Here is a 56553-nt window from a genome sequence, read left to right as displayed (position 1 = left end):
CCATGGACGCATCGACCATCTCAGGATTGAAGGGCGAGCGGAGATCGGTCTGCTTCGGCTTCTCGATAAAGCCGACGACCTCTCCGTTGCGTGCGACCTCGACGACTCCGAAGGCGGAGACCTCTTCAGGTTTGACCGGGAGGGTGGCGATGGTGACGTCGGCACCTGACTCCTGGTGATGCTCGAGCATCAGGGCGTAGTTCATCTTGTAGATGTGGTCGCCGGAGAGGATAAGGACGTACTTCGGCTCTTCGGATCCGATGGAATAGATGTTCTGGTAGACGGCGTCGGCGGTTCCCTGGTACCAGGACTTGGAGACGCGCTGCATGGGAGGGAGAATCTCGATGAAATCGCCGAGCTCGTTGGCGACGACGGATCCCCAGCCCTCGCGGATATGGCGGTTGAGGGAGAGCGCCTTGTACTGGGTAAGGATGTAAACCCTGCGCAGGTCGGAGTTGATGCAGTTAGAGAGGGTGATATCAATGATGCGGTACTGGCCGGCAAAAGGTACGGCAGGTTTTGCACGGTCACGGGTCAGTGGGAAGAGACGTTCACCGGCACCACCGGCTAACAGAACACCAAGCGTATCTTTCATCTTTCGGCAACCTCAGAACTGGTCCCTCCGGGACCGTGAGTGTTCGGATGCACAAAACGGTGAACGCGTCCGAGGGAGGAACCGCGAGTCTACCACGCTTAGATTGATTTTGTTCTTCCAGAAAATCACGGGCAGGACGGCCCGAACGCGCGACGCGCGGGCCATGGAAAGAGAGACGCCGTCGTCAGACGGTTGGAGCTTCGCCGGACTCGCCGGATTCGTTGATGCTGATCCGGAGCGATTTCAGGAAGCTGAGGTCACTGTTGGTGAACGGACCTTCGAGCTCCTCGGAGACCTCTTCCGTCTGCTCGGAGTCGGAGTCCACCTCGTTGAGCCCGATCGTGGCCTCAAGCATCAGCAGGACGTCGAAGCCCTGCTCGCGAATGTCCTTGACGACGACGGCGATGTCTTCAGACTCAGAGACCGTCTCATGGATGGCTTCGCCAAGCTTCTGGATGAGATTCTTTACTTTCTGATTCAATGCCACCTCCGGGCTGCTCGATATACGTCTGACCTCGCATCGGGTATTCCCGGCTGAAGGAGACCGGCGGGAACGGCATTGCGGGTACTTCGAAGATATGACGACAGAATACGCCCATCGGTAAGCGCGCTGCAACGAGATTGAATCAGGGAAGATTCGTTTCGAATATCGGTGTAATTTCTTGCGAAGTGCCGATTGAAATCAAGCGATCGTATGGTGATCAGACCAGGCGCCTTGAAGCCGATGAGCAAGATCCTGCACAGGAACGGTTCTGCGCGGGCCCCACACGACCACTCCTACGGCAGCAGCACAAAATCCAGCTGTTATCCAGAGTATTCCCTTCATGAAACCACCTCCCAGGTTGATATCCCGGCTTGGATGCAGATGGCTGTTTCTGCGTTTGACGTGGACGGAAGTCTTTTGCAGAGGAGGGTGGAACGGCTACACTCTTCGATATGGATTCGGTACGCTTAGGCCGGGCGCTTGGAGTGGGTGCGCGGGCCGCCGCCAAGACCCTGGTGACGGCCGTGGATGCAGCGACCTCGCCGAACCCTTCGACCGGACAAACTCCGTCAGCCTCCCAGCGGCCGAGCCAGCGATCTTCTACAAGTGCGCGGCCCTCGATGGCTCAGGCAGCGCAGCAGGTGACACGCACCGCCGCCCAGGCGAAGCGAACGACGGAGGGTGTGGCTCGCGGAGGAAAAAAATTCGGTGAATCCATCTGGAGACCGTTCGTGAGGTTATCGGGCGTTCTCTGGCTGGAGTTTACAGGGGTCTTCTTCGGGATCTTTGCACTGTATGCCGGCAGTGGAGCCTGGAAGCTGCGAGGGGACCTGCGCGAGACGGCGGGAAATCACGATGCGCATATGCACTTCCTGATGGCGACGGTGATGGCGGCGGTCTTCGGCTACTTCTGCGTCAGCAGCTTTCTACGTGCGCGGCGCAAAGAACGAGCTCGTTGAACTAGTCCGGCTCTCCCCGATGCAGAATCATCTCCGCAATATCCTGCACTCGTTCTACGGTGATGCCGTGGCGCTGCTGGATTGCCAGGGGATGATCGGGATTAGAGATCGTGAACAGCGGACGCTGCCCGACGGGCTGAGTGTGAATATCGACCTCGAGGTTGATGGTATTTCCGAAGAGAAATAAATCGTTGTTCAGCCAGCCGGAGAAAGGCTGTTCCTGCTCGCGTCCCTCGGTGTTCCACAACTCGTTGGAACGGATGAAGTTCATGGGACTGACCTCTGCCCATACTCCCCAGACGAACGGAGCATCGAGCCCGTGTACCGGCACCAGGATGCGCCCGCGCAGGTAGAAGTCCCTGTTGTCGATCACGCACTGATCCGCGGTGATCACGACACGTTCTTCCAGTTCTTCGGAAGGAACGGCCAGGACCGCCTGCGGCGCCTTGACGCTGTACTTCAAGGGCAGAACATCGTGCCGCTCCCCGCAAACCGTGCAGGCAAATCCGCTGAATACCTCTCCGCCCATGAGTTCATTCTTCCATAAAAGAACCCCGGAGAGACGAGTACACTTGAGCGTTATGTCGAAGACGATTCCCCTTCCGCCGGTCAAGCCTTCGCAAACGAGTTCAGGAATCCCCATCGATGCGGTTTATGACACCGAACGTCTTGCGGAGCTCGACCCGGCAGTGCAGTTGGGGCGGCCCGGCGAGTATCCCTTTACGCGGGGAATTCAGCCGACGATGTATCGCGGGCGGCTATGGACGATGCGGCAGTATGCGGGCATGGGCGACGCAGAGGAGTCGAACCGGCGCTACAAGTTTCTGCTGGCGCAGGGTGCAGGCGCGGGAAAGGGTAAGGGAGGACTAAGCGTCGCCTTCGATCTGCCGACGCAGATCGGGTATGACTCGGATTCGCCGATGTCCCTGGGCGAGGTAGGCAAGGTGGGAGTGGCGATCGATTCGATCGAAGATATGGAACGGCTGTTCGATGGGATTCGACTGGATGAGATCTCCACGTCGATGACGATCAATGCCACAGCCTCGATTCTTCTGGCCCTGTATGTCGCGGTGGCGAGGCGACAGGGAGCCGACGTTAGAAAGCTGAACGGGACGGTGCAGAACGACATCCTGAAGGAGTACATCGCACGCGGCACATACATCTATCCGGTGAACCATGCGATGCGACTGGTGACAGACATCTTTGCGTGGGCGGCGAATGAGGTTCCGGAGTGGAATACGATTTCGATCTCCGGCTATCACATGCGGGAGGCCGGATGCACGGCGGTGCAGGAGGTGGCCTTCACGCTGGCTGATGGCATGACCTATGTGCAGGCGGCGCTCGATGCGGGCCTGGAGATCGATGCATTTGCCCCAAGGCTGAGCTTCTTCTTCAACGCGCATAACAACCTGCTGGAAGAGGTCGCAAAGTTTCGCGCGGCGCGACGGATGTGGGCGCGGATCATGCGGGAGCACTTTGGCGCGAAGAATCCGCGAAGCTGGATGCTGCGGTTTCATACGCAGACGGCGGGCTCGACCCTGACGGCGCAGCAGCCCGAGAACAACATCGTGCGCACGACGGTACAGGCGCTGGCCGCGGTGCTGGGAGGAACACAGTCGCTGCACACCAATGGATTCGATGAGGCGCTGGCACTACCGACCGAGCAGGCGGCGAGGGTTGCCCTGAGGACGCAGCAGATTCTGGCGAACGAGAGTGGCGTAGCGGAGACTGTGGACCCGCTGGCGGGTTCGTACTACGTGGAGACGCTGACCAACGAGATTGAAGAGCGCGCAGAGGAGTACATCACAGCGATCGAGCGGTTCGACCTGGGCGGTAAGTACGGAATGTTGCGGGCGATCGATCAGGGATATGTGCAGCGGGAGATTCAGAATGCTGCTTATGCCTACCAGCAAGCGGTAGATGAGAAGACAGCGATTGTGGTGGGAGTGAATGAGTATGTGAACGAAGCAGAGAGCGCGATTCCTCTTCAGCGGATCGACGAGGCGCTGGAGCGGAAGCAGGTAGAGCGAGTACGCGAGTTGCGGGCACGGCGTGATGCCGGTGTGCATGCAGCGGCGCTGCGCGGAGTGGAAGATGCAGCTCGAGGTGGCGAAAACCTGATGCCGCGGATTGTGACTGCCGTGGAGAGCTATGCGACGGTGGGAGAGATCGCAGACGTGCTGCGCGGGGTGTTTGGGGAGTATCGGGAGACGGTAGTGGTATGAGATATACGAGTTTCAGATACACGGAGAACTGACACGGATCTTTCGATGGATTGGCGGTGCAAAGAACAACATCACAAAGAAAATTATTGAGGAGATAACACAAACCACTTTTCTATCGCATCTTAGGAACGTCCCAATAGAGTGATTCAAAAAGATAATTGCGAAAAAAGGTAGTGTTCTGCAATGTTGCAATGCTACTGTTTGTTGCTGCTCTCCCGGCCCAATCTGAAACCGAGAAGGAGTGACACATGCAATTGGTTCCTGCGGCAGCCCTTTCCTTTGTGCTCGTGGCAGATGCGCTTTGCATTATCGGATGTCAGAAAACAGAAGCTCCTGTGGCTACAGCTTCAGCGCCGGTTGAACAAGCTGAGAGCTCGTCACCGAAAGCATCGAAGCCCTGTGACGGATGTATTCCCGTCACGCCCAAAAACTTTCCCCGCGCCGAAACCGATCTCTACTTCGGCAACATCGTCAAAGATGGCGCTCTCGGCAAGTTCATCCATAATCGCGCACCTACGCCAATCGATCAGCAGAAGATCGTCCGCATGAATCGCGACACCCTCTACTCCTCCGCCATCTTCGATCTCGACGCGGGCCCCGTCACCATCACCTTACCTGACTCCGGCAAACGTTTCCTCTCCATGCAGATTATCAATGAGGACCAGTACACCCCCATGGTCGTCTACGGTAAAGGCACCTACACCTTGACCAGAGACAAAATCGGAACGCGTTATGTCGCTGCTGTCATCCGCACTCTCGCTGATCCCAACAATCCGCAAGACCTCGATGAGGTTCACAAGCTGCAGGATGCCGTTATCATCACACAGAAAGATCCCGGCACCTTTGAAGCCCCCAAGTGGGACAAGGCCAGCCAGGATAAAGTTCGTGATGCTCTCGTCGTCCTTAACTCCACGATGACGGACTTCAATAACGCCTTCGGCACCAAACAGCAGGTCGACCCCGTCGCCTACCTCATTGGATCGGCCGTAGGCTGGGGCGGCAATCCGGACAAAGAAGCCAAGTATGGCCAGCTGAAGGTACCCAACAACGACGGCAAGCAGGTCTACAAACTCACCGTCAAAGACGTCCCCGTCGACGGCTTCTGGTCTATCAGCGTCTACAACGCCAAAGGCTACTTCGAACCCAACTCCCTGAACTCCTACTCGGTTAACAACATCACCGCGCAGAAGAACCCGGACAACTCCGTTACCGTTCAGTTCGGCGGCTGCGACAACAAGGTCCCTAACTGCATGCCCATCACTGCCGGTTGGAACGCCGCCGTCCGCATGTACCGCCCGCGGCCAGAGATCCTTTCAGGTAGATGGAAGTTCCCTGAAGCGCAGCCCGCAACATAAAGACCCGATGTTGAAATCAACAGCGAATAAGGTCTGGTGACTTCGAAGAAGTGAGGTAAACAGCTTTTCCATCAGTCCATGTAAAAGGCTTCGATCACGAAAGGAGCTTTCCTCCATGACGATGATTGAACTGGGCTCAAAATTCATCCGCCGCGGACTCTGGCTCTTCGTCTTCGGCCTTGTCATCGGCTTCGGACCATGGGCGCATTACATGCATGGAGCGATGGAAGAGGTACAACCCGCTTTCCTTAAGAACGTCACTCTGTGGTGGGGCTGTCCGTGGACGCTCTCCGTCTACGTGACCCAAGTCGGAAGTCTTGCGATGGTCCTCTTCGGCCTCTGCTATATGGTCAGCGATCGTTCCACCTCGACGCCTGCTTCTGCAGGGGAGAGATTGGCGCTCACTCTCTGCTTGTTCGGAATCGTGTCGGAGTTCGTTGCAGGCTATCTCTTCTACTTCGTCGTCAACTCCATCTGGCCGAACTTTTACTTCACCCCGATCGATGAAGGAAAGCATCTCTGGCTCGGCGTGCAGGGTGCATGTATCGCTCTCTGCCTCGCAGGAGCCGTTCTCGCAGTAAAGGGAATTGGACGAGCCATGGATGCAGCCGCACAAAAGGAAGACCTGCGTCTGCCTTCAACAGAGATCGGAAGCCTGAGGATTTCAAAGACAAGTAGATGACCGAAGCGAAAGCCTTCAGGGAGAAAGCAATGACAAAGATCCTTCCGAGAATCGCAGTATCGATAGCCGCGGCGTTCTTCATGCTTTCACTAACCGCATGCGAACAACCGAAGAAAGAAGCAGCGATGACGTCACTAACGCAGACCGCATCTTCCGGCGATGTTCAGAACAATCTCCTGCACGCCCGCGCCGTCCAGGCCGTCATCTGGGGCATGCCTGCCGTCAACTACGACCTGATGCTCCAGGAGATGCTCACCAAGACCACGGGCAAAGTCGGCCAGGTCATTTACTGGGGACGTCCGATGGAGTATCACAATCAAACCCTCACGCCCAATCCCGACGCCCTCTACTTCATGGTCTTCTTCAATACTAAGGACGGCCCCGTTGTCCTCGACCTTCCTCCCGGCGATCAAAACGGCTCCTTCAACGGCAACATCGTCAACATCTGGCAGATGCCTCTCGAAGACGCCGGCCTCCTCGGCTACGACAAGGGCAAGGGCGGCAAGTACCTCATCCTTCCCCCCGGTTATAAGGGCAAGTCGCCCGCTGGCTACATCCCCTTGCAGTCCGACACTCTCGGCGGCTACATGCTCTTCCGTGCCAACTTCAAGAGCCACTCCGACGCCGATGTTCAAGCCGCCATCGACTACGGCAAGCGCATGAAGATCTACCCGCTCTCCGCCGCCGCTCATCCGCCCGAGACCATCTTCACCGACGTCAAAGACATCGACTTCGACTCCACCATCCAGTACGACGCCAGCTACTTCGATCACCTCAACAACATCATCCAGTCTGATCCCTGGCTCGACCGCGACCGCGTCATGATCGATCAGCTCGCCTCCATCGGCATCGAGAAGGGTAAACCCTACCAGCCCTCCGATCAGCTGAAAGCCACGCTCAACTCCGCCGCGCAGGACGCCCGTGCCTTCCTCTACGCAAAATACGACGAGGGCTTCCCGCCCTTCTTCTCACCCAGCAGCCGCTGGTTATTTCCTGGATATCCCGAACTTGTAAAAGCTCAGAGCACCGCCTACGGAGATCCGAACGCTGATCCTGTGGACAAGCGAGCCGTCGTATACACCGTCGGCTACGTCGGCATCAAGAATCTCGGCGGTGGCCAGATGTACCTTATTTCCATCAAGGATAAGGACGGCAACGCCTTCGACGGCTCGAAGACGTACAAGCTAGCGGTCCCACCCAACGCGCCGGTCAAGCAGTACTGGTCCCTCACCGCCTACGACCGCGAACTCCACACGCTCATCAAGGGAGTCAATCGCGCCAGCCGCTCCTCCCAGATCCCGGAACTCCAGAAGAACCCCGACGGCTCTATTGACCTTTATATCGGTCCCAAAGCTCCTGACGGCAAAGACGCTAACTGGATCCCAACCGACCCCAATCGCAAGTTCGAACTGATGTTCCGTGCCTATGCTCCGACTGAGGCATTGTTCAAGAAACAGTGGATCTTACCCGACGTTGAAAAACAATAGGCAAATCACCCTTGAGAAGGGGTGTTCCGAAAGGACAACAGATGAAGACCACGCTCATTCGTCGCACCCCGCTGGCCCTCGCCGGCCTCGCCATCATCCTTACGACGGGATGCAACGAGGCCAAAAAGACCGCTGAAGGCGGCCTTACTCCCGCTGACGCCCGCGCCATCGCGAAGGAGGCCTTCATCTACGGCTTCCCCATGGCTGCCAACTACAACACCATGTACAAGCAGGCCATCGACAGCTCTAGTTCCGATCATCGCGCCGACTTCAACGTAATCGCCAGCTCCAAGTCTGTCGCGACCCCCGAAGATAAGTTTGTCGTCACCCCTAACTCCGATACGCCCTACTCCTATCTTTGGATGGACCTGCGCACCGAACCTCTCGTCGTCTCCATGCCCAAGATCGAACCCAACCGCTACTACACCGGCCAGATGATCGATCTCTACACTTACAACTTCGCTTACCTTGGCACGCGCTCTTACGGCAACGGTGGGGGAACCTTCCTCGTCGCCGGTCCCACGTGGAAGGGCGACAAACCCATCGAGGTGAAAGACGTCGTCCGATCCGAGACCGAGTTCGCTTACATCCTCTTCCGCACGCAACTCTTCAACGTGGCCGATCTGCCCAAGGTCAACAAGATTCAGTCTCAGTACAAGGCACAACCGCTCAGCGAGTTCCTCAAGGAACCCGCCCCCGCTGCTGCGATCGCAGTCAGTTGGCCCAAACCTGCGGACATCATGAAGCCCAGCGCCGACATTTTCCCAATCGTCAACTTCCTCTTCCAGTTCTGCCCGCCCAATTCCTCTGAGAGCGGTCTGCTGGCGCGCTTTGCCAAGCTGAACATCGGACCCAACCAGACCTTCGACATGGCGAAGTTCTCTCCTGAGATTCAGCAGGCGATTAACGACGGCATCAAGGACTCCGCCACAGACCTTCAAACCCTGATGAAAAAGATCAACGCCGACGAAGTCTCCAGCGGCGACATGTTCGGCACCCGCGACTTCCTCAAGGGCAACTATCTCTACCGCTACACAGGAGCCAAGCTCGGCCTCTACGGCAACTCCAAACAGGACGCAATCTACTACGGCTACTTTGTCGACGCTAACCACCAGCCGCTCGACGCATCGAAATCGAACTACGAGCTTCATTTTGCCAAGGGAGATCTGCCGACGACGAAAGCCTTCTGGTCGCTGACGATGTATGACGGCAAGACGCAGCTGCTGGTGGCCAATCCTCTCAAGCGCTACCTCCTCAACTCCACCACGCTCAAGAGCTACAAGTACGGCCCCGACGGCTCGCTCACCCTGTACATCGCACACGACAACCCCGGTCCTGCAAAGCAACCCAACTGGCTCCCTGCGCCAGATAGCACCTTCTATACCATCCTCCGCGTCTATTTGCCCGGCGATACCGTGGTCGACGGCACGTGGCACAAACCGCAAATGCAGCCAGTAGCGAAGTAGCTCTCTGTCGCAAACGATGGAAAGGAGAATGCTTTGCTGACTATGGGGCATCGAGGCAGTCGGTCTGTTCGTTGACCGTGGGGAAACGGCACAATACGATGAGTCTAGAGGAAATGACGTTGCCAGAGACTGCGACTCCCCTAAGGAAAACTGCTCTTAATGCCGTTCACCGCGCCGCGAAGGCGAAGATGGTGGACTTTGGCGGCTGGGATATGCCGGTGGACTGCTGCGGCCTTACCGCAGAGCATATGGCAGTGCGCACGGGCGTTGGCGTCTTCGACGTGTCGCACATGGGCGACATCCAGCTGCGCGGGCCGGGCTCGCTGGCGGCGGTGCAGAAGCTTTGCATGAATGACGCCTCGAAGCTGCAGACGGGGCAGGCGCACTACTCGGCGATGCTGTATCCGAACGGGACGTTTGTCGATGATGTGGTGGTGCACAAGCTTTCGGACAACGACTACCTGATCGTGATCAACGCAGGAACGCGTGAGAAGGATGTGCAGTGGGTGCGCTCGCAGATTGGGTCGATGCCGGGCGTGCATGTGAACGATTTCAGCGACTATTACACGCAGCTGGCGATCCAGGGTCCTAAGGCAAAGGACACGTTGCAGAAGCTGACGCCGGTCGATCTGGATCCGATCAAAAACTACTGGTTTACGTGGGGGCAGGTGTGTGGCCTGCACAATGTAATGATCGCCCGGACGGGATACACGGGCGAGGACGGGTTCGAGATCTACATCCCTTCCGACGAGCCTACGAGCGCGCGGGTGTGGGGCGAGGTGCTGGAAGCCGGCAAGGAGTTCGGGATCCTATCCTGCGGCCTGGGGGCGCGGAATACGCTGCGGCTGGAGGCGGCGATGGCGCTTTACGGACATGAGATCTCGGACACGATCAACGTCTTCGAGGCCGGGCTGGGACGCTACGCGAAGCTGGACAAGGGCGATTTCGTAGGGCGCGATGCGCTGGTAAAGATTCAGGAAGAGGGCGGGGCTGATCGCAAAGGCGGGAGGAAGCTGGTGGGCCTGGAGATGATCGAGCGCGGGATCGGGCGCGATGGGTATCCGGTCTTTTCGCTGGATGGCAAGCAAATCGGTGAGATTACGAGCGGGTCGCCAGCGCCGTTTCTGAAGAAAAATATTGCCCTGGCGTATGTGCCGGTGGAGTCTTCGGCGATTGATACTGAAGTTGCGGTGGAGATTCGTGGGCAGATGGTAAAGGCGAAAGTGGTTCCTACACCGTTCTACAAACGGCCAAAGAAGTAAGGGTTCGACTGTCTCAATGAAGCGGGCAAACGCAGATCCTTCGACTTCGCTGCGCTTCGCTCAGGATGACACCTCGAAAGTATGGAAAGCGAGAGGGAGAGCATGCAGTTTCTTGTTTTGACGGAGCGGTTTACGGATCAATTTCCCGCCGAGGCGTGGAAGCCGGAGTTGATCGAAGCAGAGGGCCAACGGGTTCGCGAGCTGTATGCTGCCGGGATTCTGCGGAGCGCGTGGCGGCGGAAGGATAAGCCCGGCGCAACGCTGATTCTGGAGGCGGCGAACGAAGCTGCGGTGCAGGAGGCGATTGAAAGCCTTCCCCTGAGGAAACTGGGCATGATCGGGTTTCCGGTGGTGACCCAGCTGGAGCCTTATCCCGGATTCGGACCCCGCTAAAGGGCGTTTACCGCCTATTTTTCCACGTCGGACCCACTACAATGAAAGAGGAGAACTCCCTACATCTATGTCCTATCCTGCGGATTACAAGTACACGAAGGAACACGAGTGGATCAGCGTCGACGGCGGCAAAGGCCAGGTCGGCATCACGGATTATGCCCAGAATTCGCTGGGCGATATCGTCTTTGTCGACCTGCCGAAGGTTGGCGATCCGGTGAAGGCCGGGGAGATCTTCGGCTCGGTGGAATCGGTGAAGGCGGTCTCGGACCTGTACTCTCCGGTGACGGGAACTGTGACCGAGGTGAATGAAGAATTGAAGGATGCTCCGGAGAAGATTAATGCCGATGCAAATGCAACGTGGCTGATGAAGCTTGAGGTTGCGAATGCGTCGGAGCTGGACAGCCTGCTGTCGGCGGCCGATTACGAAAAGTTTGTCAGCGAAGAGACCGGACACTAGAACGATGCGCTATCTGCCAAAGTCCCCTGCGGACCGCAAGGAGATGCTCGCCGAGATTGGCGTGGCGTCGATCGACGACCTTTTCTCGACCATTCCCGCGGAGTACCAGTTCAAACGCGACCTCGCGGTTCCGCGCCAGCATGGCGAGTCGGAGATCATTGACCGCTTCCGCGCGTTCGCGGATCAGAATGCCGTAGGCTATGCGAGTTTTCTGGGCGCGGGCGTCTATAGGCACTATCGCCCGGTGCTGATCGACACCGTTGTCTCGCGTGGCGAGTTTTTAACGAGCTACACGCCATACCAGCCGGAGATCGCGCAGGGTACCCTGCAGGCGATGTTCGAGTTCCAGACGATGATCTGCGAGCTGACCGGCATGGAGATCGCGAACGCGTCGATGTATGACGGGTCGACGGGCGCGGCGGAGGCCATCATGATGGCAGTCCGGGTAACGGGCCGCGACGGTGCGGTGATCGCGCGGACGGTGCATCCGGAGTATCGCGAAGTTGTGGCGACCTACGCGCAGCACCAGGAGATTCCGCTGACCGAGGTTGGGTATGCGGCAAATGGGCGCGTGGATCTGGCCGCTCTGGACGCTGCGATTACGAGCGACACGGCCTGTGTACTGATTCAGTCACCGAACTTCTTCGGGACGATTGAAGATGTCGCGGCGATCGCGGAGATTGCGCATAAAAAAGGTGCACTGCTGATCGTCTCGATTGCGGAGGCGGTCTCGCTGGGCATTGTGAAGCCGCCCGCGGAGGCAGATATCGTCTCGCTTGAAGCTCAGAGCTTTGGCGTGGCTCCAAGCTATGGTGGACCGTTCTGCGGCGTGATCGCGTGCAAGGAAAAGTTCCTGCGGCAGATGCCGGGACGTATCGTGGGCGAGACGAAGGATATGGACGGCAAGCGCGGCTTCGTGCTGACGCTGTCGACGCGCGAGCAGCATATTCGGCGTGAGAAGGCGACCTCGAACATCTGCACCAACCAGGCGCTGGTGGCAATGATGACGACGGTCTTCCTTACGGTCTATGGCAAGGAAGGCATGAAGGATCTCGCTGTGCAGAATCTGGCCAAGGCGAAGTACGCCAGCGACACGCTGGGCAAAGGCGCGAAGGTACTGTTTGAAGGTGCGCCTCGGTTCCATGAGTTTGTGCTCGATCTTGGGAAGGATGCTGAGTCTGCAAACGCTACTCTGCTTGAAAAGAAGATCATCGGCGGCCTGCCTTTGAGCAAGTGGTATCCGGAGCTGGGGCCGAACGCGAGCCTTTGGTGCGCAACGGAGCTGACGACTAAAGCGCAGATCGATGTTGCGGCTGAGGCGTTGAAGTAGGAATGGATATCTCGGAGATCATCGGCGAGGAGTTGAATGCTGTGGAGTTTGTGCAGGACTATCTGCAGCTTCGCTTCGATACGCCTCTGCTGACTCTCTACGCGTGGCCGCATATTTTATTGAGTGAGTTTTCCATTGCTTATGGCGAGCCGGAGTATCGCAATGCGCTGTGCGCGTTGATCGGTGAGAAGGTGGAAGAGGCGACGCTGGAGGAAGGCGATTCGCTAACGATCAAGTTTGAGAACGACACCGTGATTGCGCTGTCGTTGCGCGAGGAAGATCTGGATGGTCCGGAGGCCGGTAGTTATTCAGAGAGCGGAGATTCGAACCAATCTCAGGAGTTTTAAGAGGAATCTAGATGAGCGCTACGTCGAAGGTGCTGGAGGTCAGAGTCCGAGTGGCAATATTCCTCAATTGCATCGCTGTCGCCGGCGCATGGTTCTTTCTTTATCAAAGAACGACACTTCATCGTTGGGATAACGGACTGATTCCCACTCTTTGCCTTACTAGTTTTCTGCTCTTCATTGTCCTTAAAAGATTGGAAAAGCATCAGGAGCAAAATGTCTGACAAATTTGTAGGAGCACCGAAAAAGGTAACGACACACGTCAACCAGAACGAAGACCTGATGTTCGAGAAGTCTTCGCCGGGCAAGAAGGCTTATCGCCTGGCGGAGCTCGATGTTCCCGCGGTCGACGCGGCTTCCCTGCTGGGCGATACCGTTCGCACAGATTTAGGCGTGATGCCGGAGCTGAGCGAGATTGAGATCGTGCGGCACTTCACACGGCTTTCGACGTGGAACTATGCGATTGACCTGGGCATGTACCCACTAGGCAGCTGCACGATGAAGTACAACCCTCGCGTGAACGAGCTGGTGTCGCGGCTGGAAGGAATCGCTGAGGCTCATCCGTATCAGCCGGAGTCGCTGTCGCAGGGCGCGCTGGGCATCATGAAGCTGCTGAGCGATTGCCTGATCGAGATTACCGGCATGGACACGATTACGCTGCAGCCGGCAGCGGGAGCGCATGGTGAATTCACCGGCATCCTTCTGGCTCGCGCCTATCACGAGGCACATGGCAATGCGCGGAAGAAGATTCTGATTCCGGATTCGGCACATGGCACGAATCCCGCTACTGCTGCAGTGTGTGGCTACCAGGTGGCGAACCTGAAGTCGAATGCGCAGGGCATGGTGGATATCGCCGAGTTGGAGCGCATGGTCGACGAAGACACTGCCGCACTGATGCTCACCAACCCCTCGACCATCGGTGTCTTCGAAAGTGAGATCCACAAGATCGCCGATATTCTGCACGCGAAGGGTGCACTGCTGTACATGGACGGCGCGAATATGAACGCGCTTGTCGGCAAGACGCGGCCGGGAGACTTCGGCGTCGATGTGATGCACCTGAACCTGCACAAGACCTTCTCTACTCCACATGGAGGCGGTGGACCAGGATCGGGTCCGGTGGCTTGCAAGAAGATTCTGGAACCGTTTTTGCCGAAGCCTGTTGTGGTGACGAAGGCCGACGGCACGCTCGCGCTCGACTATGACCGTCCGCAGAGCATTGGCCGCGTGCGCATGTTCTATGGCAACTTCGGGATGTTCGTACGGGCGCTGGCTTATATCCTTGCCAATGGACCCGATGGCCTGCGCCAGACGACCGAGGACGCCGTGCTGAACGCGAACTATATTCGCGCCAAGCTCGAGGACACGTTTGAGCTGCAGTACAAGACGCGGTCGCTGCACGAGGTCGTCTTCTCGGATAAGCGACAGGCGAAGAATGGCGTCAAGACGGGAGACATGGGCAAGCGGCTGATCGACTACGGCTTCCACGCCTATACGGTCTCGTTTCCGATGGTGGTGCAGGGCGCGATGATGATCGAGCCGACGGAGAGCGAGAGCCGCGAGGAGCTGGACCTTCTGATCGACGCGTTGAGACAGATTGCACGCGAGGCAGAGGAGAATCCTGAACTGGTGCAGACGGCTCCGCATGCGACGCGACTGCGGCGGCTGGACGAGACGGCGGCGGCACGCAAGCCGGTGCTGCGATGGAAGCCCACCCCGAATGGCGCGGCGGACTCTTCGGCGCTTACGCCGGATACTGCTGCGAAGGAGTGGTAGTGTCGGACTTCCGGTACCTGGGCGACGATCAGCGGGCCGAGCTCGAGAAGTATGAGTTCATGATGGGGGAGGCGCGTGGAAGGCTTGCCGCTACTCTCGATTGCCTGACCGATGCGCTGATCATGGTCGGCCAGCACGGCGTGTACTGCACGAGCAACCGGAACCCGACGGTTCCGGCGCTCGATCTGCAGGGTGTGATGGTCAATCTGAACGGGGCCAAGGAGCTGGTCTCGGCCGTAATGGAGCGGCTACGGAAAGAGCGCGAGGCTGCGGAGCAGGGATAGCACTACTGCTGTTTATCGCTGGCGCAGAGAAACGCACATCCTGACACTCTTCATGCAGGCTCTCTTTTTGAGAAATTGCCCGTAACTACTGCGCGGTAACGGTGACGGACTCGTCGACGGTGTCCCACTTGACGTGGAGCTCGGTCGAGTTGCCGTGGGTGTTCTCAAACGAGATGGACATCTTCTCCTGGGGCGAGGAGAGCTTCCCTGACTTCATCGGGATGCGCGCGAGATCCTGCGACTGATCGTAGTTAGTCCCCCACTGGCCGGTCTGCTTGTTGACGATCAGCATCCACTGGCTGGAGCCGGGCAACGTGTAAAGAGTATAGTTTCCGGCTGGAACCGAGGTTCCACCGATCTTCAGATCGGTCTCCGTCACGAAGCTTGTGGCTTCATTCGCGCCGGTGCGCCAGACCTTGTCGTAGGGGACGAGTTCACCCATGACCTTGCGACCACGCATTGAGGGCGCTCCATACTTTACGACTACGGATTTTCCATTGAGCGAGACGTTTGCGGTCTCGGCCGGGCTGGGAGGAGTCTTGCCCATCTGTGCAAAGCTGGAGGTTGCGAGTAGGACGGTACAGGCGAGTGAAGCGAAGCTGCGGAACATAGGTCTGTCTCACTTTCGTATCTCGGATAAAGGACCGACAACGACTCTTTGAGAGTGGACCGACCGGCAAAGATCTGTCAATCTGACGTGGACATGCTACGCTTAACGCATGCGCCCGTAGCTCAGCTGGATAGAGCGGCAGCCTCCGAAGCTGTAGGTCAGAAGTTCGAATCTTCTCGGGCGCACCATTTCTCGCCTCGCGCGCGGGCCAATTCCTGAGCAAATAGACAAATTGAACAAAGCTGGCCTTCCAGGTCAGAAGAGCCGTAATTCTGGCAGGCCGTTTCGCATCTGTAGAATGCCTCTCAATGGAGAACTGGGCGATGGTTGCTTTGCTGGTTGAAGGTGTTCCCGCTGAATGTATGGCAGGCACATTCAACTCTCATGGATGGATAGCACTGGCTGTCACAGTTGCTGGTGTTGCGGGTGCAGTTTATTCCCTAGTCAAGGCTTTTGAATGGCTTCGCGAGGAGACCAATTGCAGGCGGCACAAAAAAGAGCCGCCTGACAGGCTTCGAGCGAAAGGATGGCTTCTTGGCTTTTGGGTTCTCGTCCCGCCCGCATGGTTCTTTATTGAATACATCTTCCTCTACCGGCATTTTGGCAAGGCCGCATGTTTCGAATCGTTCCAATATGCCCAGGAGATCGTTGCCAAAGGATGGATCGGGCTGGTCGTGGTGATGAGTGCCCTGCTGCTGGGCAGGGAGATCTTACGAAAAGACTCATGAGATGGAGTCGCTAATCAGCTCCTGGGTTCTCCAGCGGGAAGTCGGTTTTTTGGAACCTTGCGAAAAGAAAGGCTCCCCTGAGGGAGCCTTTCTTTTCGTAAAGGAGAGCGGACTAGAAGAACAGCTTCGCCGAGACCTGTATCTGGCGAGGACCGTAGAGTGTGCTTGAAGTGGAGCTTGGCGTTCCGAAGGCGCTGGAGGCATTCGTTACGAAAGGAACGATGCTGTTTCCAGAGCCATAAGCAAATGCCGTTGTGTTGAAGCTGAGCTGCTGCTTACGGTTGACTACGTTGAACGCCTCCGCAAAGAGCTGCAACTTGATTCCCTCGTGGATGGGGAAGTCGCGGGAGACACGAGCATCGATGTTACGAACACCGTTGCTGGGGAAGGCATTGCGTCGGTACTGAGGAGCGCGTCCCGAGGAAGGCGACGGGCTGTTGCCCACCGAACCACCGGAGACGCCACCCTCTATACCTCCGGAGGCGTTTCCGCTCATGCCTGCAGTAAGCGGAAGGCCGGTCTGCTCGGTAGCCGTACCCGAGAGCGACCAGCCATTCACCGCGTAGCTTGCATATCGATTGGAGAGGCCAACCTTCGGCGACCAGACGAGGCTGCCCACGAAGCGGCTGCGCATGTCGAGATCGGAGCGGCTGTACTCGCTGAGCGTACCCGGATTCTTCAGGTTGAAGGGATCGAGGATTGTATCGGTTCCGTTGAAGGTACCGAACTGGCCGGGAACCTGACCACCATCGATCGCCTTGGCCCAGGTGTAGTTGATGAGCGCCTCTACCTGGTGGCTGAAGGGCTTACGAATCGTAAACGCAGCCGAGTTGTACCAGGAGTTCACACCACTGAAGCCAACGAGAATGCCGCCGTCGTTAGGCGAAGGACGCGAAGCGTTGCAGTTGGCGGAGTTCTGGCACTGATAGAACGGCACCGTGACCGTGCCTGCGCCTGCGCCTGAGAAGTCCGTAACCGAGTAGGTACGGGTCGTTCCTACCTGCGGCAGGTTCGCGTCGATGAAGTACGGCAGGCGCATACCGCGCGTGCCGACATAGGCGATCGAGAGGCTGAGATGGCCTGGAAGCTCCTGCTCCACCGCCAGATCGATCGAGTGCGTGTAAGGATTGGTGAAGCTGGGGTCCTGGCCGCGGAACGAGAGGCGCTGCAGACCTGCAGAGCCGTTGACCGTGGGCGTGACCGCGCCGGCAAAGGGAGCCGCCAGCGGAAGGCCCGGCGGCGTAAACAGCACGCCGATGTTCACAGGGGATCCAGCTACATAGCTGTATCTCGTAGGCGTAGGAGCAGCGGCCGTGCCTCCGCCAGTCTGTGCAACGTTCAACGAGTAAGCCTGCTGATAGACGCCGTTCTCAACGCGTGTAGCGTAGAAGGTCGAGTTGGAGGTCAGGCCGTAGAAGATGCCATAACCGCCACGGAAGACCGTTCCGGGATAGGGAGACCATGCGAAGCCGAGGCGCGGCTGGAACATCTTGTAGTTGGTGTTGATCGACTTGGTGTAGAAGTTGCCAAGCGCCGAGGGAGCGCCGTTGAAGCTGGTGGTATACGGATTCGGCGGTTGGGGCACAAGCTGCACGTCGTAGCGAAGACCGGCAGTCAGGGTAAAGGCATTGGTTATCTTCCAGGTGTCCTCGACGAAACCGGCGAGGTCCTTATTCCAGAAGTCGTCCGCACCGATGTGAGTGATTGGGTCGTTCACCTGTTGGAACGAGATCCAGTGCTGGCCACCGTTGACTCCATAGACATCCTGAACCCAGTTGGCGAAGGCCGCTGGCTGACCGGTGATGATATTGCGATTCGCGCTGCTGCAAATTGCCACGCCCTGCTCCGCGGGATTCGCGCACTGGTTGTTAAGCGCGGCATAGGAGTAAACACCGCCGCCCTGGAAGAGGTTCGCCAGGTATTCGTGGATGAAGTTGAGATCGACACCGGCCTTGAGGATATGCTTGCCCCAGATCTTGGAGACTGTATCGGAGACCTGCCAGCGATGCTCGTCCGGGAAGGCCAGACGAGGCAGAGCGTTCGGCATACCGTATCCCTGAACACCGGAGATCGTTACCGAAGGCCCGGGTGCGTTGGCTGAAGTCACCTCAAGATCGCGTCCCCACTGGAAGCGGAAGGCGTTCGTCATTGAAGGGCTCAGGACCGACTCCCAGTTGGCGATGAAGAAGCGCTCGTGGAAGTCCGCTCGTCCGTTGGTCGAAGCGGAGCTCGCATTGGCGGTAGTGGAGGTGGTATAGCCGTTGGGAAGAGCGTAGTTCTCCCAGTTGAACTCGGCGCTGATGTGGTTGTTGCCGTTGAGCTGGTAATCGAGGCGGGGGAAGAAGATGTCCTGCTTGAGAACGCGGGAGGCCGGACCGCTAAGACCATTCAGGTAAGCCTTCGCCGCATCGCACTGCGCCGGGGACACTGGCGCCGGGCAGCCAAAGCTGGAGATGGGAGCCGTGGTGCTGTAGAGCAGAGGGCTCGAGCGGCGGAAGCCGTCATAGGTGAAGAAGTAGAAGAGCTTGTCCTTGATGATGGGACCGCCGACGGAGCCGCCGAACTGCTGCTGCTGATGGATCGCAGGCTGCAGAAGTGCTGGATTCGCCCCAGGCTGGCGACCGTTGAACTTGGTCAGTGGATCGAGAGCGTTCAGCGAAGGATAGCGCAGGTAGTAGAAGAGGTCGCCGTGGGTGGCATTGCTTCCTGACCGGGAGATGGCGTTGATCTGTCCACCAGCCGCCTGTCCGAACTCCGCTGAGTAGCCGGAGGTGGAAGACTCAAACTCCTTGATGGAATCCTGCGAGAAGACGTAGGGAGCGCCGATGGCGCGGCCGCGAGCCTCGGAGAAGAAGGCCTGCTGGTTGTTGGCTCCATCGATCAGGTTGGTGTTATACAGACCCGAGATACCGCGGTAGGAGATCAAGCCGGAGTTTCCGTCGGGCACCACGTTGGTCGTCAGAAGAACGAAGTTATCGTAGCGCCGGCCATTGACCGGAAGATTCGAGACCATCTGCTGGCTAATCGTCTGCGAGACCTGGACCTTCTCTGTATCGATCAGCGGCGAAGCATCGGTAACAGTGACCTCGGCGGTAGCGGAGGCTGCAGGCAGGGCTACATCGACGGAGAGTACCTGACCTACAGTGAGGTTGAGGTTCTTGCGGTCGACTTTGCCAAAGCCGCTGCCTGTGGCAATGACCTCATAATGGCCGGGCTGAAGGAATGTCGAATTGAACTGGCCCTGGTCATTTGAATTCAGGGTGCGGTTCGCTCCCGTATCCGTATTGATAACGGTGATTGTGGCCTTCGACACGACGGCTCCGGAGGCATCCGTAACCGTGCCGGAGATCGTTCCCGTTGCGGCCGTCTGTGCATAAGACGGAACGGCCGCAGAGACAGCGAGAAACGCTGCCGTAGCGGCTGAGAGAAGAATGCGTTTGCACGCAAAGGTATAACTCATGGATTTCTGGCTCCTGAAAACATCACCGGGTGAAAAGCGGTGAGTGAAAGAGTGTTTTGCTGACACAGAGTGGCGGTTGTTGTCTGCCAGAACCGGGTTCAGGTTTGAATAATTTTGAAAATCTGCGGTACTTCTACGGTCAGGCTAACAATCGACCCCTGTCAAGAGAAACTCTGTCAAAGTCGTGAAAATTGTGCCGTTTTTAGGCAAAAAATCCACGAAAAGACGATTTCTTTCGGACAACCCCTCCCGAACGCGACTCGATATTACAGGAGAGTAAATTTATCGCTCGGCGTCGTGGCCAAGGATTGAGACAGCTTAGTGCAAAGTATCCGGAATGGTGGCGTACCGGATAAGAATCTCGAAGGGCACGATGGAAAGCGTGGCCTCGTGGGTAGCTTCGAGAACGATGGGACAGCCAGCTCCAGCCTGCTCCACCTCAAGCCAGCGCGCCGCGCAGACGCACCAGCGATCGCCGGGCTTGAGTCCGGCGAAGCCAAACTGTGGCATCGGTGTGCTGAGGTCGTTTCCGAGCTGCTTGGAGACGCGCAGAAATTCCTCGTTCACGATGCAGCAGATCGTATGAATTCCAAGGTCGTCAGGACCGGTTTCACAGCAGCCGGTACGATAGAAACCGGTCATGGGTTCGCAGCCGCAGATATCAAGTGACTGGCCGAGAACATTTTTGCCGCGGGCTTTGACGCGTTCCTTGGTGGGTTCAGTGCTTGGCATGGGTTTCCATCAGGGCCCTGACCTGTCTTTAGTGCAGTCATGACTCAAGGCAAGTATCCCATGTTTGCGGCATCGCGGCGAATTGGCTGGATGTAAATGCATAGGACAACGGGCGCAGATTCGGTAGGCTAAGGTAAATGGCAGAATTGAGGAAGTTGCGGGTTGGAATCATCGGCTGCGGAAAAATTGCGGACGGGCATGCCGAGATCGTCAAGCATCTGGACGGAGCAGAGCTGGCCGCAGTCTGCGACCGTGAGCCTTTGCTGGCAGAACAGCTCGCCGTTCGCTTCGGAGCGGCTGCATGGTACGGCGATACCGGCGAGATGCTGGCGCAGGAAAAGCTGGACGTCGTGCACATTACGACTCCGCCAGGGGTTCACCTTCCTCTGACCCGGCAGTGCGTCGCCGCGGGGGCGCATGTCTTCCTGGAAAAGCCGCTCGCTCTGACCGCTCCCGAAGCGAAGGAGTTGATCGATGTTGTGGTCTCAGGCGGAAAGCAGATGACCATCAACTACTGGCCGAACTTCGATCCTCCGGCGATGGAGTTCAAGCAGATGCTGGCTCGCGGCGTTGTGGGTGAGCCCGTGCACGTAGAGGCATTCATCGGCTACGACCTGTCCGGAGCCTATGGCCAGGCGCTGATGAGCGATGCGGGACACTGGGTGCATCGGCTCCCGGGCAAGCTCTTTCAGAACATGATGGACCATATCTTCAACCGCATCGTCCCTCTCTTCCCCGATGTAGAGCCTGAGGTCCATGCCTTCGCCTACAAGCGGCGCGAAGCCGTTCGCAACGATGGGACCGATGCCCTGCTTGACGAGCTGCGGGTATTTCTGCGCGGCGGAAGCGTCTCCGCCTATGGAAGCCTCTGCTCGCATGCGCGTCCGGTGGCGAACACCCTGAAGGTTTATGGCACCAAAGCGACGGTCGAGGTGGACTTCAATAACCGCACTGTCGTGTCCACAACCTCGCAGCGTTATCCAAGCGCGGTGGGAAGGCTCGCTCCTCCGCTGCAGATGGCAGGCCGCTACTTCGCCGAGGCGAAGAAGAACATCGGGCAGTTCCGCCGGCACGAGTTCCACTTCTTCGCGGGGATGTCGAAGCTGCTGGAGCTGTTCTACGCAGGAATCCGTGCGGGTGGCGAGCCGCCGATTCCCTACTCCGAGATTCTGCGTACGGCCGAGGTGATGGATCGCGTGATCCAGCAGGTTTATCCCGCAACAGTGCCTGCGGGAGGTGCGCGATGAAGATTCTTGTTACCGGAGCAGGAGGATTTCTGGGCAAGGCCATCGTCGAGCGCCTGCTGGCGCATGGGCAGAATGACCTGCGCTGCATGTTGCGCGACGCCTCGAAGACCCGAGGGCTTGAGGCTATCGCTGCTCGCTACCCGGAGGGTCAGGTCGAGTTCGTGACAGCGAATCTGCGGAATCCCAACGAGATTCCTCGCGCGGTCGCCGGCGCCGATATTGTGATTCATGCGGCGGCGGCTCTCAAGGGATCGCCTGCCGAGATGTTCATGGACTCGGTGGTTGCTTCGCGGAATCTTCTGGAGGCGATCGCCAACGAGCTTCGACACATTCGGGTGGTGCTGGTCAGCTCGTTCGGCGCCATGGGCGTGGCTGAGTTGCCTCGAGGCGCGATGGTGGACGAAAAGACGCCTCTCGAGCAGCACCCGGAGCGACGCGATGTGTATTCGCACTCGAAGCTGCGGCAGGAGCAGCTGTTCTGGGAGTACCACCAGAAGTATGGCTTCGATCTCGTTGTCCTGCGGCCGGGCGTGATCTACGGCCCGGGCGGAGGCCACTTCTCCAATCGCGTCGGCCTGAGCCTCTTTGGGCGGTTTCTGCACCTGGGAGGGAAGAACCTGCTTCCGTTGACCTATGTGGACAACTGCGCGGAGGCGATCGTCGTGGCTGCGCTGTCTGAAAGCTCCAGCGGCCAGGTCTATAACGTGGTCGATGACGACCTGGTGACCTCGGGACAGTACCTTTCGCTCTACAAGAAAAATGTGCGCCGGGTGAAGTCGGTTCCGGTTCCCTACTTCGCCCTGATGTGGGGCTCGCGGATGGTCGAGCGCTACAGCGAGCGGTCGAAGGGACAGCTTCCGGCGATCTTCACGCCCTACAAGACGCGGGCGATGTGGGGCGGGAACCAGTTCAGCAATGCGAAGCTGAAGAGCCTGGGCTGGCGGCCGGTTCTCTCAACCCGCGAGGGGCTGGAGCGGACTTTTGCGGCGTTTCGGGCTGAGCCAGAGAAGGCGAAGTAGGTAGCCCCTCCCCCTGTCATTTTTGCGCAAAGTCTTCTATTTATTCGGCTTAGGCTGGTACTTGCTAAGTATTTTTAATTCAATACTTTACACGTAAAGTATTGAATCTAAAATAGATGCGCTTTGCGTTTTCTTGTGGAGTTTGTTTTCTTCTGCTCTTATTTTAGCTGGGAGGACAGAACTCATCGGCAGTGTGGATATTGTTTGTTTTGTTGCTGGTAGGCAGATTTCGAGCTTGACAGGATTCCGGGGCGGCGATGACTGGATCACTTCCTGCAAGCCGACTTCTCGGTACTTATCGTTCCTCGGTGAGTACATTGAGCACTCGTCGCAGTGAATATTGCTGAGCGCGAGTGTCAGGTTCAAAAAAACTCAGCGAAGAACAATCGGGAATCGCAAAACTTCCTGCTTGACATCGCATCGCCATCCACTACCATTTGGTTGTGAATGGTCTCGACACAACCTTTGCGGCTTTGTCTGATCCAACCCGGCGAGCCATGATCGAACGGCTCTCTCGCGGGCCTGCCTCGGTGCATGGATTGACGGAACCGTTCTCACTGTCACAGCAGATGATTTCAAAGCACATTGCCTACCTGGTGCGGGCGCGGATTGTCGTCAAAAAGAAGCGTGGACGGGAGAGTGTATGCACGCTCAGGCCAGAGGCGATTAAGACAGTCAGCGAATGGGCGATGAGCTATCGCCGATTCTGGGAAGAGAGTTTCGACAAGCTGGATGTGGTTGTACAGCAAATCAAGAAAATGGAGGCTGGAGATGACAAAAAGCACGGCTAGCGAAGTTGAGCGGATGGTTGTCACACGAGTTTTCGATGCCCCACGCGAAGTGGTTTGGAAGGCGTGGACAGACCCGAAGTACATCATGCAGTGGTGGGGACCGAAGGGTTTTACCTGTCCTGTCTGCAAGATGGATTTTCGCGTGGGAGGAAAACTTCTCTGCTGCATGAAGGCGCCGGATGGGCAGGAGGGCTGGAATGCGGTTGAATACTACGAGATTGTTCCGTACGAGAAGATTGTTTCCTTGATGTACTTTTCTGACCCGGAGGGAAACAGGATTGGCCCTGCGCAATTGGGAATCGAACCTGAGGCCATTGAGGGTGCTTACGACGTGACTCTTTTTGAGGACTTAGGAAACGGCCAGACGAAGCTTACTTTCATTGGAAACGAACCGATGGAGAGCGCCAGGAACAGCGGGCAACTCGAGGGCTGGAACGAGATACTCGAAAAAGTTGCCGCAGTTGTTGCGGGGTTAGCATAGGCGAAATAAGGATGGTGGCGGAGGCCCGGTTAGACTGGGCTTTTCGTCGTCTGGTTTCCGGACAATCGACCCTCTACTCAACTGTCGCGGAAGCCCGACTTCCCAGGACCGACCCTGTCGGCCCTGGCCGGAAAGAATTTGAAGCCACTGAGTTTAGCGGTCGATTAGCTTCGCATGTGTTGCTGGATATCGCTCGCCTTTGACCGTAATCGCAGAAGAAGCCTCCTCGAGAGAACGCATGTCTTCTGCAGTAAGTCCGACAGCCGCGCCTCCGAGGTTTTCTTCCAGCCGTGACAGCTTGGTCGTGCCTGGAATTGGAACGATCCAAGGCGCCTTTGCAAGCAGCCACGCGAGGGCGATTTGAGCGGGCGTAGACTGCTTCTGTTCCGCGAACCTGGTGATTACATCGACGAGAGCCTGATTCGCTTTGCGATTGTCTTCGCTGAATCGAGGAACGATGGCGCGGAAGTCGGTGCTGTCGAACTTGGTGGATGAGTCGATCTTGCCGGTGAGAAAACCTTTGCCGAGTGGGCTGAACGGGACGAAGCCGATGCCGAGTTCTTCAAGCGTTGGCATGACAGACTCTTCAGGTTCACGCCAGAAGAGCGAGTATTCGCTCTGCAGGGCTGTGACGGGTTGCACGGCATGAGCGCGACGGATCGTCTTTGCGCCAGCTTCTGAAAGGCCAAAGTGCTTTACCTTGCCTTCCTGGATCAAATCCTTCACGGCACCAGCGGTCTCCTCAATGGGCGTGTTGGGATCGACGCGATGTTGGTAGAGGAGGTCAATCGTGTCCGTCTGCAGACGCTTCAGCGAGCCTTCAACGACCTGCTTGATATGGTCTGGGCGGCTGTTGGTTGCCGTCCACTTGCCATCGTTGCGGGGATCGGACTCGAACCCGAACTTGGTAGCGATCACGACATCTTTGCGGAAGGGAGCGAGAGCTTCCCCTGCAACTTCTTCATTGACGAAGGGGCCATAGACTTCTGCGGTGTCAAAGAAAGTGACACCGCGCTCGACAGCGGCGCGAATGAGCTTGATCGCTTCGCCCTTCTCCGTGGCGGGACCAAGACCGAAGCTCAGCCCCATACAGCCGAGGCCCAGTGCTGAGACTTCGAGGCCACTCTTTCCTAATGTGCGTTTTTGCATGAATTCTCCTATCACTACCCAACTCCATGAGCGCCAACTTTCGGCGCAGATTCTCTCTCGCGACGTTTGTGGCTAATTCTTATTGTCGTTCACTTTGACCGGCCTGCGCAGATGCGAGAACGTGAGTTGGGCCATCTCGTAATATTGTGTGATCATCATGACTATGAGAGAGCAGGGCTTAGCAGATGATCGTCGCCCGCTTACACAGCATGAACGAGAGCTGGTTGTATGGCTTATTGATCATGGCACGTACGAAGACATGCCAAAGCTTCATGCTCAAATACCTCGTTTGAGCGTGCGTCAACGTTGTACCTGTGGCTGTCCTACGGTCTATTTTGCTTTAGACGGTAAACCCGTTGCACGGAAGGGTGAGCGTCTCGTGAGTGATTCTTTGGCGAGCGTGGAGGGCATGGAAGTAGGCATAATGCTCTTCGAGACAGACGGTAACCTTAGCTCTTTGGAGGTATATTCCTGCCCAGGAACCGATCATCCATTCGGGCTCCCGGAACTAGCTTCAATACGCCCGCTCCCTGCATGATTAACGTCAAGATTCGGCATAGAGTGATAAGTCCCTCATAAACGCCCTTCTCTTCAGTTGTAGGCGCTCATGCGCCGCGAAAACTATGGACTGTGCATTCCGAGCGCGTGTTCGATGTATTGCCGCCATTCCGGACCACTTTTCCCATCTTTCTGGCTGAGATGAGCGATCGCTTCATTGTGCTCCGGGGCCAGGGCGGTTCGGGTATACGTGACATCAACCGCGGTATGCATCGCGTCAACCTTGGTCACACGCACGTCGATGACACACACCATGGCGTTCGCGACGATGTACACATACTGCATGCGACCGACGGCCGGATCATACTCCGTGTTCACCCAAACGCTGCGGGTCTGCCCGTGTTGCACGGTGAAGACAGCGCCGGGCACATCCTTTCCGGGCTGCGGATAAATGAATTTTGGATCCCATTGCGGGTCGCCCCAGGCGCGTTCCGCCTCGGGTCCAAACTGCGGAGCCACACGGGCGAATGGGGCGGCGACGGTGAAACTGAAGCGGGAAACAGCGTGCGCTGGTGCAACTGGCGACGCTTGAGAGTAGCAAGCCTGCGCGAACGCAGGAAGGACCGCGGCGACAAAAAGTCGACCGAAGAGGCGAAGATTCATGACATCCCTTTCAGGAGCGAGATGGCTCGCGCAGCTGATGGCTGTCTGCAGCACGGAGCTGCAAGCCATACAGTGTGCGTAGCTGTTCGATCTCCTTGAGCGTGCCCGGAGCGAAGGGAGCCTTGCCCTCAAGAGCGTGCAGGACAATGCCTTCCAACAGGTCGCCAAGCGTCATGTCTCGCAACTCCGCCAGGGCCTTCAAGACTTTGAGCAGGCGTTTTTCGATTCGAACGCCGGTTTGGATACGCTCAACGTCCACGAAGCCTTTGGTCGATGGATGAGCCGACATGTGTACCAGTGTACCAAGGTAGTGCGGCAGAGTCCAGCCCAACGAATCGCTTCGCTCAGGAGGGCACATCCATGGCAGCTATTTCACACCCAGGACGCTATTGAGCTTCGAGGACGGACTGGATGCGGTCGCAGGCCCAGAGAAGGTCTTCGCGCTCGATGGTCAGGGGTGGAGCGAGGCGAATGACGTTGTCGTGGGTTTCCTTGCAGAGCAGACCTTCGCGCATGAGGGCCTCGCAGATGGGACGCGCGGGGCCGTTGAGCTCGATGGCAACCCAGAGGCCGCGTCCGCGAATCCCGCGGATGTGAGAGCTGCGTATCTGGCGCATGCGATCCATCAAGAGCGCGCCGAGTTCTGCGGAGCGTTCGGAGAGCTTTTCTTCCACGATGACGCGTAGCGAGGCACGGGCGACGGCGCAGGCCATGGGGTTTCCGCCGAAGGTGCTGCCGTGGTCACCGGGATGGATGACGCCGAGAATCTCACGCGAGGCGAGGACGGCTGAGACCGGATAGAAGCCTCCGGCGAGTGCCTTACCGACGATGAGAACGTCGGGGGTTACGTCTTCGTGCTGGCAGGCGAAGAGCTTGCCGGTGCGGCCGAGGCCGGACTGGATCTCATCGGCGATGAAGAGGACGTTGTTCTCGCGGCAGATTGAGGCGGCTTCGCGGATGTAGCCGTCGGGTGGGATGAGGACGCCGGCCTCGCCCTGGATGGGCTCGACGAGGAAGGCCGCGGTGTTCGGCGTGATGGCTGCGCGGAGGGCGGCAGCATCGCCAAAGGGGATGACCTTGAAGCCGGAGAGATAGGGGCCGAAGCCGTCGCGGTACTGCTCCTCGGTAGAGAAGCTGATGATGGAGATGGTGCGGCCGTGGAAGTTGTTTTCGCAGACGATGATCTCGGCCTTGCCCTCGGGGATGCCCTTGATCTTGTAGCCCCACTTGCGGGCGATCTTGAGCGCTGACTCGACGGCCTCGGTGCCGGAGTTCATGGGCAGAACCATCTCGAAGCCGGTGAGCTCGGTGAGCTCCTTGTAGAAGAGCGGGAGCTGGTCGTTGCGGAAGGCGCGCGAGGTAAGGGTGACGCGCTGGGCCTGCTCGAGCATGGCGGCGAGGATACGAGGGTGGCAGTGGCCCTGGTTGACCGCTGAGTAGGCGGCGAGGAAGTCGAGGTAGCGGCGGCCGTCGACGTCGTAGACCCAGACACCAGAGGCGCGTTCGACGACGACATCAAGAGGCTTGTAATTGTGCGCGCCGTACTGATCCTCGAGCGCAATGAGGTGAGAGGAAGTGGTGAGATCTTCCGCTGTGTCGCTGTGCAGAACTGAGCTTGCCATAATCGACCGCCTGAGCCTGATTTACATCTATTATTTCACGAGCTCAAGAAACGCCGCGAAAGACGGGGCGATTTTGCATGTGGGATGCATAAATACAAAATATGCAAGCGAATTTACGAGACATTTGTAACCGTGATGAATAAATATTCGCCGAATCCGATCGCAATCAGGAGTGGCAGCCAGAATCGTTTCCTTCACAAAACGGCTAGACGGCCTGTTTTAGGCTGTGCTAGGTTTATCTCTCTTTCCTGGTTTCGGCCCTCTCAAAATTCAACTGGAATTAGTCGCTCTTCTCTCTGAGGTCACCTCGGCCCTGTCTGGTACCGGCTCGCTTTAATCGCGGAAAAGACTCGCAACCGCCGCGATGCCTTGAGTTTGCGTCCGCAGAAGATCGACACAGGAGAAGACCGATGCAACCACTCAAAACCTTTCGCCCCCATGGAGGGGTGCGCGGCGCTAATTTGTCTCGCTCTTCGCTGCTGTTTGGCGGTCCGTTCGGGAAGATCTTTCGTGCGGTTCCGCCAGCGGACTTTGGCGACGACGACGTGAGTACGTTGAAGAATCTCAAGCTGCTCGCCGTAGCGATGACTTCGACACCCGACGACCCGAAGGACGGTCCGGATGCCGAAGAGAGTGGCATTCCCGCCGCCTATACGTACTTCGGTCAATTTATCGATCATGATCTGACCTTCGATCCAGCAAGCAGTCTGCAAAAACAGAATGATCCAGATGCGCTGGTGGACTATCGGACGCCACGGTTCGACCTGGACAATGTGTACGGGCGGGGCCCGGACGACCAACCGTATATGTATGCCAACGATGGCAAGACCTTCGTGCTGGGCAATTCGATGACGGGAGCACCCGAGGTAAACGCGAATGCTCATGATCTGCAGCGGAATAGCCAGACACCGGCACGTGCGCTGATCGGCGATCCTCGCAACGATGAGAACGTCATCGTGTCCCAACTGCAGGGGCTTTGGCACCGATTTCATAACAAAGTTGCAGCGGATCATCCATCCCTGTCTTTTCCAGAGGTGCAGGAGCTAGTGCGGTTCCACTATCAGTGGATTCTGCTGCATGACTTTCTGCCGACCATCGTTGCGAAGGAGGTACTTGAGGGCGTTCTGCCGCTCGACAAAAACAAAAAGCCGATTGTCAGTAAATCGAACCTGCACTTTTTCCATTACAAAGACGAGGCCTTCATGCCGCTGGAGTTTTCGGCGGCGGCTTACCGGTTCGGCCATTCGATGGTGAGGCCGGGATACCGGGTGAATAGTACGGTAGGACCGCAGCCGATCTTCAAGTTGGGCGCGAATGCACTCGATATGCGTGGCTTCAAGACTCCTCCGCCAGGCTGGGCACTGGATTGGAGACGGTATATCGACCTGGTGCCGCTGGATTACGGCACCCTGGTGGATGATCCGGACCAGAACGATCCGAAAAACCAGAACAGGTTGCAACTGGCTTACAGGATCGACACATCGCTGGTGAATCCTTTGGGAGTGCTGCCTGCATCGATTGCGCCAACACCACCATCTGTGCTGGCGCAGCGCAATCTGGAACGCGGCTGGAGGATGCGGCTACCGAACGGACAGGATGTGGCTCGAGCGATGGGACTGATCCCGCTGACCGATGACAAGATCGCAATCGGGAAGTTTACCGGCGATCCGGCGGACATCGTGGCGCAAAGTATCGCGACGGTCGGAGACGGCAAGGGGTTCGTCAACAACTGTCCGCTGTGGACGTATGTGCTGGCCGAAACGGTGGAAAGCACGGTGACGGTAAAGACACTCGAGGGCGATAAGAAGATCAAGACGAGGAAGCTTGGCCCGGTAGGCGGCCGCATCGTCGCGGAGACGTTCGTGGGCCTGCTGCTGGCGGATTCGAGCTCCTATGTGAGCCTGGATCCGTTATGGGAACCGACGCCTGCCTACACAAAGGGAGGAGTGTTTGGCTTGCGGGAGCTGATCGGCACGGCATTGCAAGGATGAAGAAGCCCGGTACGGTGTACCGGGCTTTTTTAGCAAAACACGTAAAGCGGTTTCGTTTATTTTGCGGCGAGGGCGAGCTGCTGTTGATACTCCTGACGCAAAGCGCGGTCCGTTACTTTGCGGCCAGAGCGAGCTGCTGTTGGTACTCCTCGTACGGGCCCTTGTGATCGGTGATGTGGAAGTCGTTGGGGCCGCCTTCGAAGTGCCAGATGCGGGTGCCGGCCTCTTCGATCAGGTCCTGGTCGTGGGTGACGAGGAAGACGGTGCCTTCGTACTTCTGGATGGCCTGGTTGAGCGCATTGATGCTCTCAAGGTCAAGGTGGTTGGTGGGCTCGTCGAGCACGAGGACGTTGGGCTTCTGCAGCATGATCTTGCAGAAGAGCAGGCGGGCAGCTTCGCCTCCGGAGAGCGCGTCGGTCTTCTTGAGGCCCTCTTCGCCGCGGAAGAGCATCTGGCCGAGAATGCCGCGGATATCTTCCTTGGTGGCCTGCGGGTCGAACTGATGCAGCCAGTCCGAGGCCGTCATGCCGAGCTGGATGGAGCCCTTGTGATCCTGGGCGAAGTAGCCGATCTGCGCCTCGTGGCCCCACTTGACGGTGCCTGAGTCGATGGAGACATCCTTTTCTTCGATGCCGGGGCCGTTGGCGAGCAGGGCCTTGAGGAGCGTGGTCTTGCCCTGACCGTTGCGGCCGATGAGGACGACCTTGTCTCCGCGCTGGACGGCAGCGGAGAAGTTGTTGATGACGTGCTCGGTCTTGCCGTCGGGCTGAGCGTAGGTCTTATTGACGTTCTCGAACTCGAGGACGTTTTTGCCTGAGGGCCGCAGCATGTCGAAGCGAATGAACGGTCGCGCGATGTTGGAGCGGGCGAGCTCGCTGGTGGCGAGACGCTCGACTTCCTTCTTGCGCGAGTTCACCTGCGAGGAGCGCGTACCGGCGGAGAAGCGGGCGATGAAGTCGTTCAACTGGGCGATCTTCTTTTCGCGCTGCTCGTTCTGGCTCTCGATGCGGGTGCGGATGCTGGTCTTCTGCAGCACCATATCGTCGTAGCCGCCGTTGTAGGTGATGATGGTCTCGTAATCGATGTCGGCAGTGTGGGTGCAGACGTTGTTGAGGAAGTGGCGGTCGTGCGAGATGGTGATGACCGTACCGGTGTAGCGATTGAGAAAGTCTTCGAGCCAGTGGATGGATTCGAGGTCGAGATAGTTCGTAGGCTCGTCGAGGAGAAGCGCCTGGGGGTTGCCGAAGAGAGCCTGTGCGAGGAGCACACGGACCTTCTGGCCGCCCTGCAGCTCGCTCATCTTGCGCTCGTGAACTTCATCGGGAATGTCGAGGCCCTGCAGGAGGACTGCGGCGTTGGCTTCGGCCTCATAGCCGTCCTCGTCGCCGACGATGCCTTCGAGCTCGCCGAGGCGTGAACCATCGGCGTCGGTCAGCTCGGGCTTGGCATAAATCTCCTCTCGTTCCTCGAGGGCAGCCCATAAGCCTTTGTTGCCCATGATGACGGTGTCGATGACGCGGTAGGCGTCGAACTCGTACTGGTCCTGCTTGAGGACGCCGATCTTTTTGGGGCGGACGACGTTGCCCTTCTGGGCGTCGATCTCGCCGGTGAGCACCTTCATGAAGGTGGATTTTCCGGCGCCGTTGGGGCCAGTGAGGCCGTAGCGGCGGCCAGTGGTAAAGGTGACCGAGACATCCTCAAAGAGGAGCTTCGAGCCATAGCGCATCGTTACATTCGAGACAGAGATCATCACTCTAATTCTCTCATGTCCTTACGGGGGAAAGACAGCCCGGACCGGCAACGCGAGGCAGGTTGCCGGCCCGGAATTCACAGGAAATTCGTCAATTTTGCTACTGCAGGCCGCCGGAGACGCGGATCACCTGTCCTGTCACCCACTTGGCCTCGTCGGAGGCAAGGAAGGCGACAGCGGAGCCGATGTCGTCGGGTTCGCCGACGCGGCCGAGCGGCGTCTGCTGGACAAAGCTGGCCAGCATCTCGTGCTCCTCGGACAGACCGATCGCGCGAACGCCTTCTGTGATGACAGGGCCGGGATTGGCGGAATTGACACGAATTTTATTCGCTCCAAGTTCCCGGGCCAGCGAGCGGGTGATGGAGTCGACTGCGGCCTTGGTCGCCGAGTAGATGGTGCCTCCGGGAGGATTCATGACGCTGGCGACAGAGCCAATATTGATTACACTGCCACCTTCGGGACCGAAGTGCTTCGCGGCTTCGCGCGTGGCAAGAAGAAGTCCGAAGACATTGGTCTCGAACTGGCGGTGCAGCTCTTTCTCATCAAAGTCGGAGAAGGGACCGAAGCTGTAGACTCCAGCATTGTTCACCAGCACATTGGGGGTTCCGAAGGCCTTTTTCGTCTCGTCGAAGAGCTTCGTCACTTCCTCCGCAACGCCAACCCGGGCTCCGACGGCGATGGCCTTTCCTCCCGCCTGCTGGATCTCGGCAACGGTGCGATCCGCGCCTTCTTTGTCCGAGGCGTAGTTCACCACAACAGATGCGCCTTCGGCAGCCAGCGACTTTGCGATACCGACTCCGATTCCCTTGGATGCTCCTGTCACAACCGCGACTTTACCCTTCAGTTTTCCCATGCGCTCTCACCTTTTCTGATCTAAATTAAAATTCGCTATTCATCGAATAATTCGATATATGTCGAATAGATGAAGCCAGGAATCTTTGGATTCAGATTGAGGGAGGATCTTTAAGATCAGAGTTTTGAGAGCGAACTGACGTAGGAATTCCACACATCGCGGCGCAAGGAAAGACAGGCGGTACGGCCTTCACGCACGATGTCGATCAGACCAGCCTCCTGCAACTCCTTGAGGTGATGGGATATGGTCGGGGCGCTGATGTGCTTGTGTGCTTCGAGCGCGGAACAGGCCAGATCCGACTCAGACGCGATTTGCTGAAGGATCGCGTAGCGGCGAGGATCGCTGATCGCCCGGCTGATCGCTTCGAACTGCTGTTGCGTCAACGCGAGTTTTCGGCCCGTTGTCATCGTCACTTAATAGTAGATCACGCAAAGGAGATCGCGGATTCAGGCCGAGGGGCGCAACTTCACATCCAGAAGGGCTAACGTTATAATCTGCCTCAAGAACCTGTCGATGTTCAGGAACCAAATCCTGCCACGTTCGCTGAAGGATTGATGCAAGTTACTTCGCGTTCTCAAACTTTCTGGACAGACAGGGCCCTCTTCTTTCTGGTTGCCGCCCTCGCAGTCCTTGCCACAATTCTGGCGCGGGTTGCCGCAAGCCACAAACACTTTTCCAATGCACGGGTCGAGTACGGGCTGCTCCATCTACCCGCAGCCTTCCTGCAGATCGCCGTCTTCGCTGCCGCATTGGGATTCGCATACTCCTGGCTTTTACGCCACGGCGGCTTCCAGCTTCCATCCTCTCGCTGGTTCGTGCCGGTCATCGTGCTGCTCTTCGCGATTGTCTGGCTGCCGGTGACGCTGCAGGGCGGCTTTGCCCAGGACGACTGGATGCTGCTCTCGGCCGCCTCGGTTCGCAAGCTTCTCTACGCCCATCCGCTCGTCAGCTTCAACACCTTGGACACCGTCGACGGCAACTTCCGGCCACTGGGAACGGTTCTGTATGTCGGCTATCTTCTGCGCTGGTTCGGCCTGCACCCGCTGCCATTTCTTCTGGGGAACTTCTTTGCTGGCCTGGCCTGCACCGTGCTCGTCTTCGCGTTCATGCGTGAGCTGCGCCAGACTCCGGCTGTCTCCGCCGCGGCAGCTATCCTGTTCCTGTCCCGAGACCTTATCTACATCCCTGTTGCATGGCTTTGCGCGCTGGGAGACAGCCTGGCCATCTTCGGTTCGGGACTCTCGGTGCTTCTTCTTCTGCGCGCGCTTCGTAGTCGGGGTTTGGCGGCATGGCTATATCACTTCGCCGCATGGCTGTGTTTCGCCATTGCATTGTTTGCCAAGCAGAGTGCCTTTGCCGTGCCGCTGATTGCTGGCCTCGCCGTATTACTCCGGCCGGACGTTCCTGAGGAGGCTTCGAGCCGCGGCTGGACGAAGCGTCTTCCCCTGGCTGTGCTGCTTGGCGGTATTTACGGGGCCACGGTCCTCGTGGTCTTTCGCCACGCCGTCAATCTGCTGGACCACAAGACTCCGTATCCCATTACACTCTCGCCGCTGGTACTGAAGGTAGCGCTTTCCCACGTCACCTGGTTCTTGCTTCCGATCGACTTTCCCGATGCGCTTCCCAAGGCCCGGCTTCTTGTCCCTGCGCTCGGATTTTTGATCCTTATCGCCGTGGTGGCGTGGCTTCGCCGCTCGCCGCAGCTCTTCAGAGCTCAATCGAGGCTGCTTCTTTTTCTGTTCGGCGCGGCCTTTGCTTCCATCTCGTTGTTCCTGGTGCTGCCTAATCGCAGTGCAGCTTATTACGGCTCGATGGCGGCGTTCTGGACCTGCATGGCCCTCGCGATTCTCCTCGCCAATCTCGATGCAGTCCGAGCGTCCGCTCCGGCACGGCATCTCGGCGTCTGGCTGACCTGCGTTCTGCTGCTCTGCGGATATTCCTTTGTCCGCCTGAAACAGACGGGACTGCCTCCCTCAGGGGGCTATATCTGGGGAACGTACAACATGTACGACAGCATGCGGGAGTTCGCGTTCCTTCGCGATGCCCTGCAGCAAGCACCCGATACCCAGGTCCTGGTTCTGGTGGGCGGAGAGCCTGCCGGGAAAGATCAGGCCAATATGGCCATCGTGGCCGATCCCTCTCTGCAGCGCATTCTTCATTACGATCCGAAGACCGGGTTCAAAGTTAACGATCGCGAGGGACTTTTACCGCAGGATACTTTGGAGAATCTGCACGACGTCGATGCGTATCACTGGAATGTTCCGCTGGAGGATGCCACGGCGTCGGCCTTCCTTGCGGACTCCCACGTACTGTGGGTCCGGATGGATAAAGACGACCTTCACGTCCTATCCCCTGAGGACCTGCAGGAGATTCACGCTCTCCATCCATAGATAGAAAGTCGCCTGAGTTTTTAAGGAAAGACGGGCGACCTCGAGCAGGCTCGGTTTACGAAACCCAGCTTGCAGACGAGGTCGCCCAGAAGGTTTAGCGGCCGCGATTTCCGCGGGTGGGGCGAGAACCGGAGTTGCCGCCGCGCGGATGCGAGGCGTTGCGGCTCGGGTGAGCGTTGCCGCTACCGCTGCCGTGTCTGGACTGCCCCTGAGGGCGGCTACCATGGCCAGGGCCCTTGCGGCGACCACGGAAGCTAGGCCGTCCGTTGTTGTCGGACGCGCCTGATTCTCCAGCCGACTCGCCGCCGCGCCAGGAACGGGTCTCCAGCGCCAGAAGCGCATCGAGCCCTGAGGCCGAAGGCCCGCTTGGGCCCTTGGTTTGGATGCCATTGAGATCGACGGGCTTGTTGCGCTCCTCTTTCTCAAGGTTCTTATCGGCCACGCGCCATTCAAACTTCATGCTCAGTTCGCGCTCGAGCTTGCGAGCCTCGTGTCGCTCCTGGGGCATGACGAACGTCGTCGCCACTCCCTTGGCGCCTGCGCGGCCGGTGCGGCCGATGCGGTGGACGAAGTCGTCACTGGCGTTGGGAAGGTCGTAGTTGACGACGTGCGCGATGTCGGAGATGTCGATGCCTCGTGCCGCGACGTCGGTGGCGACCAGGACGCGGTGCTTCCCCGTGGCGAATCCCTTGAGGGCGGAGGTGCGCTGGGACTGCGAGCGATCGCCATGGATGGCGTTCGTGTCGTGGCCCAGCTTCTCCAGCTTGCGGGAGATGCGGTCAGCGCCGTGCTTGGTACGGGAGAAGACCAGGAAGCTTCCCTGCTCTTCGGTAAGCATCTGGTTCAGCAGACCGAGCTTCTGGTCTTGCATGACGGTGTAGGCGCGGAGCTCGACGCGATCGGAGGGCTTGGAGGTGTTGCCGATCTGGATGCGAACGGGATCCTTGACGTAGTCGCGCACGATCTCCTGGATGTTGGCATCGAGGGTCGCCGAGTAGCACATGGTCTGGCGTCCGCGAGGGACGGCGGTGACAATGCGGCGGATTGCGGGAAGGAAGCCCATATCGAGCATGCGGTCGACCTCGTCGAGGACGAACATGTCGACCTTGGAGAGATCGATCTGGCGGCGACGGAGAAAGTCTTCCAGCCGGCCAGGAGTAGCGACAGCGAGGCGCGGGCCACGGTCGAGGTTGTCAAACTGGGTATTCTCAGAGAGGCCGCCGCAGATGAGAACCGCATCGTGCTTCGATCCGGGCATCAGCTTCCCGTAGTTCTCCAGCACCTGCATGGCAAGCTCGCGGGTGGGAAGAAGGATGAGGGCGCGGATGGGGTTGCGTTTGCCCTTGGTGCTGGGGACGGAAGTAGCCTCTAGCTTCTCAAGGATGGGAACAAGAAAGCTGAGAGTCTTGCCCGTGCCGGTGGAGGCGGTCGCGAGGATGTCGCGGCCTTTGAGTGCCGGGGGAATGGCTCCGGCCTGGACCGGGGTGGGAGTGATAAAGCCCGCTGCAGTTAGACGGCTCTTGAGCGCGTCGGAGATGTTGAAGTCAGTAAAGACAGGGGAATCAGTAGAACCGGCATTCCTGATGGAATCCAGCTGTTCGGGTGCTTCTAATGTTGTAGTCAAAGTAGTCCTTGCGTAATAGCCGTTCTCTTGGACGGCGCCTTTTGATGTGCAGAACGATGCGAGAGCGCATCATGGATTCCGGGGTATCAGCTTGCCCTGCGTCGGGCAAAACGCTGCTGCACGGCGAGAAAGGTCACGTTTGACCTTCCATCGGAGCCAGAGCAACCAGCGCTTTCGTTCTCTGAGATCGTATCTTCAGCGGAGCGCGGGGAGTATGCTTCTGCGGTCTCTGGCCAGCCCGATCCATCCTGGGCGGTTCCCGCGAAGCGGCACTCTTTCTTCAAACCGAGTGTTGTCTTATCTTACCACGAACTCAGGAGAGGGCGCATCGGCCCTGCCCCCGTCAGAACGGAGGCTCCGATTCGGGAACGATTTCGGCTTAAACGAAGAAGCCCCGCCATACTGCGCGGGGCATCCTCTTAACCTTGCTTTCCAGCTTAGATGTGACAGCTCACCATGCCTCGTTTTTCGAGGTAGCGCTGGTGATACTCCTCTGCCTTCCAGAAGGCGGTGGTAGGCGATACCTGCGTCGCGATCGGTTCGCGATAGGTGCCTGACGCATTCAGCTCGGCGATTTTGGCTCGAGCCTCCGCCATCTGCTGATCATTGTGGGTGAAGACAACACTGCGATACTGCGTGCCCCAATCCGGTCCCTGACGATTGACCTGGGTGGGATTGTGTATCGCGAAGAAGGCGTCCAGAAGAGTTTCGTAACTCACGCGGGAGTTGTCGAAGGTGACTTGAACGACTTCCGCATGGCCAGTGCGGTCGGTACACACATCTTTATAAGTAGGGTGCTCGAGGTCTCCGCCTTCGTACCCTGCTGTTGTGTCGATGACTCCAGTGATTTCATTGAATTTCGCTTCCACACCCCAGAAGCATCCTGCTCCAAATGTAGCTTTTTCGATTGCCACTTTTACTCCTTTGCTGCGCACTGCACATTACGACTCTAGTTAGACGGTTAGACGACAGGCCTTGGTCTGCGGTCGAACGGTATCTATTGGATGCTCTTCCAGTGATGTTTGTCATCCCCGGAAGATGAATAGCGGGAGTATTCTGGAGGGTAGGATCGAGTTCTGTCAATGGCTCTGTTGATATCTTTTGGATGACCGAAAGTGACCTTAGCTAACCCTGAATAAAGTCACCTTTTGACGGTTACTTCCGCAGATGCCCCTCGTCTTTTCCATCGTCTTTCGTCAGAGGATATCGGCGAATTACAGAAGAGGTTCAGCCACGATTCCGGCCCGCCGGCCGGGAGGCAGGAGCCCGACGCTTGCTGCTCTTCGGAGGCACAGGCTTCTTGAGCTGCGCAAACTCCGGGGTCTTCTGCTTCGGGGTCACTTTCAAACCACGAGCGGCCCGCCCTAGAGCGGTTACCTCGCCAGCCGTAAGCTCCCGGAAGCCGCCCGGGGGGACGTCGAGCCGCAGAGCGCCGTAACCGATGCGGCGGATCTTCTCCACGTGATGTCCGATCTCCTCGAACATTTTGCGGATCTGCCGGTTCCTCCCCTCGGTGAGCGTGAGCTCGAACCAGGGATTATCGCCTCCCCGCACCTGCTCGACCTTTGCGGGAGCGGTGACGATCCGGTCGCGACGGCCGCTGCGAACCTCATCGAGGCGCCCGCGATCGATCATGATGCCGCGGCGAAGCTGATCAATGCTCTCCGGGGTAGGCACACCTGACACCTTCACCAGATAGGTCTTTTCAACGCCAGCTGAGGCCTTGGAAAGCTTGTTGGCAAGGTCTCCGTCATTGGTCATCAACAACAGGCCTTCGGAGAGGTAGTCGAGGCGGCCCACGGGGTACAGGCGCACGTTATCTCCGTGAGGTCCATGCTTCTGCGCCATCAGCGCCATTACCGTCGGGCGTTTCTCGGGGTCCGAGAGCGTGGTGACGTACCCGCGCGGCTTGTTGAGCATGTAATAGCGCTGCTGTTCGCGTCCGTGAAGCAGCTTGCCATCGACTCGAACATGATCACGGTCGAGGTCGGCACGGGTTCCCAGCTCTGTAACGACCTGGCCGTTAACCTGCACCCGGCCTTCGAGGATGAACTCCTCGGCCTTGCGGCGGCTGGCAAAGCCTGCTGCCGCGAGAATCTTCTGGAGGCGCTCGCCCCGGGGCTTGGTGGGTTCGGTCATCTTTCCATTATCCCCTGAGTGAAGACAATCCGCTCCGCCTAGGGGCCTGCGTGCAGCAAAGAGTTGAGATCAGGAGTGTGGTTCTTCGACGAGCTCAGAGGGAGTTTCAGACTTCGGTTGGCTGACGTTCTCAGCCTCCTCTTCTTCGTCGTCGGGAATCTCATCATCGAGTGGATCGTCCACTGGATCGGGGCTTCCATCGGCCTGTGGAAGATGGGTGTGGCGCTCCGGCTCCAGTTCTGAAGGCGTCTCCGGAGCATGATGAGTCCGCTCTTGAGGATCGGTCGCGTGCTCGCTCGCAGCGTGATGGACTGAGGTCGCCTCCATCGGGATCTCTTCCTGTTCGGCGAGTTCGCTGGCCATCTTTTCGAACTCCTCGATGGAGGGAAGCTCATTTATGTCCTTCAGGCCGAAGCGGAGAAGGAAGTCCTTGGTGGTCTTGTAGAGAATGGGACGACCGATCACCTGCTTGCGCCCTGCCGTGGTGACGAGCTTGCGCGTCATGAGCGAGCCGAGTACGCCACCGGAGTCGACACCCCGGATCTCGGAGACCTCAGGCGCGGTAACGGGCTGCTTGTAAGCGACGACGGCGAGCGTCTCCAAAGCCTGGAGCGAGAGCTTCAGCGGCGGCTTGAGCGATTTTACGAAGCCTCGGACAGCATCGTGATACTCCGGCTTGGTGGCGAGACGGTAGCCACTGGCCACTTCGCGAATCTCAAGGCCGCGATCGCCGTTGGCGTAATCGGCGACGAGTTGATCGAGGATGGACCGGAAGTACTCGCGAAGGCGGCGATTCTTCTCCTTCTCCTCTTTATTTTCGCGCGAGGTCTGCTGCTGGGTGGTCTCCGCTGTGGCCTCGGCCGGGGCTTCAATAACTTCTGTCACCGGCGATGCTTCTGTCGCCGGCGACACCGGTTCGGAATCGGAGAGGATCTCCCGGTTCAAGCCATCTACGTCGGTCTCACCTGAGTCGGTATCGCCTGGGTCGGTATCGCCTGGCTCCGATGCAGCGCTGTCTGCATCCGCCTCTTCGCCGTTGAGAGCCAGAGCCTGCTGTGCCTGGGCGATCTGGTCAAGCTCAACCTGGGCCTCCTGGCCGAGCAGCCCCACCAGCTGGGCCAGGGTCACCGGTTCTTCTGACGCGTAAATGACGGCTTCGATCTTTGCTTTGAGGCTCATTGCCTTTGAGTGTATAAGAATGGCCCCGCGGGAGGCAGCCCCATAGAGAGCCCTATTGGGGACCGGTTTTGCACAGCAAAAAAGGGGTGGAAGATATCTCCACCCCTTCTCACCAGCCTCATAAAGAAGCGAATTTCAGCTATTTGACGAACATATTGAAGAACCAGTACAGAACGCCGGAGAGGATCGCCGCTGCCGGGAGCGTGAAGATCCAGGCCAGGGCGATATCACGCAAGGTTGAGGTCTGCAGGCCGCTCTTGTTTGCCGCCATGGTACCGGCGATGCCGGAGGAGAGGACGTGCGTTGTACTGACTGGAAGCCCATACCCATCGGCGGCGAGGATGGTCATCATCGCGACCAGCTCGGCCGAGGCACCCTGTGCGTAAGTCAGGTGGGTCTTGCCGATCTTTTCGCCGACCGTCACTACGATGCGCTTCCAGCCAACCATGGTTCCCAACCCAAGGGCGAGGGCTACGGCTACCTTGACCCAGGTGGGAATGAACTTGGTGGAGCGATCGAGGAAGCCCTTGTAGTTGGCGAAGATCTTTGTATCGTCTGCGGAGACTTTGGGACCGTACTTGGGCAGCAACCGGAAGGTCTCACTGACCAGATACATCTGGTTGCGAACGTTGGCCTGCATACTGGCAGGAACCTTATTGAGAGCACCGTAACGGGTGACCTCGTTCTGGATATCGTCGACGGTCTGGCGCAGCGCAAGCATGGTCGTGGGCTTGAAGGAACGCGTGGAGACGAACTGTTCCAGCTCAGGCTGGGAGTCGGCAATGACCGAATTCGAGTCGACGTAGTGCGTAATGGTGTCCGAGACCTGATGCGAGACCGCCACGAAGGTCTGGACCTGCGAGTTGGTGACTGTGTGGTTGAGGGCGTAGGCGGTCGGAACCGTGCCGACGAGGATCAGCATGATGAGTCCCATGCCCTTCTGGCCGTCGTTGGATCCGTGGGCGAAGCTTACGCCGCCGCAGGTAAGCACGAGCAGAGCGCGGATGTAGAACGGCGGCGGCGCGGTGCCCTTGGGGGCTTCATAGAGGCGAGGATCGCGCAGGAGCGCCTTGAAGAGCATAAAGAGCAGAGCAGCGCAGACGAAACCAACCACCGGCGAGAGCAACAGCGCTTTGAAGACCTTGGTGACCTGCTCCCAGTCCACGCCGCTCACGCCGCTTCTGCCGTGCAGGAGCTGGTTGGTGATGCCGACACCGATGATCGAGCCGATCATGGTATGAGAGCTTGAGGCCGGCAGGCCACGGTACCAGGTGGCCAGGTTCCACAGGATGGCTGCCGCCAGCAGGGCGAAGACCATAGCGAAGCCCGACCCCTTGCTGACCTTGAGGATGAGCTCGACCGGAAGAAGCGTGATGACCGAGTAAGCAACGGCGCCGGAGCTCGTGAGCACGCCAATGAAGTTCATGATGCCGGAGTAGACCACGGCGATATGTGGCTCGAGCGAATGGGTGTAGATGCAGGTGGCGACGGCATTCGCTGTGTCATGGAAGCCGTTGACGAACTCAAAACCCAGGGCGATCAGCAGCGCAAGGCCTAACAGCAGATAGGGAAAGATCGAGCCGGTATGAATGATGGAGAGGTCTTCCCAAAGCTTGCTGACGATATAGCCAATACCGCCGAGGAGCAGTACCCCAAAGACGATGCCGCCGATTTTGCCTGGGGATGATTTCTTGAGTTTTTCGTCGAGAATAGAACCGGAGGGGAGCGTGGCTGGTGTTGCCATAGATCGTCACCTGTAAGCGAGTTTGGCGGTCGGTGAGGACGACAATAGGCTGCGTTTGCGAACAGAGTATTAACAACGTGTAAAAGATCTTCTTAATCAAGAAGAAAGGAAAAGAATTTCCTCGACAGAACGGGAAATGGCCCCAAGTGTGCACTTATTTTCACACGGCGGGACACCAAATCTACTTACTGAAGCTAAATCCATGAAGTTCATGGGGTTTGGGCTTTGGTCCGCCGCTTGCTTTAGTGGTTTGCATTATGAAAGTCATGTTTCATTTCTTTTTGGCGGCAAGCCTTGTCGTTCTCCCATCTCTGTGCAAAGCCGACGGCGTAGCCCCCTTCGGCGTAGCCAGCGCTTATAACCTAGTGGCCCTCGGTATGGTTGACTCTCACGGAAATACGGTCCTCGCCGGTAATATCTCTACGAATGCGGACGTCACAGGACGTGTCGCCGCCGCGGGGATGGTGCTAAGCGGAACCACGATCGGAAGCAATCTCTACAGCGATCCCTGGGGATCCCAGGCGTCCTTCGATCTGGTGTCTACTGGCGGCCTGAACTCCGGTGAGCAGTTCAACATCAACAGCCATGGCAACGCCTACGCTCCGGGCTCGAACGGCAACTTCAACTTCAACGGGGGCGGCCATCGCGTAAGCACCGGTCCGTCGGGAATCGACTTCGACAGCCTGCGCACGACGCTCGACAACAAGTCGCTCGCACTGGCAGCGCTGACGGCGAATGGCGAAGTCCTGGGGACCAATCACTCCTCGGTAAACCCGTCGTTCTTCGTTCTGAAGGGGACCAGCTCGACGCTGAATATTTTTGACATCACGGCGGCACAGTTCGGCGACACCAATCATCCGCTCGACATCATCGCCCCGGCTGGCTCGACGATCCTCATCAATGTCGATGGCAAGCATGTCGCCCTGGGGACGGGAATCTATTACAACGACCAGCAGAACTCGGGCGACAGCAGCGCGAACAGCAATATCCTGTTCAACTTCTCAGACGCGGACACGGTCACGATCAACGGCCAGCTTACGGCGTCGGCTCTGGCTCCGTTCGCAATCCTGAATGGCAATGCGCAGATGGCGGGAACCTTTATCGCGGCCCAGATCGGTCAGACCGGCGAGGTTCACAACCAGGAGTTCACCGGAACGCTGCCTCCTGGCGATCCTATCGCTCCCACTCCCGAACCGGCCTCTCTGGCGCTGATGGGAACCGGCATCACGGCACTGGCGGGCCTTCTTCGCAGCCGCAAGCGTCGCCACAAGGGTTGAATTCGAAGATGAAGCTGTCTTCTTTACCTGCGGGTCCGTCTCACTAACCGGTGGACGGGCCTGTAGGCTGTAACTCCTGGGTCTTCTCTTATCGCCAGTCGTCGCGGGCCTGTTGCTGGTCCGCGAAGACCTGGTCGAAGTTATCGGTCTTCTTAATAAGAATGTCCCCTTCCGTTACCGGCTGGTGGAGAAGCACGGCCTGCAGGCGCACCAGCTCGAGCATCGCCAGGAACATGCAGATCAAGGCGCGTTCCGTATGGGTGTTGTGCAGAAGGCGGCGTAAGGAGACGGGCTTGTCTTCCATCACCAGGCGGCGCTTTACGTATTCGATCATCTGGGCCACGGTGACCGACTCCTCGTCGACATCGAGCACGGGCCGCTTGCGCAGGCGGCCAAGGATGTCCTGGAAGACGCGAACCAGATCGACGGTATCGGCGGCAATTTCGCGCTCGGCATCGGCCGCCTCGCGAAACTCGCGAATCCCGGGATTGGTCCAGGTCGCCTCTTCGATCTGCTGCTTCTGCATCAGCATCTGGGCCGCGGCCTTGAAGCGCTCGTGCTCGAGCAGCCGCTCCACCAGCTCGCGGCGGGGGTCTTCGGAATCCGTTCCGGTGACATCGCTGGGATCGCGCGGGAGCAGCATCTTCGACTTGATGTGAATCAACAGCGAAGCCATATAGATGAACTCGCCCGCCGAATCCACGTCGGTCTGCTTCAGATGGTGCGTGTATTCCAGGAACTGTTCCGTGATGCGGGCGATCGGGATGTCGTAGATATCGATGTTCTGCTTGCGGATGAGGTCGAGAAGAAGATCGAGCGGGCCGTCGTAGACCAGTCCTACAGTGACCGAGAAAGGAGACTGCGAAGCCTCTTCCTTGTCTTTGTCTTTGACTTTCTCCTTCGCTGTTGTGCGTTTAGGCTCCGGGGCAGGCGCAGGAACCGGATGCTTGAGCGCGAAGGGCTCGTGGGGCACCGGCTGTTCTACCGCCTCAGCCTCTGCGGCAGGCTGGGTGGCTTCCGGCTGTACCTTCTCTTCCAGCTGTTGCGCGGGATCTTCGGGATGGAGAGTTTCGTCGTTCATAGCTGTCGAAGACCTACCGCATCGCGGACTTCCTGCATGGTCTGATTGGCACGGGCCCGAGCGCGCTCTCCTCCATGTCTGAGAATTTCTTCCACCTCAACGAAGTGGGCTTCATAGTAGCGACGGCGCTCCTGCAGAGGAGCCAGATGCTCGACTACAGCATCCGCGAGCCAGCTTTTGCATTCGATGCATCCAATCCCTGCAGTCGAACAGCCGATCCGAGCGTTCTGCTGCGTTTCCTGCGTTGAAAAGACCTTATGCAGATCAAAGACCGGACACACATCAGGGTTTCCTGGATCTTCACGGCGAATGCGTGCCGGATCGGTCACCATGGTCTTGAGCTTCGCACGAATCTCCGGCTCCGGGTCCGAGAGCAGGATGGTGTTGCGGTAGCTCTTAGACATCTTACGACCATCGGTTCCCGGCAGCTTCGGCGAAGGCGTCAACAGCACTTCGGGTTCTGGCAAAATTTCATGGCGCCCAAAACCGCTAAGCTTTTTGGTCTGCTGCGCAGCCTGATAGAGCTCATGTGCGGAGAAGGCGGACTTGGTCTTGTTCCCGGCCAGCTTACGAGCCTTCTCCTGAATGGCTCCCATCTCCCATGGAGCGGCATCGGGAGCAAGAAAAAAATCGCCGGGAAAGAACTGGTTAAATCTGCGCGCAACCTCACGGGTTAACTCCACGTGAGCAATCTGGTCAGCACCCACGGGCACATACTTTGGCTTGTAGAGCAGGATATCGGCTGTCTGCAACAGCGGATATCCAAGAAAGCCATAGGTCGCCAGATCCTTCTCTTTCAGCTGCTCCTGCTGGTCTTTGTACGTGGGAACACGTTCCAGCCAGCTGAGCGGAGTGATCATGCCCAGCAAGGCGAAGAGCTCAAAATGGACCGTCACCTGGCTTTGAACGAAGAGGGTCGAGATCTCAGGATCCAATCCGGCGGCGAGAAAGTCGAGAATCACATCACGGACGTTCTCAGACAGATTTGAGGTGTCCGAGTAATCCGTCGTCAGGGCGTGGTAGTCGGCGATGAAGAAGTAGCACTCATATTCGTGCTGCAACTTCACCCAGTTGTAGAGCGCACCCATGTAATTGCCCAGGTGCAGCTTTCCCGTGGGACGCATGCCGCTGAGGATGCGTGGTCGTGATGGAGAGGGGGTGAAATCAGTCATGATGCTTCAGATAGAGATGATACGGGAAACAGCCTTCCTAGAGCACCGCAAGGATCCTGTCGAAGGTCGATTGCAGAGGGTAGAGAAAGACCCTGAAGATGAATCCGCCGGCCAGCAGCATGAAGATCCACAGAGCGAACATTCCCATGCGGTCGTAGACCTGAAGTGCGTTATAGGGCAGAAAATGACGCAGGATGCGGCTACCGTCGAGCGGAGGAAACGGCACCAGGTTGAACACGAACAGCAGCAGGTTAATGAGGATGATGAAATAGAGCAGAAGTGCGATAGGAAACAGCGCGGGAAGATTCTCCGTCGATACCCCGGGATAGTGCATCGCGAGAGCCATCGCGGTGAAGACCGCCACTGCCCCACCGGGAACCACGTGCTTGATGATCAGCAGGAGAATCAGCGCTCCCGTAGCCAGAAGGAGATTGCTCGCGGGACCTGCCAGCGTGACCAGGATGTCGTCTTTTTTGTAGTTCTTGAAGTTGCGCGCAGTTACAGGCGTCGGCTTTGCCCATCCGATCAAGGGCCAGTGATAAACGAGCGCGATCAGTGGCATCAGCACAGAGCCGAAGGGGTCCAGGTGTTTCAGCGGGTTGAGCGTGACGCGGCCAAGCATTTTGGCCGTAGGATCGCCAAGCCGCCATGCCGTCCAGGCATGGGCGCACTCGTGCACGCTGAAGGCAAGGACAAGCGCAACCACCTGGAAGAGGATAAGGACTACATCCTGGTTCATTCCTCTAGCTTAATGGAAGATCGCCGGAAGCGAAAACCCGTCTGCACCGCCGCTCTTAGGATTGCTCAGAAGGTTTCTTCTCTCGCTTCACCTTCGCCGGAATTCCCACCGAAACGACTCCGGGCTGAAGCGGCTTGGTGGCCAGGGCCATGGCCCCCAGCATCGCGTTCTCGCCGATATTGGCTCCTGCCAGCACCGTCGAGTGATACGTGATGCGGGCCCTGGGGCCGAGCTCCGTCGGCTTGTTGGTCACATCCGCCTGCACGTTGATGTCGTGGGTGTGGGAGTAGATGTTGGCGTAGTCGGAGACACTGGTGCCTTCATGCAGGATAATTCCGCCGCGATCGTCAAGCATGACGTTCTTGTGGATGACGCAGTTGTCTTCGATCGTGAGGTTGTAGCCGTAGGTGAACTCGACGTTGTGGAAGATCTTGACGCCCTTCCCGAGGGATTTGAAGATGTGATGCCCCAGCATGCAGCGGAAGCGGAAGCCGAGCCAGTGGTTTAATCCCAGGGGCGAACGGTCGAACATCTGCCAGAACCAGATCAGCGGTTTGCGGAGAGCATACTTCTCGGCATCGATATCGCCGTAGTACTCCGGCTCGAGCGTCACATTTCGGGGGTCGAAGTTCTCCGCCAGCGTATAGCTTGCCAGCTCGCTGTTCAACGTAGCCTGGGTGCGTCCGCCGTGGGGTTTTCCGATATAGATCTGGTAGAGCTCGTCGCGCACGATCTCGGAGCGACGGTCGACCGACTGGTGCCGACCGAATTCTTCGTTAAGCTGTGCCAGCCAGCGGCGATAGATCGCCTCGGCCTCGGGAGTAGGCTTCAATTCGCGATAGGTGTACTGGGGCATAGATTTTCTCTTTTCAATCTCGCTACGAAAGTTCGCTGCAGTTATTCGATGGCGAAGACCGCGTAAACGGTCGCCGTTTTTTCAATCTCCCTCGGATTGATCGCCAGGGGCTGAACCTTATCCATGGCCATCGGCGCGGCGGCCACCGCGCGGAACATGGGGCGCGGACCACTGGGCTGGACCTCGTTGCTGGCATAAAGAAGCGAGCCCAGCTTCGCGCTCAGGCTGGCAGCCATCTGCTCGGCCTGCGCACGCGCTCGCTTCAAGGCCTTGGCTGCGGCCTCGGCTTCGGGAGCGTTCTCATCCTTGAAGCCCCAATCGATCTGACCGGACTGGTTCGCGCCGGCCTTTACCGCCAGGTCGAGCGCCTTCGCGGCATCATTTGCACCCATCTTCACGGTCCAGCTTTGCGTTACCTGAAACTGCCTTTGCGCCTTCTGGGCCTCGGTCAGCTTGTCGAGCTGGTAGTTCTGCACCGGCGCTACCTGCTGGTTCTCACTCTGGATCGTATCTTTGGGGACACCCGCGTCCACCAGCGCCTTGACGATTGCGTTGGAGACACGCGAGCCGTTTGCATAGGCCGTATTGCTATCGGGCCCGTAGGCAATGAAGCCAACGTGGAGCGTCGCCTGATCGGCGATAGCGGTCACTTTGTCCGTCGCAGTGATGGCGATGGTGCGGTTCTCCTTGTTCACCTGGATCGTCTGCGCGGGGCTGGAAACGGTGAAAGCGGAAATTGCAACGGTCGAAACTGCAACAGTCAGTGCGGCGATACGGAATGGAATCATGCTCGTCTCCTCTTTTACGCTTCTTCTTTTGCTTCCCGGATAAGATCTGCAAGGGTTTCTTTGTGTTTCGGGTTTTCGGCACGCTTCTGCTTTGGGTCGGGCAGGACGCGCTCGGGCGGCGGAGTGCCGACGCGGTCGCGCGCGTTGGACTTGACCGCTTTCACCGTGGAAAAAATCTGCTTCTTCGCTTTCTTCATCTCCCTGCACCGTGGGCCTTCACCGGAACGTCTGTGAGGCTCTTTGCGATTATGCAATACTCTTGTACTTATGGTCCGGTAACCGCTGGATCGCACGAAGGATGCGGCTCCTTAAAAATCCAGCCGCAGACCAAGAGGTGCTGGATGGAAGAGCGTGACTTTTTCGATGAGCGTCCGGAACAACGGACCCACACGATGACCTGCCCTCACTGCGGACAGCAGGGGGAGTATGAACTGGGCTGGATCGTTCGCAGAAAGAAGAACCAGTTGCCCCGCGGCGCCGACGATCGCGATCGCGCCCGCTTCGCCAAGGCACAGAGCTACATGGTGCGTCGCGACGACATGGTCGGCTGCAAGAATGTTCGCTGCCGGAAGCGGTTTGACGTCGCTGGAATTCAGTCGGTGGCCTTTATCTAAGGAACTCGGCGAAGGGCAATTCCAAGAAGTGAATGTCCGCGAAGATTAAATTTCGAAGGTTTACTTTACGAATGAATGACCATTCAGCTATGCTTTCGCCTGCTGGACGAAGACCTGTCTGATTTTGCGGGAATGGGAAGAATGCAGGGCAGCTATGTTTTAATGGATTTGAAGCTGCCGCCTCGACGGTGCCTTCCTTGAACCGCAACAACACGCAGGGAGACGAAAAAGGAATCATGGCTAACACGCTGCTGCCCGTAGAAGAACGGAACCTGACCCCCGACGAGGTCGAACTTCTGGATAAACGCCGCCGTCGCGGCCAGCTGTTTCTCGTCATCGGCTTCCAATGCCTCATCGTGTTTTCTCTGGTAACGCTCTGGGCCGGGCAGGACTTCACACTTTCGCCGGGCATGGCGCACCCCATGGTCTACTGGGATGCCATCACGGGCATACTGTCCGTGTTCTTCCTTATGGCGGGTGTTCGTCTTCGCCGTGGCTCCACCGAGTTCATCAGCTACTAAAAAGCTCACGATTTTAGTAGGCAGCTCGGGCGGCCTCGGAAGATTGTTCGAAAGAGCGGGTGATGCGTCTTAGGACGTTTCCCCCGCGGACAGGTTCGGATGGTTGCTGGGGCGCTTCGGTTGGCGGCATGGACCCGTTCTCTTGCGGGTGCGAGTCTCTTTTTCCAGTCACAGGGATTCAACCTTTCGGCCACCCTGGCCGAACCCAGCCACTTCACCACACTTGAGTCAGTGCTGCTGATAGCTGGCATTCTGGTCTCTGCAGGACTTTTTTTCTGGCGTTTTGACCCGATCCTCAAGACGATTCTTCGATCTCGAAAAGACCCTGGCTTCTCCCTTCAACCGATCGGACGCCGCGTGTGGGACTTCTTCTGGGAGGTTCTCTGCCAGGGCAAGGTCATCCAGCAGCGGCCTCTGCCTGGCCTCGCCCATGCGTTCGTCTTCTGGGGCTTTCTTGCCTTCGCCCTGGTCAGCCTGAACCACCTGGCCCTCGGTTTCGGAATCGGCTTTCTTCCGCCCGCCAGTTTGATAGGCAGCTTCTACTTCCTCTTTGCCGCTGCCTGGGCGCTGTTGGTTGCAATCTCGATCGCTGGTCTTTTTATCCGAAGATTCTTCGTACGTCCGGTCTGGCTCGGCCAGAAAGTTTCGTATGAGTCCGGTGTCATCGCCTTTCTTATCTTCCTCCTGATGGTCAGCTACCTGGCCGCATTCTTTGTGGACGCGGGAAGCGCTGCGGCGAAGTCTCTCTGGTGGACCCACACCCTTACCCTGCTGGCCTTTCTTCCACTGATTCCGCACACGAAGCATCTGCACCTGGTGCTCAGCCCGATAACCGTCTTTCTCAAGAACGGTGGCTTCTCACAGATTCCGCCGCTGACCGGAGACGAAGATTTCGGTCTGGTCGCCGGCAAGGATGTGACCCGGCTTGTCTCGCTGCAGACCTATAGCTGCGTGGAGTGCGGCCGCTGCACCGAGCACTGCCCTGCAGCGACGACGGGAAAGGTGCTCAACCCGAAGGAGATCATCCTCGGGCTGCGAAGCTATCTGAACGAGTTTGGTCCGGCATCCGACACACCACTGTTGAGCGAATCGCGCATCGCATCGCCTGATAACCCGCCGGCGAAGTATCTCAGCATGGAGGCTGCCTTCGAGTGCACCACCTGCGGGAGCTGCGAGTTTCAGTGTCCCGTCGGGATTCAGCATGTTCCGATGATTGTGGGCCTGCGTCGGGGAGCTACGAATACCGGCGCATGGGAAGACAACTACGGCACCAAGCTCTTCCTTGCTCTGGAAAAGAACGGCAACGCATTGGGCCTGAGCGCGACCGAGCGCGACAAATTTATCCAGAAGCAGGCCTTCCCGATCTTCGACGGCAGCCAGGAGTATTGTCTCTGGCTGGGCTGCATGGGAGGCTACGATCCCAAGGGTCGTGAGATCATCGCCGATTTCGCCAGCGTCATGCGGTATCTCGGAACCAGCTTCGGCGTGCTGAAGAAAGAAAAGTGCACCGGCGATCCGGCGCGAAGGCTGGGCAACGATCTCGTCTTCCAGACGCTGGCCGAGAGCGGGCTGAAAGCCTTCGAGACCGCGAAGGTTCAGAAGATCGTCGCCATCTGCCCGCATTGCGTCCGCACCATCGCGACGGACTGGCGCGAGTTCGGAATCGCCCCTGAGATCGAGCACCACTCCGAGTTTATGGCCCGCTACAAGGACAAGCTGCCGAAGCAGAGCGGCGAGAGCATCGTCTATCACGATCCCTGCTACCTGGGCCGCTATCAAGACGTGTACGAAGAGCCGCGCGCAGTCGTCGCGCAAGCGGGCACGCTGGTCGAGGCTCCGCGATCGCATGAACGCAGCTTCTGCTGTGGAGCAGGAGGCGGCCTGGCCTTTCTCGGCGAAGAAAAGGGAGAGCGCGTCAGCCATGTTCGCGCGAAGGAGCTCGCAGGTACAGGAGCGCAGATCGTCGGAACGGCGTGTCCATTCTGCAATACGATGTTTCGCGATGCGCTGACGGCGGTCAGCGAGGCTCCGCCACAGCTGCTCGATATTGCGCAGCTGACCGCACGCGCCTTGCCCGCATCGCAACCTAAGAGTGAGACCTTGCCACCCATCTCAGGAGGAGTGCAGTGAAGATTGTCGTAGCCATCAAACAGGTTCCCGAGCGCGATGCGCCGATCCATATTGCCGCGGACGGCAAGTGGATCGATGAGGGCGACCTGAACTACACCATCAACGAGCCCGACGCCTACGCTCTCGAAGAGGCGCTGCAGTTGAAAGAGAAGAACGGTACCGGCGAGGTCGTCGTGGTCTGCGCCGGTCCTGAACGCGTGCAAAGTACCTTGCGCGAGGCACTGGCGAAGGGAGCCGATCGCGCGATTCATATCGAGATCGACGACCTGGGCTCGCGCGATACGTTTGGCATCGCGCAGATTCTCGCCGATGCGATCAAGGCCGAGTCTCCCGACCTTATCCTCACCGGTCTGCAGTCCGACGATCTCGGACTGGGACAGACGGGAGTTGTTCTTGCCGAGCTGCTCGGCATCCCGCACGCGACCATCATCATGCAGGTCGAAGCTACGGGCTCGGGCCTGAAGGTAAAGCGTGAACTGGAGGATGGCTGGTTCCAGCACGTAGAGATGCCGCTTCCTGCGCTGCTCACCATTCAATCCGGTGGCAACAAGCTGCGTTACGCAACCCTGATGGGAATCAAGAAGGCCAAGACGAAGGAGCTGAAGACAGTGCCCGCCGCAGCCTCTTCCGGCGTACCTTCGATCGCGCTCGAGCGCGTCTACCTACCGGAGAAACAAAAGAAGACCGAGATGCTCACCGGCTCACCGGCAGAGGTCGCGGCAAAGATTGTTGAGAAGCTGAAGTTTGAGGTGAGGGTGTTATGAGCGGAGTTCTTGTCGTGATGGAACAGCGCAGCGGTGCGTGGAATCGCATGAGCTTCGAGGCCCTTGCCGCCGCTCAGCAGCTGGCAGCCAAACTAGGTGTGGAGTGCTCCGCCGTTGTCCTCGGCGCGGGCATCGATTCGCTCGCGTCGGAGCTTGCATCCAAAAAGCTGGCGAAGATCCATGCTGCGCAACACGATCTTCTAAAGGCTTACACCGCCGATGGCTATGTCGCGGTGATCGAACAACTGATTAAGCAAAGCGCACCGGCCTTCGTGCTCTTTCCTCACACCTACCAGGTACGAGACTTCGCGCCTGCACTTGCTACCCGTTTTCAGCAGGTGCTCATTAGCGACGTCATCGCGATCCATGATGGCCCTGTCTTTGTGCGCCAGCTGCTGCAGGGAAAGCTTAACGCCGACTACCGCCACACTGCCTCCGGCCCATGCTTCGTTTCGGTGCAGGCGGGAACGTTCCGTGCCGACGCTGTCGAAGAGGGCACATCGGCGGTCGAGAATTTTGCCCCGCAGTTGTCCGCAGAACAGCTCCGCAGCAAACCGGGAGAGCTCTTCCGAGAGTCGGCCCAAACAGTGGATCTCTCCTCAGCGCCGGTCATCGTCTCTGTGGGACGCGGCATCGGAGAGCAGGACAATCTTGGCATCGTTGAAGAACTTGCCTCCGCGCTAGGCGCCGAGCTGGCTGCCTCGCGGCCGATCTGCGACAACGGCTGGCTGCCGATGGAGCGGCAGGTTGGAAGCTCCGGGCAGACGGTGTCGCCCAAGCTTTATGTTGCTGTCGGGATCTCCGGAGCCATTCAGCACCTGGTCGGCATGAAAGGCTCCAAGGCAGTGATCGCCATCAACAAGGACGAGAATGCCCCGATCTTCGAGGTTGCCGACTATGGCGTTGTCGGAGATCTTTTCGAGATCGTCCCGGAGCTGACTAAAGCGATTCAAGCCGCGAAAGCCTAAACCCGGCGTAGCGAATTTCCGAACGGATGGTATGGATATGCCGTCCCAATTCTGCGCCTGTGCTATTCTCTGGCATTTTTTCCGGGGGCATCTATACTAAGGCTCTGCCTCACTTGTTTCCCTTTTTGGCCACGCGCATCGAATGGTATTGAAGAAGAGGGCCATGGCGACTATCTCCCCACCCTTGCCGATCAGCGATGAGACCGCGGCTGCGATGTTGATCGACCGTGTCGAGCAGGAGCGCCTGCGCGATCGATTTGGCCGTGCCATCACGGATCTGCGCCTCTCCATCACAGACCGCTGCAATTATCGGTGCGTGTATTGCCGCACCGGCAACGAAGGCGTGCAATACAGCGAGCTTGCCGCCGAAGATTATCTCCGGATGGTTCGCATCCTGGTCTCACTGGGGGTGGAGAAGGTACGCCTCACAGGGGGCGAGCCTCTGCTTCGCTCCGGCATCGTTGAGATGGTTCGCGAGCTCTCCACTCTGCGCACTGCATTTCTTTCCGATGGAACGCCAACCCAGGTCGGCCAGCCGCTCGATCTTGCTCTGACCACAAATGGTCATCTATTGGACTCCCTGGCGAAGCCCCTCAAAGACGCGGGCCTGGGTCGCGTTACCGTGAGCATGGATGCGGTCGACCCCGAGACCTTTGCGGCGATCACGCGGGTACCCCGCAGCTTCGACCGCGTGCTTGGCGGGGTACGCAAAGCGACGGACGTTGGATTAGGGCCGGTCAAGGTGAATTGTGTTCTGCTGCGCGGATTCAACGATCACCAGATCGAAGCTTTTGCGGAGTTCTCGCGCCGCGAGGGAGTGATCGTGCGTTTCATCGAGTTCATGCCTCTTGAGGAAGACCGCAGCTGGCGGCCCGAAACCGTCGTCCCCATGGACGAGATCATCGACCGGCTCAACGCCTATCGCCCCCTGAAGGAGCTTCCGCGTCACACCGCCAGCGAGACGGCCCGGCGATTTACCTTCGAGGATGGCGTGGGCGAAATCGGCATTATCGCCCCGGTCTCCCATCCCTTCTGCGGACACTGCAGCCGCATCCGGATTACCTCCGACGGCAAGCTCCGCACATGCCTGTTTTCGCAGAGCGACCATGATCTTTATCAGAAGATGCTGCGCGGTGGAACCGATGAGGAGCTTTCCGCGTATATACGGAAAGTTGTCATGCAAAAAGAGGAACGCCATCACATCGGTGAACCCGGTTTCGAGAAGCCTTCGCGAAATATGGTCCACATCGGTGGATGAAAACTTTTCTCCGCTTGGGGTGTCGCAGTAGAAGACATCCTTGGGGCTCCTTCGGATCGCACGCTGTCCTGGGAGTAAAACAGCTGCTTGAACCGTAAGGACGTGTTTGAAAGACCGACGCCAGTTCGAGGTGATTGATAGCCGCCAGATGGATCACCTGCGGGTGTTCCATGATGTGGCACGCGCGCTGACGGCGAGCCTCGAGCTCGAGGAGATTCTCAGCGCGATCATGAACAAGATGGCGCAGTTCTTCGGCCCCGAGCGCTGGTCCATGCTGATGGTGGACGAGAAAAACGACCAGCTCTACTACGCTATCGCCGTGGGGGAAAATGCCGAGACCCTCCGCGGGCTTCGCGTGCCTATGGGAGAAGGAGTCGCGGGCTGGGTCGCTTCTACAGGTAACCCGCTCATCGTACCGGACGTGAAGCTCGATCCTCACTGGGCTGCCTTCTCCGCAAAGCATCCGGATCTGAATATCCAGTCCATCGCCTGCGTTCCCGTACGTTCTGGAGACAAGACGCTCGGTGTGATCCAGCTCCTGAACAGCAAGCTCGACCTGCTTTCGGAGTACTCCATCTCGTTCCTGCGTATCCTCTGCGACTACGCGGCAATCGCCATTCAGAATGCCCGATCGATGACGCTGATCCAGGAGCTCACGATTACCGACGATTGCACGGGACTGTTCAACGCGCGACATCTCTACACCATGCTCGAAGAGCAGGTGGCGAAGCGCAAGGAGTTCAGCTTGATGTTCGTCGATCTCGACCGCTTCAAGTCCGTCAACGATACCCACGGCCACCTGATCGGGAGCCGCCTGCTCGCCGAGGTCGGCAATCTGATGCGGCGCTCACTTGGCCCCGCCAACGCAGCGTTCCGTTATGGCGGCGACGAGTTCGTAGCTCTGCTGCCGGGAATGGGCAAGGCTGCCGCTACCGGTTCGACGCTTGCCCTGTGCGAAGATCTGCGCCGCACCCGTTTCCTCGAGGGAGCCGGCCTGTCACTTAGCCTGTCGGGTAGCTTCGGTCTCGCAACCTTCCCGGAAGATGGAAGCACTGTTCAGGCCATCCTTCGCGCGGCCGACGAGATGATGTACGAGGCAAAGACCACGCGCGATAATGTGGCGGTCGCAGGGCGCGGGCTTCTGGTAGAACGCGTGAAAGTGCCAACCGTCATTCGCTCATCGCGTTGATTCCCACTAAGCCATTTTATGAATGAATGGGTCTTTCCCTGTCGCGGGATCCTCTCGATCGTTCAAATCAAATTACCGTTTTCTTCGCGAGACCCAAGGTGCCGCGTAAATAGCTTCGGATGATTACTGATCCGGACGTCGCGGAGAGAGCGCGAAGGGGCGTTTCGGTTGCGGAAGAATCGCATCGCGATTCGCCGGGGCTGTTGGATGAACCCCAAAGTCCCACACACCCAGGTTCACCTCACGATCCGAAAGCACTTCCAACAGAGCGTATTCGCCGAACGCGAGCGACTGGCGCGGCGTCAGCTTCATCCAATGGCCCCCGGGAAGAACCTCGACCGATGTTTCCACGACATCCTCCTGCTGCTGCACGCCGCCCAACAGGCCGAGCTTGAAGGACGCGACGATGCGAGAGCCGGTCCGCACATCCGCCCGCACGATCACATAGCGGCTTGCCGCGGGATCGCCGGGTTTGTCCTTCATCGCAGTGGAAGCCCCATGTGTGTCCACGGTGAGCGGCGCACTACCGCTGGGCACAATCGCCTCACCAAGGCGTATATAGATCACAGGCCTGTCGACGTGCAGTTGGACCATCGAGCGCTCACCCTTCAACTGCACCAGCTGATGCGGGCTTGAGAGAGGATTGACCGCTGCCTTCAAGATGTTGTGCCCGGTATTGTGGTTCAACTCGCCATCGGACTGCGGCAGTGGGACCAGCTGCGGCTGATCCCGAAAGGTATCGAACGCCAGTACATTGTCCATCTCGGGCAGACGCAGGTCAGTTGCAACCTCCGGTGTCATCGCGGCTCGATCTGCCTCTTCCTTCAACAGCTCAGGGTCGATTGCGGGGGCCGTTCCCGGGCTTTGCGAATCGGCTGCCTGCGTATGGCTCTTCTCCCAGCGTTGCGTGGCGTCAAAGTCGACCAGGGAGGCTGGGATCTCCTCCTCCACCCCGCCACGCTCGGCCGAGACGTAGCGAACCCGATCGCCCACGATGCGGTAACTCATGACCAGCTGGTAACTTCCGTCCTTCAAGATCAGGCGGGTGCGACGAGGGGTCGTCGCATCCGCGGAAGGGAGCGGCTTCTGCTGGTTTGACTGGGCGACAAGCCCTAAATCTCCCACCGGCAGGGCCGCAAAAAGAAACAAAATAAGGAACTTTGCGCTCACTCGCTTCGTCTTACCCATAGCACCTGATTCCACAGTGTAGTGCCAGCGATTCATTAGACGCGCGTCCGCCGTGCAAAACGAGCACGCAGATGCAGATTTTGGCATTGTGGACCTGCTGTGCTAAACAGGAAGAGACGTTCTTAATGCGCACACTATTCCAACTCGGACTGCGAGAGCGCCGACCTGTATGGCTGCAGGTCCTTGCGCTGGTCTGCGTTCTGGTCGTCTGCGCGATGAGCACGGCCCAGGTCTCGCATACT

54 protein-coding genes and 1 tRNA gene (2 of these 55 cut by a window edge) are annotated in these 56553 nt (G+C 58.2%); 30 read left to right on the top strand and 25 right to left on the bottom strand.

Going from position 1 to position 56553, the window contains the following annotated elements; all coding sequences use genetic code 11:
* Positions 1-595, bottom strand: partial view of a glucose-1-phosphate adenylyltransferase gene (glgC, locus tag AC5S26_RS08640; RefSeq protein WP_494184442.1) — the beginning only. 671 nt of this gene lie to the left of the window's left edge; only the first 595 of its 1266 coding nucleotides appear in the window; it begins with the start codon at positions 593-595; its stop codon lies beyond the left edge, outside the window.
* A 184-nt stretch (positions 596-779) separates the two neighbouring features.
* Positions 780-1082, bottom strand: a complete 303-nt coding sequence (locus AC5S26_RS08635; protein ID WP_494184441.1) for a hypothetical protein — start codon at positions 1080-1082, stop codon at positions 780-782.
* Between the two features lie 449 nt (positions 1083-1531).
* On the opposite strand from AC5S26_RS08635, the gene AC5S26_RS08630 reads away from it, so the two are divergent.
* The gene (locus AC5S26_RS08630; protein ID WP_494184440.1) at positions 1532-2038 is read left to right on the top strand and encodes a hypothetical protein; all 507 of its coding nucleotides are present in this window, start codon (positions 1532-1534) and stop codon (positions 2036-2038) included.
* A 1-nt stretch (position 2039) separates the two neighbouring features.
* Here AC5S26_RS08630 and AC5S26_RS08625 read toward each other — a convergent pair whose 3' ends face one another.
* Complete coding sequence (locus AC5S26_RS08625; RefSeq protein ID WP_494184439.1) at positions 2040-2567, bottom strand: DUF2199 domain-containing protein; 528 nt, start codon at positions 2565-2567, stop codon at positions 2040-2042.
* Positions 2568-2619: 52 nt separating this feature from the next.
* Here AC5S26_RS08625 and AC5S26_RS08620 point away from each other — a divergent pair, with 52 nt between their 5' ends.
* The 12 genes from AC5S26_RS08620 to AC5S26_RS08565 all read left to right on the top strand — a co-directional run bounded on the left by AC5S26_RS08620 (position 2620) and on the right by AC5S26_RS08565 (position 15096).
* Positions 2620-4263: an acyl-CoA mutase large subunit family protein gene (locus tag AC5S26_RS08620; RefSeq protein ID WP_494184438.1), complete on the top strand. Its 1644-nt coding sequence runs from the start codon at positions 2620-2622 to the stop codon at positions 4261-4263.
* Between the two features lie 248 nt (positions 4264-4511).
* Positions 4512-5618: a DUF1254 domain-containing protein gene (locus AC5S26_RS08615; protein ID WP_494184437.1), complete on the top strand. Its 1107-nt coding sequence runs from the start codon at positions 4512-4514 to the stop codon at positions 5616-5618.
* Positions 5619-5733: 115 nt separating this feature from the next.
* A complete protein-coding gene (locus tag AC5S26_RS08610; RefSeq protein WP_494184436.1) occupies positions 5734-6300 on the top strand; it encodes a hypothetical protein in 567 nt (188 codons plus the stop codon).
* A gap of 29 nt (positions 6301-6329) precedes the next feature.
* Positions 6330-7787: a DUF1254 domain-containing protein gene (locus AC5S26_RS08605; RefSeq protein ID WP_494184435.1), complete on the top strand. Its 1458-nt coding sequence runs from the start codon at positions 6330-6332 to the stop codon at positions 7785-7787.
* A gap of 41 nt (positions 7788-7828) precedes the next feature.
* Positions 7829-9253 carry a DUF1254 domain-containing protein gene (locus tag AC5S26_RS08600; protein WP_494184434.1) on the top strand — a complete coding sequence of 475 codons (1425 nt, stop codon included), beginning with the start codon at positions 7829-7831 and terminating at the stop codon, positions 9251-9253.
* A gap of 113 nt (positions 9254-9366) precedes the next feature.
* Positions 9367-10515 carry a glycine cleavage system aminomethyltransferase GcvT gene (gcvT, locus tag AC5S26_RS08595; protein ID WP_494184433.1) on the top strand — a complete coding sequence of 383 codons (1149 nt, stop codon included), beginning with the start codon at positions 9367-9369 and terminating at the stop codon, positions 10513-10515.
* A gap of 102 nt (positions 10516-10617) precedes the next feature.
* On the top strand, positions 10618-10908 hold the full coding sequence (locus AC5S26_RS08590; protein ID WP_494184432.1) for a muconolactone Delta-isomerase family protein: 291 nt from the start codon (positions 10618-10620) through the stop codon (positions 10906-10908).
* 67 nt (positions 10909-10975) lie between these two features.
* Entirely contained in the window at positions 10976-11365 is a 390-nt protein-coding gene (gcvH, locus tag AC5S26_RS08585; protein WP_494184431.1) for a glycine cleavage system protein GcvH, read from the top strand.
* A 4-nt stretch (positions 11366-11369) separates the two neighbouring features.
* Positions 11370-12695, top strand: a complete 1326-nt coding sequence (gcvPA, locus tag AC5S26_RS08580; RefSeq protein ID WP_494184430.1) for an aminomethyl-transferring glycine dehydrogenase subunit GcvPA — start codon at positions 11370-11372, stop codon at positions 12693-12695.
* Positions 12696-12697: 2 nt separating this feature from the next.
* The gene (locus AC5S26_RS08575) at positions 12698-13042 is read left to right on the top strand and encodes a hypothetical protein (RefSeq protein WP_494184429.1); all 345 of its coding nucleotides are present in this window, start codon (positions 12698-12700) and stop codon (positions 13040-13042) included.
* Between the two features lie 213 nt (positions 13043-13255).
* Positions 13256-14812 (top strand): aminomethyl-transferring glycine dehydrogenase subunit GcvPB, encoded by a 1557-nt coding sequence (gcvPB, locus tag AC5S26_RS08570; protein ID WP_494184428.1) that lies wholly within the window; start codon positions 13256-13258, stop codon positions 14810-14812.
* Positions 14812-15096 carry a hypothetical protein gene (locus AC5S26_RS08565; protein ID WP_494184427.1) on the top strand — a complete coding sequence of 95 codons (285 nt, stop codon included), beginning with the start codon at positions 14812-14814 and terminating at the stop codon, positions 15094-15096. The genes gcvPB and AC5S26_RS08565 overlap by 1 nt, the downstream gene beginning before the upstream one ends.
* 85 nt (positions 15097-15181) lie before the next feature.
* Here the strand turns inward: AC5S26_RS08565 and AC5S26_RS08560 are convergent, their stop codons facing one another.
* Entirely contained in the window at positions 15182-15706 is a 525-nt protein-coding gene (locus AC5S26_RS08560; RefSeq protein WP_494184426.1) for a DUF2911 domain-containing protein, read from the bottom strand.
* Between the two features lie 111 nt (positions 15707-15817).
* On the opposite strand from AC5S26_RS08560, the gene AC5S26_RS08555 reads away from it, so the two are divergent.
* Positions 15818-15894, top strand: a tRNA-Arg gene (locus tag AC5S26_RS08555).
* 120 nt (positions 15895-16014) lie between these two features.
* Positions 16015-16434, top strand: a complete 420-nt coding sequence (locus AC5S26_RS08550) for a hypothetical protein (RefSeq protein ID WP_494184425.1) — start codon at positions 16015-16017, stop codon at positions 16432-16434.
* Positions 16435-16546: 112 nt separating this feature from the next.
* Here AC5S26_RS08550 and AC5S26_RS08545 read toward each other — a convergent pair whose 3' ends face one another.
* Both AC5S26_RS08545 and AC5S26_RS08540 read right to left on the bottom strand, forming a co-directional pair.
* A complete protein-coding gene (locus AC5S26_RS08545) occupies positions 16547-19894 on the bottom strand; it encodes a TonB-dependent receptor (protein ID WP_494184424.1) in 3348 nt (1115 codons plus the stop codon).
* A 318-nt stretch (positions 19895-20212) separates the two neighbouring features.
* Entirely contained in the window at positions 20213-20626 is a 414-nt protein-coding gene (locus AC5S26_RS08540) for a DUF2237 family protein (RefSeq protein ID WP_494184423.1), read from the bottom strand.
* 137 nt (positions 20627-20763) lie between these two features.
* Here AC5S26_RS08540 and AC5S26_RS08535 point away from each other — a divergent pair, with 137 nt between their 5' ends.
* The 4 genes from AC5S26_RS08535 (at position 20764) to AC5S26_RS08520 (ending at position 24164) form a co-directional block, all read left to right on the top strand.
* A complete protein-coding gene (locus tag AC5S26_RS08535) occupies positions 20764-21873 on the top strand; it encodes a Gfo/Idh/MocA family protein (protein WP_494184422.1) in 1110 nt (369 codons plus the stop codon).
* A complete protein-coding gene (locus tag AC5S26_RS08530; RefSeq protein ID WP_494184421.1) occupies positions 21870-22892 on the top strand; it encodes an NAD-dependent epimerase/dehydratase family protein in 1023 nt (340 codons plus the stop codon). The genes AC5S26_RS08535 and AC5S26_RS08530 overlap by 4 nt, the downstream gene beginning before the upstream one ends.
* A 443-nt stretch (positions 22893-23335) precedes the next feature.
* Entirely contained in the window at positions 23336-23683 is a 348-nt protein-coding gene (locus AC5S26_RS08525; RefSeq protein WP_494184420.1) for an ArsR/SmtB family transcription factor, read from the top strand.
* On the top strand, positions 23631-24164 hold the full coding sequence (locus tag AC5S26_RS08520) for an SRPBCC family protein (RefSeq protein ID WP_494184419.1): 534 nt from the start codon (positions 23631-23633) through the stop codon (positions 24162-24164). Before AC5S26_RS08525 ends, AC5S26_RS08520 begins: the two co-directional genes overlap by 53 nt.
* A 153-nt stretch (positions 24165-24317) precedes the next feature.
* On the opposite strand, the gene AC5S26_RS08515 is transcribed toward AC5S26_RS08520, so the two are convergent.
* The 4 genes from AC5S26_RS08515 to rocD all read right to left on the bottom strand — a co-directional run bounded on the left by AC5S26_RS08515 (position 24318) and on the right by rocD (position 28096).
* Complete coding sequence (locus AC5S26_RS08515; protein ID WP_494184418.1) at positions 24318-25313, bottom strand: aldo/keto reductase; 996 nt, start codon at positions 25311-25313, stop codon at positions 24318-24320.
* Positions 25314-25934: 621 nt separating this feature from the next.
* On the bottom strand, positions 25935-26474 hold the full coding sequence (locus AC5S26_RS08510; RefSeq protein ID WP_494184417.1) for a hypothetical protein: 540 nt from the start codon (positions 26472-26474) through the stop codon (positions 25935-25937).
* A 10-nt stretch (positions 26475-26484) separates the two neighbouring features.
* Positions 26485-26805, bottom strand: a complete 321-nt coding sequence (locus tag AC5S26_RS08505) for a hypothetical protein (RefSeq protein ID WP_494184416.1) — start codon at positions 26803-26805, stop codon at positions 26485-26487.
* Between the two features lie 55 nt (positions 26806-26860).
* Positions 26861-28096, bottom strand: a complete 1236-nt coding sequence (gene rocD / locus AC5S26_RS08500) for an ornithine--oxo-acid transaminase (RefSeq protein WP_494184415.1) — start codon at positions 28094-28096, stop codon at positions 26861-26863.
* A gap of 410 nt (positions 28097-28506) precedes the next feature.
* Between rocD and AC5S26_RS08495 the strand changes: the two genes are divergently transcribed.
* Complete coding sequence (locus AC5S26_RS08495; RefSeq protein WP_494184414.1) at positions 28507-30087, top strand: peroxidase family protein; 1581 nt, start codon at positions 28507-28509, stop codon at positions 30085-30087.
* 112 nt (positions 30088-30199) lie between these two features.
* Here the strand turns inward: AC5S26_RS08495 and AC5S26_RS08490 are convergent, their stop codons facing one another.
* From AC5S26_RS08490 to AC5S26_RS08480, 3 genes are all read right to left on the bottom strand, one after another.
* Complete coding sequence (locus AC5S26_RS08490; protein ID WP_494184626.1) at positions 30200-31837, bottom strand: ABC-F family ATP-binding cassette domain-containing protein; 1638 nt, start codon at positions 31835-31837, stop codon at positions 30200-30202.
* Between the two features lie 100 nt (positions 31838-31937).
* A complete protein-coding gene (locus tag AC5S26_RS08485; RefSeq protein WP_494184413.1) occupies positions 31938-32690 on the bottom strand; it encodes an SDR family NAD(P)-dependent oxidoreductase in 753 nt (250 codons plus the stop codon).
* 116 nt (positions 32691-32806) lie between these two features.
* Positions 32807-33073: an ArsR/SmtB family transcription factor gene (locus AC5S26_RS08480; protein ID WP_494184412.1), complete on the bottom strand. Its 267-nt coding sequence runs from the start codon at positions 33071-33073 to the stop codon at positions 32807-32809.
* A 171-nt stretch (positions 33074-33244) separates the two neighbouring features.
* On the opposite strand from AC5S26_RS08480, the gene AC5S26_RS08475 reads away from it, so the two are divergent.
* Positions 33245-35080 carry a hypothetical protein gene (locus tag AC5S26_RS08475; protein ID WP_494184411.1) on the top strand — a complete coding sequence of 612 codons (1836 nt, stop codon included), beginning with the start codon at positions 33245-33247 and terminating at the stop codon, positions 35078-35080.
* Between the two features lie 94 nt (positions 35081-35174).
* On the opposite strand, the gene AC5S26_RS08470 is transcribed toward AC5S26_RS08475, so the two are convergent.
* The 5 genes from AC5S26_RS08470 to AC5S26_RS08450 form a co-directional block, all read right to left on the bottom strand.
* Positions 35175-36704 carry a DEAD/DEAH box helicase gene (locus tag AC5S26_RS08470; protein ID WP_494184410.1) on the bottom strand — a complete coding sequence of 510 codons (1530 nt, stop codon included), beginning with the start codon at positions 36702-36704 and terminating at the stop codon, positions 35175-35177.
* A gap of 437 nt (positions 36705-37141) precedes the next feature.
* On the bottom strand, positions 37142-37618 hold the full coding sequence (msrA, locus tag AC5S26_RS08465; RefSeq protein ID WP_494184409.1) for a peptide-methionine (S)-S-oxide reductase MsrA: 477 nt from the start codon (positions 37616-37618) through the stop codon (positions 37142-37144).
* A gap of 313 nt (positions 37619-37931) precedes the next feature.
* On the bottom strand, positions 37932-38843 hold the full coding sequence (locus tag AC5S26_RS08460) for a pseudouridine synthase (protein WP_494184408.1): 912 nt from the start codon (positions 38841-38843) through the stop codon (positions 37932-37934).
* A gap of 69 nt (positions 38844-38912) precedes the next feature.
* Positions 38913-40022 (bottom strand): SMC-Scp complex subunit ScpB, encoded by a 1110-nt coding sequence (scpB, locus tag AC5S26_RS08455; RefSeq protein ID WP_494184407.1) that lies wholly within the window; start codon positions 40020-40022, stop codon positions 38913-38915.
* Positions 40023-40161: 139 nt separating this feature from the next.
* Positions 40162-41766, bottom strand: a complete 1605-nt coding sequence (locus AC5S26_RS08450) for an inorganic phosphate transporter (RefSeq protein ID WP_494184406.1) — start codon at positions 41764-41766, stop codon at positions 40162-40164.
* Positions 41767-42032: 266 nt separating this feature from the next.
* Here AC5S26_RS08450 and AC5S26_RS08445 point away from each other — a divergent pair, with 266 nt between their 5' ends.
* Complete coding sequence (locus tag AC5S26_RS08445) at positions 42033-43043, top strand: choice-of-anchor A family protein (protein ID WP_494184405.1); 1011 nt, start codon at positions 42033-42035, stop codon at positions 43041-43043.
* An 88-nt stretch (positions 43044-43131) separates the two neighbouring features.
* On the opposite strand, the gene AC5S26_RS08440 is transcribed toward AC5S26_RS08445, so the two are convergent.
* From AC5S26_RS08440 to AC5S26_RS08415, 6 genes are read right to left on the bottom strand one after another with little or no spacing between them, the layout of a single operon-like run.
* Positions 43132-44124, bottom strand: a complete 993-nt coding sequence (locus AC5S26_RS08440) for a segregation and condensation protein A (protein WP_494184404.1) — start codon at positions 44122-44124, stop codon at positions 43132-43134.
* Positions 44121-45296, bottom strand: coding sequence for a tryptophan--tRNA ligase (gene trpS, locus AC5S26_RS08435; protein WP_494184403.1), 1176 nt, complete (start codon positions 45294-45296; stop codon positions 44121-44123). Before trpS ends, AC5S26_RS08440 begins: the two co-directional genes overlap by 4 nt.
* A 37-nt stretch (positions 45297-45333) precedes the next feature.
* Positions 45334-46035: a site-2 protease family protein gene (locus AC5S26_RS08430; protein WP_494184402.1), complete on the bottom strand. Its 702-nt coding sequence runs from the start codon at positions 46033-46035 to the stop codon at positions 45334-45336.
* Between the two features lie 55 nt (positions 46036-46090).
* A complete protein-coding gene (locus AC5S26_RS08425) occupies positions 46091-46891 on the bottom strand; it encodes an acyltransferase (RefSeq protein WP_494184401.1) in 801 nt (266 codons plus the stop codon).
* 41 nt (positions 46892-46932) lie between these two features.
* On the bottom strand, positions 46933-47679 hold the full coding sequence (locus tag AC5S26_RS08420; protein WP_494184400.1) for an SIMPL domain-containing protein: 747 nt from the start codon (positions 47677-47679) through the stop codon (positions 46933-46935).
* 14 nt (positions 47680-47693) lie between these two features.
* Positions 47694-47876: a hypothetical protein gene (locus tag AC5S26_RS08415; protein WP_494184399.1), complete on the bottom strand. Its 183-nt coding sequence runs from the start codon at positions 47874-47876 to the stop codon at positions 47694-47696.
* A gap of 144 nt (positions 47877-48020) precedes the next feature.
* On the opposite strand from AC5S26_RS08415, the gene AC5S26_RS08410 reads away from it, so the two are divergent.
* From AC5S26_RS08410 to AC5S26_RS08380, 7 genes are all read left to right on the top strand, one after another.
* Positions 48021-48293, top strand: a complete 273-nt coding sequence (locus AC5S26_RS08410) for a hypothetical protein (RefSeq protein WP_494184398.1) — start codon at positions 48021-48023, stop codon at positions 48291-48293.
* A 236-nt stretch (positions 48294-48529) separates the two neighbouring features.
* Positions 48530-48814, top strand: a complete 285-nt coding sequence (locus AC5S26_RS08405; RefSeq protein WP_494184397.1) for a hypothetical protein — start codon at positions 48530-48532, stop codon at positions 48812-48814.
* Positions 48815-48913: 99 nt separating this feature from the next.
* A complete protein-coding gene (locus AC5S26_RS08400) occupies positions 48914-50944 on the top strand; it encodes a (Fe-S)-binding protein (RefSeq protein WP_494184396.1) in 2031 nt (676 codons plus the stop codon).
* Complete coding sequence (locus tag AC5S26_RS08395; RefSeq protein ID WP_494184395.1) at positions 50941-51708, top strand: electron transfer flavoprotein subunit beta/FixA family protein; 768 nt, start codon at positions 50941-50943, stop codon at positions 51706-51708. Before AC5S26_RS08400 ends, AC5S26_RS08395 begins: the two co-directional genes overlap by 4 nt.
* Positions 51705-52676 carry an electron transfer flavoprotein subunit alpha/FixB family protein gene (locus AC5S26_RS08390; RefSeq protein ID WP_494184394.1) on the top strand — a complete coding sequence of 324 codons (972 nt, stop codon included), beginning with the start codon at positions 51705-51707 and terminating at the stop codon, positions 52674-52676. The genes AC5S26_RS08395 and AC5S26_RS08390 overlap by 4 nt, the downstream gene beginning before the upstream one ends.
* A 163-nt stretch (positions 52677-52839) precedes the next feature.
* Positions 52840-53934: a GTP 3',8-cyclase MoaA gene (gene moaA, locus AC5S26_RS08385; protein ID WP_494184393.1), complete on the top strand. Its 1095-nt coding sequence runs from the start codon at positions 52840-52842 to the stop codon at positions 53932-53934.
* 106 nt (positions 53935-54040) lie between these two features.
* Positions 54041-55123 carry a diguanylate cyclase domain-containing protein gene (locus tag AC5S26_RS08380; protein ID WP_494184392.1) on the top strand — a complete coding sequence of 361 codons (1083 nt, stop codon included), beginning with the start codon at positions 54041-54043 and terminating at the stop codon, positions 55121-55123.
* Between the two features lie 123 nt (positions 55124-55246).
* On the opposite strand, the gene AC5S26_RS08375 is transcribed toward AC5S26_RS08380, so the two are convergent.
* Positions 55247-56311, bottom strand: a complete 1065-nt coding sequence (locus tag AC5S26_RS08375; RefSeq protein WP_494184391.1) for a hypothetical protein — start codon at positions 56309-56311, stop codon at positions 55247-55249.
* Between the two features lie 125 nt (positions 56312-56436).
* On the opposite strand from AC5S26_RS08375, the gene AC5S26_RS08370 reads away from it, so the two are divergent.
* A protein-coding gene (locus AC5S26_RS08370) for a hypothetical protein (protein ID WP_494184390.1) crosses the window boundary here: on the top strand, positions 56437-56553 show its 5' end (the start). The gene runs 234 nt beyond the window's last position; only the first 117 of its 351 coding nucleotides appear in the window; its start codon is at positions 56437-56439; the stop codon falls past the right edge of the window.

The organism is Edaphobacter sp. FHG110511_03 (assembly GCF_059115365.1).
Note: the sequence above shows the minus strand (reverse complement) of the source record. Positions and strands in the feature narration are given on the sequence as shown.

What these genes read in the sequence shown, in the direction of transcription:
- AC5S26_RS08630 (WP_494184440.1), top strand. Translation starts at nt 1,532, where the DNA reads ATGGATTCGGTACGCTTAGGCCGGGCGCTTGGAGTGGGTGCGCGGGCC.
- AC5S26_RS08625 (WP_494184439.1), bottom strand. Translation starts at nt 2,567, where the DNA reads ATGGGCGGAGAGGTATTCAGCGGATTTGCCTGCACGGTTTGCGGGGAG.
- AC5S26_RS08620 (WP_494184438.1), top strand. Translation starts at nt 2,620, where the DNA reads ATGTCGAAGACGATTCCCCTTCCGCCGGTCAAGCCTTCGCAAACGAGT.
- AC5S26_RS08615 (WP_494184437.1), top strand. Translation starts at nt 4,512, where the DNA reads ATGCAATTGGTTCCTGCGGCAGCCCTTTCCTTTGTGCTCGTGGCAGAT.
- AC5S26_RS08610 (WP_494184436.1), top strand. Translation starts at nt 5,734, where the DNA reads ATGACGATGATTGAACTGGGCTCAAAATTCATCCGCCGCGGACTCTGG.
- AC5S26_RS08605 (WP_494184435.1), top strand. Translation starts at nt 6,330, where the DNA reads ATGACAAAGATCCTTCCGAGAATCGCAGTATCGATAGCCGCGGCGTTC.
- AC5S26_RS08600 (WP_494184434.1), top strand. Translation starts at nt 7,829, where the DNA reads ATGAAGACCACGCTCATTCGTCGCACCCCGCTGGCCCTCGCCGGCCTC.
- gcvT (WP_494184433.1), top strand. Translation starts at nt 9,367, where the DNA reads ATGACGTTGCCAGAGACTGCGACTCCCCTAAGGAAAACTGCTCTTAAT.
- AC5S26_RS08590 (WP_494184432.1), top strand. Translation starts at nt 10,618, where the DNA reads ATGCAGTTTCTTGTTTTGACGGAGCGGTTTACGGATCAATTTCCCGCC.
- gcvH (WP_494184431.1), top strand. Translation starts at nt 10,976, where the DNA reads ATGTCCTATCCTGCGGATTACAAGTACACGAAGGAACACGAGTGGATC.
- gcvPA (WP_494184430.1), top strand. Translation starts at nt 11,370, where the DNA reads ATGCGCTATCTGCCAAAGTCCCCTGCGGACCGCAAGGAGATGCTCGCC.
- AC5S26_RS08575 (WP_494184429.1), top strand. Translation starts at nt 12,698, where the DNA reads ATGGATATCTCGGAGATCATCGGCGAGGAGTTGAATGCTGTGGAGTTT.
- gcvPB (WP_494184428.1), top strand. Translation starts at nt 13,256, where the DNA reads ATGTCTGACAAATTTGTAGGAGCACCGAAAAAGGTAACGACACACGTC.
- AC5S26_RS08560 (WP_494184426.1), bottom strand. Translation starts at nt 15,706, where the DNA reads ATGTTCCGCAGCTTCGCTTCACTCGCCTGTACCGTCCTACTCGCAACC.
- AC5S26_RS08550 (WP_494184425.1), top strand. Translation starts at nt 16,015, where the DNA reads ATGGAGAACTGGGCGATGGTTGCTTTGCTGGTTGAAGGTGTTCCCGCT.
- AC5S26_RS08545 (WP_494184424.1), bottom strand. Translation starts at nt 19,894, where the DNA reads ATGAGTTATACCTTTGCGTGCAAACGCATTCTTCTCTCAGCCGCTACG.
- AC5S26_RS08540 (WP_494184423.1), bottom strand. Translation starts at nt 20,626, where the DNA reads ATGCCAAGCACTGAACCCACCAAGGAACGCGTCAAAGCCCGCGGCAAA.
- AC5S26_RS08535 (WP_494184422.1), top strand. Translation starts at nt 20,764, where the DNA reads ATGGCAGAATTGAGGAAGTTGCGGGTTGGAATCATCGGCTGCGGAAAA.
- AC5S26_RS08530 (WP_494184421.1), top strand. Translation starts at nt 21,870, where the DNA reads ATGAAGATTCTTGTTACCGGAGCAGGAGGATTTCTGGGCAAGGCCATC.
- AC5S26_RS08515 (WP_494184418.1), bottom strand. Translation starts at nt 25,313, where the DNA reads ATGCAAAAACGCACATTAGGAAAGAGTGGCCTCGAAGTCTCAGCACTG.
- AC5S26_RS08510 (WP_494184417.1), bottom strand. Translation starts at nt 26,474, where the DNA reads ATGAATCTTCGCCTCTTCGGTCGACTTTTTGTCGCCGCGGTCCTTCCT.
- rocD (WP_494184415.1), bottom strand. Translation starts at nt 28,096, where the DNA reads ATGGCAAGCTCAGTTCTGCACAGCGACACAGCGGAAGATCTCACCACT.
- AC5S26_RS08495 (WP_494184414.1), top strand. Translation starts at nt 28,507, where the DNA reads ATGCAACCACTCAAAACCTTTCGCCCCCATGGAGGGGTGCGCGGCGCT.
- AC5S26_RS08490 (WP_494184626.1), bottom strand. Translation starts at nt 31,837, where the DNA reads ATGATCTCTGTCTCGAATGTAACGATGCGCTATGGCTCGAAGCTCCTC.
- AC5S26_RS08485 (WP_494184413.1), bottom strand. Translation starts at nt 32,690, where the DNA reads ATGGGAAAACTGAAGGGTAAAGTCGCGGTTGTGACAGGAGCATCCAAG.
- AC5S26_RS08475 (WP_494184411.1), top strand. Translation starts at nt 33,245, where the DNA reads ATGCAAGTTACTTCGCGTTCTCAAACTTTCTGGACAGACAGGGCCCTC.
- AC5S26_RS08460 (WP_494184408.1), bottom strand. Translation starts at nt 38,843, where the DNA reads ATGACCGAACCCACCAAGCCCCGGGGCGAGCGCCTCCAGAAGATTCTC.
- scpB (WP_494184407.1), bottom strand. Translation starts at nt 40,022, where the DNA reads ATGAGCCTCAAAGCAAAGATCGAAGCCGTCATTTACGCGTCAGAAGAA.
- AC5S26_RS08450 (WP_494184406.1), bottom strand. Translation starts at nt 41,766, where the DNA reads ATGGCAACACCAGCCACGCTCCCCTCCGGTTCTATTCTCGACGAAAAA.
- AC5S26_RS08445 (WP_494184405.1), top strand. Translation starts at nt 42,033, where the DNA reads ATGTTTCATTTCTTTTTGGCGGCAAGCCTTGTCGTTCTCCCATCTCTG.
- AC5S26_RS08440 (WP_494184404.1), bottom strand. Translation starts at nt 44,124, where the DNA reads ATGAACGACGAAACTCTCCATCCCGAAGATCCCGCGCAACAGCTGGAA.
- trpS (WP_494184403.1), bottom strand. Translation starts at nt 45,296, where the DNA reads ATGACTGATTTCACCCCCTCTCCATCACGACCACGCATCCTCAGCGGC.
- AC5S26_RS08430 (WP_494184402.1), bottom strand. Translation starts at nt 46,035, where the DNA reads ATGAACCAGGATGTAGTCCTTATCCTCTTCCAGGTGGTTGCGCTTGTC.
- AC5S26_RS08425 (WP_494184401.1), bottom strand. Translation starts at nt 46,891, where the DNA reads ATGCCCCAGTACACCTATCGCGAATTGAAGCCTACTCCCGAGGCCGAG.
- AC5S26_RS08420 (WP_494184400.1), bottom strand. Translation starts at nt 47,679, where the DNA reads ATGATTCCATTCCGTATCGCCGCACTGACTGTTGCAGTTTCGACCGTT.
- AC5S26_RS08415 (WP_494184399.1), bottom strand. Translation starts at nt 47,876, where the DNA reads ATGAAGAAAGCGAAGAAGCAGATTTTTTCCACGGTGAAAGCGGTCAAG.
- AC5S26_RS08410 (WP_494184398.1), top strand. Translation starts at nt 48,021, where the DNA reads ATGGAAGAGCGTGACTTTTTCGATGAGCGTCCGGAACAACGGACCCAC.
- AC5S26_RS08405 (WP_494184397.1), top strand. Translation starts at nt 48,530, where the DNA reads ATGGCTAACACGCTGCTGCCCGTAGAAGAACGGAACCTGACCCCCGAC.
- AC5S26_RS08400 (WP_494184396.1), top strand. Translation starts at nt 48,914, where the DNA reads ATGGTTGCTGGGGCGCTTCGGTTGGCGGCATGGACCCGTTCTCTTGCG.
- AC5S26_RS08390 (WP_494184394.1), top strand. Translation starts at nt 51,705, where the DNA reads ATGAGCGGAGTTCTTGTCGTGATGGAACAGCGCAGCGGTGCGTGGAAT.
- moaA (WP_494184393.1), top strand. Translation starts at nt 52,840, where the DNA reads ATGGCGACTATCTCCCCACCCTTGCCGATCAGCGATGAGACCGCGGCT.
- AC5S26_RS08375 (WP_494184391.1), bottom strand. Translation starts at nt 56,311, where the DNA reads ATGGGTAAGACGAAGCGAGTGAGCGCAAAGTTCCTTATTTTGTTTCTT.